This is a genomic window from Bacillus sp. RB3 (genome assembly GCF_030164735.1).
Taxonomy (GTDB): Bacteria; Bacillota; Bacilli; order Bacillales; family Bacillaceae_G; genus Bacillus_A; species Bacillus_A cereus.
Genome location: NZ_JASNGE010000009.1, coordinates 115,343 through 173,013, shown reverse-complemented (window position 1 = coordinate 173,013; position 57,671 = coordinate 115,343). Strand labels below are relative to the sequence as shown.

The window sequence follows — 57,671 nt, the reverse complement described above, 5'->3', positions numbered from 1 at the left end:
GGAGAAGGATTTGGCGACTTCTTAGGTGCTACATATGAAGATGCAGTATCGACTACTGGATATGGTAAAGCATGTGTTGGAGAATGGGATGCGACTGCTTATTCTAGTTCAGATCCGACGTGCTTACGCCGATTAGATACGAATAAAGTGTATCCGAATGATATTACAAATGAGGTACATGATGATGGGGAAATTTGGGCACAAGGCCAATATGAAATGGCACAAGCATTTGGACGTGATGTAGCAACGAAAATTATTTTACAATCGCACTGGTCATTAACACCAAACTCTAAATTCAGTGATGGAGCAAAAGCGATTAAGCAAGCGGATGCTCTTTTATATGGCGGACAACATGCTGCTGATATCGATCGCATTTGGGCAGCGAGAGGCATTAGTACGAATTAATATAAAAAGTCGTGGCATTTATAAGCCACGACTTTTTAATTTGCTTACGAACTGGTACTAGTAAATAAAGCTATATCAATGATAGTGTGAATATATCCGTATCCCATTTACTTTTTAGCTTCTTTAAAAACAAAATGCTCTTTAAATTTTCTAGATTCAACTTTTTGACCATTTCGCATCGATCGGAATGGGTGTTCTTGCCATGTAATAATAACATCAACTTCATCTGCTTTTGTAGCAACGGGTAAATTAGCGTGTTCAAATCCAGTTTTTCCACTTGCCAAACGACTTTCCTTTAGGGAAAAGAGTTCATATTTCGTTTTCTTATTTGGTTCGTTGCGGAATACTTCGACGTTTACATTATATACTTCACTATTCCCGACATTCTTTACTGAAAAATGATATGTTTGAAATTCATCTTTTTTAGCTTGAAGCATATTCTTGTTTGTTTTTTTCGGTTTATCAATATTTACTTGCCATTGATCAGAGTTTTGAGAGATTGGTAAAGATTTTGGTGAATAGGCATACGTTTCGTTTACTACAATTAAGCAAAACAAAAGGAGAAAGAAACTAATTGCTTTTTGCATATACACACCTCGCGTTAAAATTTTTATTAATATGCGTAAATGAATTAGTTTTTATGTAAAAATTGGAAAATATTAAAGGTGTAATTTTGGATGTAATACATAAGAATATGTATTACAAAATTAACTTTTCACACTTTAGAAGAAGTTAGGAGTTATAAAACCAGAATGTTTCAAAAAAAGCTTGCGTTTTATAAGGTGAGGAGTTAGAATACTCTGTAAATATAAAAAGTGATGATCAGGAAAAGTACATGGTGCAAAGGTCTACAGAGAGCAGCCAGTTGCTGGGAAGGTTGCGATACCGCATGATGGAAAGACACCTGTGAGTGTTGCTTTGAACGTGATTATTAGTAAAAGCAAACGGTACCTACCGTTATCAGGGCTAAGATGGTCAGTATGACAATTTGGGTGGTACCGCGGAAAAAATCCGTCCCTATTTATAGGGGCGGATTTTTGTATTCTTTGAAAGGGGGTGAGTGACCGTGGATGATGACGATGACAACAATAACGTAAATAAATATAAAATTACTGGAGGGAAAAATAATGGATTCAATAATGAAGCGTTCACTCACAAAAGAATGTACAAAGCAAAGTGGAAAGGTTGTATTACTTCAAGGATGGGTAAAAAAGATTCGACATCTTGGAAATGTTAGTTTTTTATTATTACGGGACAGAACAGGAGTAATTCAATGTGTATTAGAAAATGAATTGGCTGGATATAAAGTTGATGTAGAAAGTGTCGTCCACGTAATTGGTGAAATAGTCGAGACATCGAAAACAGAATTGGGTGTTGAAGTACTTGCTCATGAAGTGAAAGTAATAAACGGTGCAGAGCCACTTCCATTTGAAATAAATAAAAAGAAGTTACAAGTTGGCTTAGATCAACTACTTAATGAGCGAGTAATATCATTAAGGCATGAGCGAACCGCAGCGATTTTTAAAGTGAAATCTACACTCGTTCAAAGCTTTAGTGAATTTCTTATAGAGAACGATTTCACACGAATATTTACGCCGAAAATTGTTTCGCAAGGGGCAGAAGGAGGAGCAAATGTTTTTAAGCTTCCATACTTCCAAAAAGAAGCTTATTTAGCACAATCACCACAGTTCTATAAGCAAATGATGGTGGCAGGTGGGTTAGAACGAGTTTTTGAAATTGCACCTGTATATAGAGCGGAACATCATAATTCTTCCCGTCATTTGAATGAATATATATCGTTAGACGTAGAGCTTGGTTTTATTCATGATTTTTATGAAGTGATGCAACTAGAAACGGATGTTTTACGATATATGTTTCAACAAGTAGCGAAAAAATGTGAAATAGAACTACAACTATTACAAATAGAAGTACCTGTTATTACTGAAATACCTAAAATTACATTGTTAGAAGCACAAGAAATTTTGAAAAGTAAGTATCGTAAAGAATCTCCTGTAGGGGATTTAGATACAGAAGGTGAAAAGTTACTAGGGAAATATGTGAAGGAAATATATAATAGTGAATTTGTTTTTATTACGCATTATCCGAAAAAAGCGAGACCGATGTATACGATGCCGAATAAAGAGAATCCAGCTATTACTGATTCATTCGACTTATTATATAAAGGATTAGAAATAACGTCAGGGGCACAGCGAATTCATAATTATGAAATGTTACTCGCTTCGTTTAAAGAAAAAGGATTACACCCAGATAAATTTCAATCTTATTTAAATACATTTCGATATGGTTGTCCACCACATGGAGGTTTCGGAATTGGGTTAGAAAGGGTTGTATATAAACTTTTAGAATTAACAAATGTACGAGAGGCGAGTGCTTTTCCGAGAGATTGTACTCGTCTCATACCGTAAAAAGAATCTTCGCGATTATCGCGAAGATTCTTTTTTTATAGTTCGTTTGAAAAGGTGAAAATATAGACTCTTTCTTTTTCTAATAAGCTTAGTAAAAGTCAGTTGAAATATGAACCATTTCGACAAAAAAATCAATATACCCTTGACAGTTACAAATATAACAGATATACTTCATATTAATTTCAAAAGAAAATATATTCTAAATATTAAAATGTGTTGAATAGGAGTAGTAAGGTCATGTATTTGTACAGAGAGCTATGGGTTGGTGTGACATAGTCAAATAACATCCTGAACTCGCCTAGGAGCAGTAAGGTGGAACGGAATTACATTCTTAGTAAATCTTAACGGTTAACCTTCGATATTAGGTTTGTAATCAAACGATTACTACTAAGGTGGATTCATAATGGAATCAATAAGGGTGGTACCGCGTTAAGTAAATGGCTTAGCGTCTCTTTATATAGAGATGCTAGGCCATTTTTTTATTATATGGAAGAAGAAATGGAGGGTTTATTTGAATAGGTTTATAAAATTTATTTATTTATATAAAAAGATTTAATTAGGAGGAAAATGAGATGAAACAGACGGAGCAATGGACTTCGAAATTAGGTTTTATAATGGCGGCAGCCGGATCAGCAATTGGACTTGGTGCGATATGGAAGTTCCCTTATATCGCTGGGAAGAGTGGGGGAGGAGCGTTCTTTTTAATATTTATATTATTTACTGTTTTAATTGGACTACCGCTACTTATAGCTGAATTTATGATTGGACGCAGTACGCAGAAACAAGCAGTTGGAGCATTTAAAAGCATCGCACCAAATACAGGATGGCATTGGATTGGACGCCTTGGTGTTGGAACTTGTTTTATACTACTTTCGTTTTATAGTGTTGTAGGTGGATGGGTATTAATTTATTTATTCAGAGGAATAACTGGACAACTGATTACTCCAGGACAAAATTACGGTACATTATTTACTGAAACAATTGGGAATCCTGCTTGGGCTATTATGGGACATTTCGCTTTTATGTTCATTACGATATGGGTTGTATCAAAGGGTGTACAAAACGGAATTGAAAAAGCAAGTAAATATATGTTGCCAGCATTGTTCGTTTTATTTGTCGCTCTTATTATTCGTTCGTTAACACTTGATGATGCAATGAAAGGTGTGAAGTTTTTCTTACAACCAGATTTCTCAAAGATTACTTCGGAAAGTATTTTGTTCGCAATGGGGCAATCATTCTTTGCAATTAGTATCGGGATTTCAATTATGGTTACGTATAGTTCCTATTTAAATAAAAAAGAAAGTTTACCAAAATCAGCAATAACAATTGTTGGATTAAATTTATTTGTTTCATTATTTGCAGGTCTTGCTATTTTTCCAGCCGTATTTTCATTAGGAATGGAGCCAACAGAAGGACCTGGATTACTATTTATCGTATTACCATCTGTATTTAGTCAAATCCCATTCGGTGGATTTTTCTTAACAGTATTTCTTGCACTATTTACATTTGCGACATTAACATCAGCATTTTCTCTACTAGAAACTGTTGTTTCAGCATTAGCAAATGGTGAACAAGAAAAGAGAACGAAATTATCATGGCTGATCGGTTTCGGCATTTTCTTGGTAGGTATACCATCAGCGTTATCATTTGGAGTATGGAGTGATATTACGATTTTCGGAAAGAATATTTTTGATGCAGTAGACTTCTTATCTAGTAATATATTAATGCCACTTGGAGCACTATTTATTAGTATTTTCGTTTCATTCAAAATGGAGAAGAAGGTACTAGAAGCAGAGTTTTTTGTAGGTGGAAATTATGGAAAGAAAGTATTTACTTATTGGGCATTTTTACTTCGATTTGTAGCACCACTTGCAATAATTATAGTCTTCTTAAATGTAATAGGGATTATTTAATATTAAATGTTATAATATTCAGTAAAAAAAGGGGTGATGATCATAAAGAAAAATTTGATAGAAGCAGGGAAATATATGAATATTAGAGGGAAAAAGCTATACGTTGAAACACATGGAAATCCTAAAAATAAGCCAGTCTTATACTTGCATGGTGGACCAGGAGAAAGTTGTTATGATTTTTCATTTCATCAATCGGAACGTTTAAAAGATTCTCTATATGTAATTATGATAGATCAAAGAGGTGTTTGTCGCTCAGAAGAAATTACTGAAGACGAAGCTTTTGGATTAAATGATTTGATTGAAGACTGTGAGGAATTAAAAAAAGTATTACAAATTGAGAAGTGGTCTATAATTGGACACTCTTTCGGTGGATATGTAGCATTGCTTTATGCGTCGATATATCCAAGTTCAATAGAGAAAATAATATTTGAAGGACCAACTTTTGATTTTGCATTAACAAGTAGGGCTTTGTTACAAAAGACAGGGCATTTATTAAAAAAGTATGGAAAAGAAGAAGTAGCAGAAGAGTGCTTTGCTTATTCATCTAGCGAGGCTAGTTCAGAAGAGTTGTTAGAAGCTTATATAAGACTAAGCGCTGAATTAGAAGAAAAAAGAATGGAGATTTACAATAATAAGGAAGATAGGACAGATGAGAGTTTATACAGTGATGAAGAGTGGGAAATATTTTCAAATCGCTCCAAAATTCACTTTGATAGATTAAAATTAGAGGGAGCATGTCATACATCATTATTATCAAAAATAAAAGATGTACAAAATCTAATGTTATTAATAGTAGGAAAACATGATGTAGTAACGTGTGAAGAACAAATTAAAACATTTAATAAAGATGCCCGAAACGGCAAGTATATCGTATTTGAAGAGAGCGGTCATTCACCTCATTATGAGGAAGCAGATAGATTTGCAGAAACAGTCATACATTTTTTGAAATGAAGAAAAGGGTGCTTCTATAAATGAGAGGCACCCTTTCTAAATTTCTGGATATGTGATTGTGATGTTAGGCCACTTACTTTGCCAATTCTTTTTTATAACTCTGTTTTTGTACATATGTAATCGTTCTTTCGATTCAAGAAAATGAGCTGTTGGTTTCACTTGTAAGGAAAGGACATCTTCAATACCACATGGGGCTGTTAAGATAACGTTGTTTAGTTCATCAAGTGTAACTCCTAAAGCCGTTGCTGTTTCAGGGAATTTAGAAATAGCATTAACAGAAGAAGAATAAGGTGGCATATTATTCACTACATGCATACGAGCTTGATTTTTTACAGACCAAGGGATAGTAGCATCAATATTCATTAATTTCGTTTCTAATGATTGTTCGTATATCTCATCTTGATGTAGACTATCATAATAAATCACATCAACATCAGGCATAGCCGTTTTAGCTTCATAGTCATGTAAAGTATCCCAAATTTTAGAACGAACAAATCCGGCACAAATCCACCAATCAGGTAGCTCTAGTGATTTTGCCATTTGTAATACATTCATCATCCATTCGTCGTTTTCTATTAAGCGAATTATATCTTTCTCTGTTTTGATCTTCATTGATAAATTCACCTTTCTAGTAAATTAATGCATCAGTTCAATAATCCATAAAATCCAGTAAGCACCTGGTACAAATAGCAGTTGTGCTAATAATGTGCCGAGAAGTCTAGAAATCATTAGCCAACCATACATTTTACTCATAGATTCAGCACCGCTTTCTGATTGTAGAGCACGTTCTGTTAAAAGAGCAATGCGTGGATCGAGTAATACAGTTAATAAAATAGTGGCGAAACCATTTACAAGGCCAGAAGCTGTACTTGCATTTGTTGCATAATCTGGATTTAAAAAAGAAGCGTAAAGGGCTGAAAGTACCCCTGCTGTATAAATAGCAGTAGCAAACATGTTAATAAGCATAATACGCTTTGGAATACCACCGATACGCAGTCTATGAATCATTTCTAACTTTGGAAAACGGACATATTTTTTTGTGTACTTTAATTTTTGAATGTTATTCGTTTTCATCATTCGAATGAAAGAACCGTCTGTTTCAAAGTTTTGAATGACATATCCAAATAATTTTGTCAAAGTTGGATAAAGAATGATCGCGATTAATGTACCGATAGAAGCCGATAATAGTACGAGTCGTATAATATGCTCTAAATTAATAGAAGAATCTAGTTTTGCTTCATCGACAATACCACCGATTAAAAAGGCTTGTAGTAAGTTTGATGTTCTTGAAATAAGTAACACCATTCCTACAACAGACAAGGCAACCGCAATCTTCTTTAAACGTACTCCAGCTAATCGAATACTATAAGAGCTTGTTTCAACTGCGTGGATCACAATTGTGAAAGCCATTATAAAAATTAACGTAATTGACATTTGTTTCACCAGTTTCTATTAAAATAATTGTAACTTTTTTACTGTATCATATCTATCGTATTTTGTAACTGAAAGTATGTGACATATGGAAATTGATTTTTCGAAAAAATAGATAATAATAGTATAATAGGGAGAAGTGGAAGAGATGTTAGCACTTATTTATACAGCAAATTAAGTGGAGGAATGAAGCATGTATAAAACATTTCTATTTGATTTAGATGGAACTTTAACGGATCCGAAAGAAGGGATTGTAAACTCGGTTTTATATGCATTAAAAAAAGTAGGAATTGAAGAAGTACATATAAGTGAGTTAGATTCATTTATAGGTCCTCCTATTCAGCAATCATTCATAGAGAGATATAATATGAGTGAAGGAGAGGTTGAACGTGCTGTTTTTTACTTCCGTGAGTATTTAAAGCAGCGTGGATTGTTTGAAAATAATGTATACGAGGGGATTCTGAAGCTCTTGCAACAATTAAAAAGTTCAGGGAATCGCATATTCGTAGCAACTTCAAAGCCCACTGTATTTGCGAAACAAGTTATAGAGCATTTTCGATTAACGAATTATTTCGAAGACATCATTGGAAGTAATTTAGATGGTACGAGAATAAAAAAAGAAGAAATAATTGCTCATATTTTACAAACACATGAAGAACTAAATAAAGAAGAAATGATAATGATTGGTGATAGAAAGCACGATATAATAGGTGCAAATCAGAATGGAATTGCTTCAATTGGTGTTTTATATGGCTATGGCTGTGAAAAAGAACTGACTGAAGTTAGTGCGACCTACATAGTGAAAGATGTTGAAGAACTGTATCATTTTTGTGTAGAGAAAAATTTAATACAGCAGTAAATATAGATTCTAGCAATCCCTTTATAACGTATGACGATGAATTCGTTTCTGTTTAAAGGGATTTTTCATATGTAATCGAATAATTATAATTAGACATTTTTAGCATAAAAATTTGTATGAATAAGAGGAGGGATGTCAGAATTGAAAGGTTAGTAGAAATTTATCAATAAAATTTAGAATATTCTGTTTAATGGAGGGGTAAAATTGGAGTTAGTTATTATATTATTAGCACTAAGTTTACTTATGTTCGTAGCATACAGAGGTTTTTCTGTTATTTTATTCGCGCCGATATTTGCATTATTTGCAGTATTTTTGACAGAACCTAGTTATGTATTACCTTTCTTTTCTAATATCTTTATGGAGAAAATGGTTGGATTTATAAAATTATATTTTCCTGTGTTTTTATTAGGAGCAATATTTGGAAAAGTAGTGGAAATGTCAGGAATTGCAGATTCTATCGCAAAAACAATTATTGAGTTAGTTGGTGAAAAACGTACTATATTAGCGATTGTATTAATGGGGGCTATTTTAACGTATAGTGGTGTTAGTGTGTATGTAGTAGTGTTTGCTGTTTATCCGTTCGCAGCTAAGTTGTTTCGACAAGCTAATATTCCAAAGCGTTTAATCCCTGGAACGATTGTTCTTGGAGCAGTAACGTTTACAATGGATGCGCTACCTGGATCACCACAAATTCAAAATGTAATACCTACAACATTTTTTAAAACGGATATTTATGCTGCACCGATACTTGGGATTGTAGGAGCAATTTTTGTTCTTACATTAGGTTTACTATATTTAGAGAGTAGACGTAAGAAGGCAAAAGCAGCAGGTGAAGGATATTTTGGTTTTAATGATGGAAATACTGAAATGGCAGCATCTTTGCAAGTAGAACAAAAAAATATGTCATTAATTAATAACATTGAAATCACAAGAGCACAACAACTTATTGCATTTATACCACTTATTTTAGTAGGTGTAATGAATAAAGTGTTTACTATTATGATACCGAAGTGGTATCCAAGCGGTTTTGATTTTTCTGCAATTGGTATGAAAGCATTTGGAAAAGTAGAATTAAGTGCAGTAGTAGGAATTTGGTCTGTAGAATTGGCACTTATTATAGGAATCTTAACAACGTTATTATTATATTGGAAGCGAGTAGTAACAGGTTTCCAAGCTGGATTGAATACAAGTATTGGTGGAGCGCTACTTGCAACGATGAATACAGGAGCTGAGTTTGGATTCGGTGGTGTCATTGCAGCACTTCCAGGCTTCGCAATTATGAGAGATGGCATCTCTGCTACTTTCACAAATCCGTTAGTGAATGGTGCAGTAACGACGAATATTTTAGCTGGAATTACAGGCTCGGCATCAGGAGGAATGGGAATAGTATTAAGCGCAATGGGAGACAAATTTATTGCAGCGGCCAATCAATTTGATATTCCATTAGAAGTTATGCACCGTATCGTATCAATGGCATCAGGAGGAATGGATACACTACCACATAACGGGGCTATTATTACTATTCTTACAGTAACAGGATTAACTCATAAACAGTCATATAAAGATATATTTGCTATTACAATTTTGAAAACGGTTGCTGTATTTTTAGTTATCGCATTCTATACTTTAACAGGACTCTATTAAAAAATTTGAATCGTAAAGATTCATCAAATCGATAATTTATATTATAAAATATTAATTAGGATAAGAAGGGGTGGGGGACTTGCAGGAGGTTTCTGAGTTTCGTATGCCAAAGTCGGTATTATATGGAAGGAATTCGCTTGAAAAACTGGGAGAACAATCAAAAAAGTTAGGGAAAAAAGCTTTTATAGTTACTGATACAATTATGGAGAAATTAGGATATGTTGAAAAGTGTATGCAACAACTAAATAAGAAAGGTATTACTGTTAGCACATATAATAAAGTGGATGCTGAGCCTACAAATATACACGTATTAGAAGCGTTATCTCTTTGTAAAGAGGAAAAGTGCGATTTTATTATCGGTATTGGTGGTGGAAGTTGTATTGATGCTGCGAAAGCGGTAGCGGTTTTATATAAAAATGGTGGAGAAGTTGAGGATTATGTCCAAAAGGATATTGAAATAGAAAACAATCCACTACCACTTATTGCAATTCCAACAACTTCTGGTACTGGTTCGGAAGTTACAAGTGTAGCAGTAATTACGAATAAAAAAACAGATGTAAAAATGATGATGAAGCATCCTAGTTTTATACCGAAAGTAGCAATTATAGATCCAGTTTTGACAAGTTCGTTACCACCACAAATTACGGCAGCAACAGGAATAGATGCGTTATGTCATGCGATTGAAGCTTATATTTCTAAATTTTCACAACCACTTACAGATGTACTTGCTCTTTCAGCTATTGAAAGTATTATGAAATATTTACGTATAGCATATGAAGATGGACATAATATGGAGGCAAGAGAAGCGATGATGATTGCTTCCTTACAAGCTGGAATTGCATTTTCGAATGCATCAGTTACATTAGTTCATGGAATGTCAAGGCCAGTGGGAGCATTATTTCATGTACCGCATGGAATATCAAATGCCATACTATTACCTACAGTGTTAGAGTTTACAAAAACAAGTGCAGTGAAAAGGTTTGCAAAAATTGGACGTAACTTAAATAAGGATTTGTATTCGAATTCTGATGAGGAAGTAGCAGACTATACGATTGGGGAAATAAAAAAGCTTTGCTATGATCTTCGTATTCCAAATTTAAAAGAATACGGTATCGATGAAATTGAATTTGAAAATGCTATCTCTAAAATGGCATCAGATGCAATTGAAAGTGGTAGCCCAGCTAATAACCCACGTGTTCCATCATATGATGAAATCAAAGAGTTGTATCGAGAGTGTTTTAATTATAAGTATAAAGAATTTATAAAAATATCAGATTATTAATTTCAGAATATTCTATAAAAATTTCCTTGGAAATGAAAGTACAATTATTCTATATTTTACGTTAAAACAAGACTTTATATTCCAAACTTAAAGTCTTGTTTTATTGTGTATAATATACATAATAAAATGTTGTTATTAGTTTTATAAAAAAAGTTTAGGTAGGTGTTTATATGAAAACGATAGGTCTTATAGGTGGTATGAGTTGGGAATCAACTTCTGAATATTATCGAATTATTAATGAAGAAATAAAAGAGAGGTTAGGAGGGCTACATTCAGCAAAATGTTTGATTAATAGTGTGGATTTTGAAGAGATTGAACGATGTCAGTCTAGCGGAGATTGGGATGGTGCTGGAGAAATTCTAGGGAATGCGGCATATTCATTACAAAAGGGAGGAGCAGACTTTATAATCATTTGTACAAATACAATGCATAAGGTAGTTGGAAAAATAAAGGCGAAAATTGATATTCCAGTCTTACATATTGCTGATGCAACTGCAAAAGAAATTAAAAGAAAAGACATTCAAAAGGTTGGTCTGCTTGGAACTAAATATACAATGGAGCAAGATTTCTATAAGTCACGTATTGAAGAGTATGATATAAAAGTAATAGTACCATCAGAAAAAAATAGAAAAGAAATAAATAAAGTAATATATACAGAATTATGTTTAGGAAAAATAGTATCTCAATCTAGGGAATATTATAAAAGAGTCATCGAAGAGTTAGTGCAAAAAGGAGCACAGGGAATCATATTAGGTTGTACAGAAATAGGGTTATTAATAAAGCAAGAAAACGTATCTGTCCCGATATTTGATACAACTCATATACATGCAATTGAAGCAGTCAAGGTAGCTCTAGGTAGAGTATAATTATATTATGTAAACTTTATTCGTATATCTGGAAAACATTCAGAAAATATTTTATAATGTAAGTGGTTACATTTAAGGGGGAATGCGTATGTTTTCAGTTCAACCAATCGCATTTGTACATAATGAAAGAAAGGAAATAAAAGATGATGAGTGGGGAGAAGTAAGATCTCGTATAACTTTAACTGAAATGTATGCAGAAGAGAGTATACAAGGGGTTGAAGATTTTTCTCATATTGAAGTTGTTTTTTATTTTCATAAAGTAACTGACGAGCAAATTCAGTATTTTGCTAGACATCCTAGAAATAATAAGGATTATCCTGAAGTAGGTATTTTTGCACAGCGCGGGAAAAATCGCCCAAATCGCATAGGTGTAACAATTGTAAAGGTGATCAAAAGAGAAGGTAAATCAATTATTGTTGAGGGATTAGATGCTATTGATGGCACTCCTATATTGGATATAAAACCAATAATGAAAGAGTTTATGCCGACAGAAGAAATACACCAGCCTAAATGGGCAACGGATATAATGAGACAGTATTGGAAGGGGAATGGAGTAAAATGAGAATATATGAGGCAACAATTGCAGATTTAGATGGACTAGCATCAGTTTTTAATAACTATCGCATGTTTTATAGGCAAGATTCTGATTTAGAAGGGGCAAAAGTATTTTTACGAAATAGAATTGAGAAAAAAGAGTCTGTTATTTTCGTAGCAGTTGAAGACGGCGAATATATTGGGTTCACGCAACTATATCCATCATTTTCTTCTATTTCAATGAAAGAATTATGGATTTTAAATGATTTATTTGTACAAGCGGCGAAGCGTGGAGCCGGAACAGGTAAAAAATTATTAGAAGCTGCTAAAGAATGCGCATTAGAAAATGGAGCAAAAGGTGTAAAGCTGCAAACGGAGATTGATAATTTATCAGCACAACGATTATACGCTGAAAATGGTTATTTGAGAGATAATCGTTATTTCCATTACGAATTAACGTTTTAAAAAATTAAGTTGAAAGAGACATTTTCAAGAAAAAGAATTTCTTTGTAATGAGAAATTCTTTTTTATTTTTGCCTAAATTTAAAAACATGACAAAAACAAAACGATATTTATTTATTGTTAAACAATAAATATTGTGATAAAATTATGTTGCTATTAAATAAGTGAGGTATTGTAAATGAATCTTAAACGAAGTTCAACAACGTTCTTAAAAGTAATTATTTTTCTTGCTGGAATTTCAGTACTTGCTTTATGCATATTTTTAGTGCCGGAAATGGCGAATTTCGCAGCAAATTTGTATCCTAATATTGCTCCGATGAAATATCTTGTTTTCATTGTGATGTATGGAGCAGCTGTGCCTTTTTACGTTGCTCTTTATCAGGCTTTCAATCTTTTACAGTACATTGATGAGAACACAGCGTTCTCGGAATTATCAGTAAAGGCGTTAAAGAATATAAAGCGCTGTGCAATTACAATCAGTGGTTTGTATGTATTAAGTTTGCCACTTTTTCATTTTATAGCGAAAAAAATGGACCCTCCTATTGGGCTAGTGGGACTCATTATCGTTTTTGCTTCGCTCGTTATCGCCGTTTTTGCTGCTATCCTCCAACGACTTCTACAAGAGGCAATTAACATAAAATCAGAAAATGATTTGACGGTCTGAGGTGGCGGATATGACAATCATTATTAATATTGACGTCATGTTAGCAAAACGAAAAATGAGTGTAACGGAGCTTTCGGAGAAGGTTGGAATTACGATGGCGAATCTTTCTATTTTGAAAAATGGGAAAGCAAAAGCGGTTCGTTTTTCAACATTAGAAGCGATATGTAAAGCTTTGGAGTGTCAGCCAGGGGATATTTTGGAGTATAAAAACGATGAGAATACTCAATAAAAACAGATAACAAATGTAAATAATAGAAGTCAATAAAGAAGGGATAGCCACTAAGCTATTCCTTCTTTACGTTAATTGCTGTTACTAATAAAAAATATAATTTGAATTGCAATGTTTGCGTATCAAAAGGGAACTTGCTACCTTTTGAGGTGATCCGTTTTGTGGAAGACAATTATTTGCCAAAAAGGCTATTTAAACTATGTTTTAAATTATTTCGAGTGAATCAAAAACTTCATTTGTATTATAGTTGATTTAAAACCCAGTTCGTTGCATCTTCAAAGTTATCTGCAATGTAGTTTGGTTCAATATGTGCCCATTTGTCTCGGTACGTATGCAAAGCATCATACCCAGCGCCTGTTCGGACTAGAATCGTAGTCGCATTTACTTTTGCTCCTGCAACAATATCAGTCCAGCGATCACCAACTACAGCACATTGTGTTAAATTAAGTCCATGTTTTTTTGCTGCTTTAAGCAGCATGCCTGTACTTGGTTTACGGCATTCACAACCATCACCGTGTTTATGAGGACATACATAAATATCATCAAAACCGAAGCCTTCTAATTCGTGTACAAAATCGGCTACAGTTGCAATTCCATCTGCGATACCAGGTTGATTTGTGAAAGAGAAAATTTTTATATTTTTAGCTTTTAGTTTTTGCAAGGATGTTTTTGTGAATGGAAATAATGAAAAAGATCCTGGATAATGTATTGTAGTGTCACCACCAATTGTACCGTCACGATCAATGAAAATTGCTTTAATGTTTGTCATAGTTATAGTCCCTTCAATTTATAAGTAGTTTAAAAATGTTTTACAAATCTGTAGCCATTTACTTCATATCCTAATTTTTTGTAAAAAGGATGAGCTTCTACTCTTTTTGTTCCACTAACTAGCCATGTGCCAATGCAATTATGTTTCTTTGCTAATTGCTCGGCATAATCCATCAACACTTGTCCAATGCCTTTCCGTCGTATGTTAGAATCAACGCTAATAATTGAAATCTCTCCATAACGTGTTACATCTTCTAAATTTTCACGTATACGAAATCCAAGTAATCCAAATATAGCTTCTTCTTCCTCGTAAACATATAAAAAATCAAACGGACTCATTTGTACGAATTGTAATCGGTTGTTCATATCTTCATAGGAAATAGAGGAACCTTTTAATTCTTTCGTTAAAGAACAAAGTGCGTCTATATCATCTATCGTTGCTTCACGAATTTGAAAAGACATATTATCCACTCCAATAAAATGTAATCAAACATTTAATATTCTGTTAAAAAATGTTTTTTCCTGCTATGAAAATAAATATTTTATAATGATATATAGATAGTTATATGTTATTCTTTTCCTTGATTGTATTAGAAATGGAAAGAAGGGGAATGCATGTTAAAAGTAAATATCCGCTCAGCTGGATATGAAATAGGCGAAAAAATAATTCATGATATAGCTTTTTCTATCGAAAAAGGTGAACTAGTTGCTCTTATTGGAGCAAATGGTGCTGGGAAGAGTACGACGATTAAAACGATACTCGGATTACTTGTAAATATGGACGGTGAAATATCATTCGGTGAAAAGAAAAATCCGTATGCATACGTACCAGAACATCCAACATACTATGATTACTTGACGCTCTGGGAACATATTGAATTATTAATGGCAGCTCGTGGAAGTGAAATGGGAAGTTGGGAAGAACGAGCGGAACAATTATTACATACTTTTCGAATGAATAAGCATAAACATGAGTATTTATCAAAATTTTCAAAAGGCATGAAACAAAAATCGATGCTAATATTGGCGTTTTTAACTGAGCCAGATTTTTATATCATTGACGAACCTTTTATCGGTTTAGATCCGGTAGCTACGAAAGAGTTTTTAAATTATTTATATAAAGAAAAAGAGCGCGGGGCAGGAATTTTACTTTGTACGCACGTATTAGATACTGCTGAAAAAATTTGTGAAAGATTTTTACTCATTTCACAAGGTATATTAGTCGCAGATGGACATTTAGAATCTATTCAAATATTAGCGGAAATGCCGGGTAGTTCATTATTAGACTGCTTTGATGTAATTGTAAGGCGTGAACAACATGATTAAACAACAATTTTATAAGAGATTACGCCATGAACTTGAGCGGAAATGGAAGTCTATACGTTCGGTAACAGATTGGACAGTCGCATTATATATTATTATTCCAGCACTTATATTTATGGGAATCTATTATCGATCGCTATGGATAAATGAATTATCAACGGAAGAGACGATTTATTTCGGATTAGGATTACTCGCATTTTATCTAGTAACATATCCAAGAGGAGTTCGTTCATTTTTTGAGCAAGCGGATAGTTTATTTTTAATTTCGTATGCAACACATATGCGAAAATTAGTCCAGTATGGCATGATGTACACATTTGTTCGAATAGCGATAACGAATATAATAGTAGTCGTTATTATGTTACCGGTGTTGATGAAAAGTATCGAATTAACAGAGATACAAGTCCTATTATTTTGGTTATTCTTTACTATATTTCGATTTATGTTGTCGTTGTTAACGAGATTTGTTCATGTACATGTGGGGAAACGATGGGTTTTATGGATTGTAAAAAATGTAGTATTTTCTATGAGCGTGTCCTTTTTTGGAATTAGTTTATTTTTTATTTATAAAAATCCGTTGTATTCAATTTTATTTATCGGTCTAGTAATTTTCTTAAGTAGTGTATTAGTAAAAGAGAAAATGAATTATAAAAAGTTCTTTTTTAAAGAAATCGAGAAAGAAAAGGAGGAAAGCATGCGCTGGACGAGCGGAATTATGCAAGTTGGTGGTCATGCGGTTAAACCGAGTAGTTCGAATAAAAAACCGTGGATGTTTCCGCGCTCTAAAAGACTTTTAGGGAAAAAAGCTGATTCTCGTATTGTCGAATCTTTTTTGAAAGAATTTTTCCGTACAAGTACTGTACGAATATTTTATATTCAAATTGTATGTATCAGTACTGCAAGTATAATTATGACTCCAAGGTGGATTGCAGCTATTGTTCTCGTATTTGCTGTAGTTGCAATTTCTCGCTATGCACGTGATTATTGGAATGAATTTACGAATAAGATGTTTCTTCGTTTATATTGTGATGAAGGGAAATTACTATTGTTAAGATGGAAGGCAGATCGTTATTTACTACTACCAGCAATACTTTTATATGGAATAGTTATACTTTCACAGTTTTATTTATTGCCAGCTGTGGTAGGCAGTATTGTTTTTATTTTATTAATTGTATGGATTGTATTTCTACCATTAAAAAAGAGCCATTGACGGCTCTTTTTCTAGTCTGTAACACATTGATAAATAAAATATACTAAAACGAGTATGCTTGCGGCGGAATACATGACATCTAAAGTCATTCAAGTGCCTCCTCAATATCGTGGTATTAATATTGTATGAAATCTTACAATTTCATATTCAAGTGAAAAATATGTGAACGTTAACAAAATTGTAAAGTGCAAAAATTACAATCATTTTGTATAATAGAAGAAACCACCGTTATATAAAAAATAATAAGTGAAAGGGGAGGGAACATAAATGCCAAATTGGTTTAGAAAAACCTTAGTCGCATTAATTACCGTATTTACATTTGGTTTAGTGACGCCTCCTTCCATATTGCTTGATAATGCCAAAGCTGCGGACAAGCCTACGAGCACAGCTGGGCAACAAAGTTTGGAGAGTACGTCCTATACATATGAAGAAACGAATGACAGGTTAACCACCGATACTTTTATTACTTATGCGATGCAAGAGGCAGAGAAGCAGTCGATGCAAAAGTTTGGTACTAAAATTGGTCCAGTAATTGAAGATGAATTTAAAGATGTAATATTACCAAAGATTGAAGAGGCAATTGCTGAGCTTGCTAGTGATGTACCAGAAGATTCACTACAATCATTAGCGATTTCTCAAAAACCAGCTGGTGGGAATAATGAAAAGATTTTTCATGTCTACGATACGAAATCAGGAAATGATTTATTGCGTTTCCATGTAAGAAGAGATCATCCACCGCAAGATGGTTATTATTTTAATTTCCATTATCATCGTTTTGATGATGGATACTCAGGACATCATGAGTTAGGAAATATTTATTGGAATACGAATGTACCGCCGAAATGGCTTTCTTAAAAAGAACAAGAGAAAATCTTGTTCTTTTTTATTTTTATAGAAGGGACAGACAACCATGTTGTTGAATAACATAGGTTTAGAAAAAAGAAGCAAAGGGAGTATGGGAATGCAAAAATATATTGTTTTTGACTTTGATGGCACATTAGTAGATTCACAAAATATATTTGTACCAATTTATAATCAAATTGCTGAAAAGCACGGATATAAAACGGTAAGAGAAGAAGAAATTGAGTATTTACGCAAGTTAACGATGGCGGAGAGATGTAAACAACTCGATGTACCACTGTATAAACTACCGATATTAGCGCTGGAGTTTTATAAATTGTATCAACCTGCTATAAAAGATCTTATTTTGTTCCATGGGATGAAGGAAGTATTAGATGAACTACATAAAAAAGGCTACGGAATTGCAGTCATATCATCGAACTCAGAAGAGCATATTCGGGCGTTTTTACAAAAGAATGATATAGAAAATATACAAGAAGTGTATTGTTCTAAAAATTTGTTCGGTAAAGACAAGATGATAAAAAGATTTTTAAAATCGAAAAAGATAACAGAGAAAGATATGTTATATGTCGGTGATGAACAGCGAGACGTAGCAGCGTGTAAAAAGGCTGGAGTGAACGTAATTTGGGTATCTTGGGGATATGATGTTATTGAAACAGTGAAAAAAGATGCACCAGATTACATGGTTCATAAGCCGATGGAAATTGTGCAAGTAGTACAAGGAGCGTATTCTTAATATGAATACACTGCGAGCAGGCATTCATCATATTGAATTTTGGGTAGCAAATTTAGAGGAGTCCATTTCTTTTTATAATAAGTTGTTCTCCATAATTGGGTGGAGAAAGTTAAATGAAGTAGCATATAGCACAGGAGAAAGTGAAATATACTTTAAAGAAGTAGATGAGGAAATTGTAAGGACGTTAGGGCCTAGACATATTTGTTATCAAGCTATTCATAGAGAAGTAGTTGATGAAGTAGCAGATTTTCTTTCTAGTACGAAAGTGAAGGTAATACGTGGTCCAATTGAAATGAATCATTATTCGGAAGGTTACTATACGATTGATTTTTACGATCCGAATGGATTTATTGTAGAAGTTGCCTATACACCAAATGCAGAAATGTAAGGGGAATAGATATGAAGATAATTACAGCACGGCAAAGCAATATACAAATAGTAAAAGATGCAGCGAATATTGAAGAAATTTCTAAAGGTTTCTCTCCAGATAAGAAATATGTAATTACGAATGCAAATAATGAAAAATATTTATTTCGGACAGGCGATATAAAAGAGTATGAAAGAAAGAAAATAGAGTTTCAAATTTTAAATGAAATGGTAAAACGTAACGTACAGGCACAAAGGCCAATTGAAATAGGTATATTGGAAGAAGAAGGTGTATGCTATAGTATTTTTTCATATTTAGAAGGGGAAGATGCGAAGAAGCTATTGCCTACGTATTCACCAAAAGAACAATATGATATTGGTATAGAGGCAGGAAAAGATTTAGCAAAAATGCATACATTTGAAGCTCCTAAGGATATACTTCCATGGTATGAAAGAGCTATGAAAAAACATAGTAAATATGTAGAGGTATACAAAACATGCGGAATAAAAATAAAAAATGATGATAAAATCATAAAGTTTATAGAAGAAAATGAAATATATTTAAAGAGCCGCCCGAATCGATTTCAACACGATGATTTTCATTTAGAAAATATAATTGTACGGGATGGAAAATATGTAGGTGTTGTTGATTTTAATGGCTATGACTGGGGCGACCCAATTCATGATTTCGTAAAAATTGCACTGTTTGCAAGGGATATTAGTATTCCGTATTCAATCGGACAAATAGAAGGATACTTTAATAGGAAAATACCAGAGGAGTTCTGGAAATTATACACGGTGTACGTTGGCATGACAGTTTTCTCCTCAGTTGTCTGGACATTACGAGCAGCGCCGCATATGTTAAATGATATGTTGGAGCGTCTTATTATAGTTTTAGAGGATCATAATAACTTTGAGTTATCGAAGCCAATTTGGTTTCAACCAGATAAGATTGATATGAAATAGAAAAGGTAGGTGTGATTCGTACCTACCTTTATTTTTTAACATCAAGATACTTATTTAATTTTCTTAAATGTAAGCGGCTGAGTACTTAATGTAGCTGGTACATGTAACTGAAGGGATGGGAATTCACCACTTACATTCATTTCATAAGCGAATAATAAGCTCATTTTCATTTGGAATAAGTCAACTTTTGTGGAGAAGATGTCGTAATGATGATGCCCTAATTGAATATCCATTTCCATAAATTGTACATATAACGAATCATCTCGTTTGTATACTTGTAATGTTCCGTATGCAGGATGTTCAAAAGTACCAGTATAATCCTCTAACTTGTGCGAAGGTGTAGTCCCTTTAATTTGTTCAGGGAGGGATTCAGTTGCTTCTTTCATCATTTCCTTCATTTTTTTAGTATCTTCTACAGCACGTTTATGCCAATCAATGGATTCTAATTCAAGTAGTTCGTCATAAATTTGATTAGCGAGATAAGTAGGAAGTAATGTTCCTCCAGCATTCGTTAAAATAACAAGGCCTATGTTTTCTGTTGGTATGAATGAAACAAGCGCTGAAAATCCATCGATATTACCGCCATGATGAATCACTTTTTTACCACGATAAGCGCTAATAAACCAACCAAGACCGTAACTATTTAATGGAGATTCAGGGAGTGATAAAACCGGTTGGTCTGGAATTGAATTGTGTGGTGTATACATTTGTTGTAATAATTCAGAGGAGATTAATTCATGATCTCCAAATTTTCCTTCATTTAAGTGGAGAAGTACCCAATTTGCCATATCTTCAATTGTGGAATTAATACACCCAGCAGCGCCAACTGTATCGATGTTACGGAATGGAACTGCTTTTATTTCACCGTCATTTTCAATGTAAGGTAAAGCGTAATCATCTGTAGTTTGTGAATCGTTAACAGAGAAGTTTGTATGTCTCATATTTAAAGGTTCTAAAATATGTTCTGTAGTGTATTGCTCCCACGTTTGATTTGTAATGTTTTCAACAATGTAGCTAATTGTTGCATACATTAAGTTGTTATATAGAAATGCAGTCCGGAACGGTGCATCAAGTGGTAAATGTTTTATTTTTTCAACGAGATCTTTTCGAGATAAGGAAGAACTGTACCAAAGAGCCTCATGACGACTCACTCCAGTTCGATGAGAAGCTAAATCCCGTCCTGTAACTTGTGAGCTAGCAAGTAGTTCAGATAAAGTAAAGTTAGGTATATAAGACGGGACAGGAGCATCCCAATTAAACTTTTTTTGCTGTGCTAACAAGCTTAATGAAAGTGTACCAAACGCTTTCGTTGAGGAACCGATTGCGAATCGAGTATTCGGTGTAACAGCCTCTTTTGTTTCTATATTACGATAGCCGAAACCTTCTGAAAGAATAACTTCACCGTCTTTTATAACAGCGACAGCAACACCAGGAACATTTAAATCCTTCATCATTTTTTCAACCGTGGTTTGTAAAGAAGTCATAACAGGTGTTTCAATTTTAGACATATTTCTAACCTCCAAATATAAATTTTGATCTACCGCACTATACTTTCGGTAATAGAAAATGAAAACCTTTTAAAATATGGAAAGTTAATAATTTTGTAAGAATTAGCGCAAGAAATTTTATTAATTAAGATTATTAAATTTACCATTTTTCATGTTATGATAAATTCCATATACGATTGAAAGAAGGTTTTCCTACATATGAAACATGCTGAAAATGAATACTTAAATTTATGCCGCCATGTAATGGAACATGGTACGAAGAAAGAAGATCGTACAGGGACAGGAACTGTATCTGTATTTGGATATCAAATGCGTTTTGATTTGAGCAAAGGATTTCCTTTATTAACGACAAAAAGAGTACCATTTCGCCTTGTAGCAAGTGAACTACTTTGGTTTATGAAAGGTGATACAAATATTCGCTATTTATTGCAGCATAATAATAACATTTGGAATGAATGGGCGTTTAAGAGCTGGGTAGAAAGTGATGAGTATACTGGTCCTGACATGACTGATTTTGGTCTTCGCTCACAACAAGATGAAGAATTTAAAGTACAGTACGATGAGCAAATGGAATTGTTTAAAAAGAACGTTTTAGAAGATGATGAGTTCTCAAATAAATATGGTTATTTAGGAGACGTTTACGGTAAACAATGGCGTGCTTGGAAAACGACAGCTGGTGAGACACTTGATCAATTAAAAGATGTAATTGAAATGATTAAAAAAACACCAGACTCACGTCGTTTAATCGTTTCTGCTTGGAATCCTGAAGACGTACCGAGTATGGCATTACCGCCTTGTCATACATTATTCCAATTTTATGTAGCGGACGGAAAACTTTCTTGTCAGCTATATCAAAGAAGTGGTGACATATTCCTTGGAATTCCATTTAACATCGCAAGTTATTCACTACTAACACATTTAATTGCACATGAATGTGGTCTTGAAGTAGGAGAATTTGTTCATACAATTGGAGATGCACACATTTATACAAATCATTTTGAACAAGTAGAAAAGCAATTGGCACGTGAACCACGTCCATTCCCGAAACTTACATTAAATCCAGATGTGAAATCTGTGTTTGATTTTGAAATGGAAGATTTAACGATTGAAGGATACGATCCGCATCCAGCAATTAAAGCACCGGTTGCAGTATAATTGTAGAGGAGATGAAAAAATGATTGTTTCATTTATGGTCGCGATGGACGAAAATAGAGTAATTGGTAAAGATAATAATTTACCTTGGCGTTTACCGAGTGAATTACAATACGTGAAGAAAACAACGATGGGCCACCCGCTTATTATGGGAAGAAAGAACTATGAAGCGATTGGTAGACCACTGCCTGGAAGACGTAATATTATTGTAACTCGTAATGAAGGGTATCATGTTGAAGGCTGTGAAGTTGTTCATTCTGTAGAAGAAGTATTTGAACTATGTAAAAATGAAGAAGAGATTTTTATTTTTGGCGGAGCGCAAATTTACGATCTCTTTTTACCTTATGTAGACAAGTTATATATAACAAAAATCCATTATGCATTTGAAGGAGATACATTCTTCCCAGAAATGGATATGACAAATTGGAAAGAGATTTTTGTAGAAAAAGGTTTAACGGATGAAAAAAACCCGTATACGTATTATTACCATGTATATGAGAAGCAACAATAATAAAAAAGATTGATGTGAGAATTCACATCAATCTTTTTATTTATATTCACCAATATAAGTTTATAGATGAGATTCGATAGTGCTATAATGATAGGTAGCATGTAAAAATGCTAAAATTTTCAAAAGTACTAATATAGAAAGAGGAGGAGAATCGATTGAGAAAGATATGGGGGATTCTTTTTCTTTGCTTAACATTCATGTTAGTTGGATGTGGTAAAGAAGAAAAACCACAAGAAGCGTTTGATACATATGTAAAAGCGTGGAATAAACAAAAATTTGCAGATATGTATGATCAACTATCAAAAAATGCAAAAAAAGATATTTCAAAGAAAGAGTTTACTGAGAAATATGAAAAAATTTATTCTGGTATCGAAGTGAAAGACTTAAAGGTAGAAACAGGGGAAGTAAAAGAAGATAAAAAAGATGAAGGTCCTGTTCCTTTTAAAGTAAGCATGGATACAGTTGGTGGTAAAATCACATTTGGTCATGAAGCAAAAATGGTAAAAGAAAAAGATGGAGATAAAGAATCTTGGAAAATAGATTGGACTCCTGATTTTATTTTCCCTGGCATGACGAAAGATAGTAAAGTGCGTATGCAGACAACACAGCCAAAACGTGGTGAAATATACGATCGTAATGGAAAAGGTCTTGCAACGAATGGGAAAGCTTCTGAAATCGGATTGATTCCTGAAAAGTTAGGCGATACTGCTCCGCAAACGAAAGAAACAGTAGCGAAGTTATTAAATACGTCTGTAGAAGAAATTGATCAAAAATTAGCTGCTAAATGGGTAAAACCAGGGTATCTCGTACCAATTGGAATTTTGCCTGAAGGGGCAACACAAAATACGTACATTGATTTACCAGGTGTTTCAACAAAACCTGTAAATGTTCGTACATATCCGCTAGGGGAAGCGGCAGCTCATCTGACTGGTTATATTGGAAAGGTAAATGCTGAAGATTTAAAAACGCTACAAAAGAAAGGCTATCAAGCTGATGACCCAGTTGGTAAAGCTGGCTTAGAGCAAGTATTAGAGGAAAAGCTACGCGGTAAAAAAGGTGGCCGTGTCTTTGTAGAAGATGCGCAAGGAAAAGAAATTAAAAATTTAGCAAAAACAGATGCTGTTGATGGAGAAAATGTAACTTTAACTATTGACAGTGTTGTTCAAGAAAAAACGTATAATGAAATGAAGGGCGAAGCTGGTTCAAGTGCAGCAATTAATCCGAAAAGTGGAGAAACAATTGCACTAGTAAGTAGTCCAGCATATGATCCTAATATAATTGCACGAGGGACATCGAAGGCACAACGCGAAGCTTGGAATAATGATCCGAAAAAACCAATGACAAATCGCTTTACACAATTGTCGGTACCAGGTTCTGTATTTAAACCTATTACAGCTGCAATTGGTCTTGAAACGAAAACGATTGATCCAAAAGAAGAGTTGAAAATTGAAGGATTAAAATGGACAAAAGATTCTTCTTGGGGTAATTACTATGTAACGCGTGTGAAAGATGCAAATCCGATTGATTTTGATAAGGCGATGAAATACTCGGATAATATTTACTTCGCACAAGAAGCTTTAAAAATCGGAAAAGACAAGTTTATGAGTGAAGCGAAAAAATTCGGATTCGATGAGAAACTACCAATTGAATATGGATTCCCTGCTTCTAAAATTGCAAATGACGGCATTAAAAATGATATTCAAATGGCAGATACGGGATATGGACAAGGACAAGTATTAATGACTCCTCTTCATTTAGCTTTAACGTATGCGCCGATTGTAAATGATGGAACGATTCCGTCACCGTATATTATTAAAACAGATAAACAACCAAAAGCTTGGAAAGAAAATGTAATTTCTAAAGGAAATCAGGATATATTAAAAACTGCAATGACGAAAGTAATTAATGATCCAGATGGTACAGGGAAAATTGCTAAAATTGATGGTATGACTCTTGCTGGAAAAACAGGTACAGCGGAATTAAAAGTATCAAAAGAGGCCGAAGGAAAAGAACTAGGTTGGTTCGCTGCATTTGATTTAAATTCACCAGATATGGTCATTACAATGATGATTGAAGATGTAAAAGGTAGAGGCGGGAGTAATATTCCAGCTGAAAAAGTAAAACATGTATTTCAAAAATAATATGTAATAGAAGGCTATCTCTATAAGTTGTAGAGGTAGCCTTTTTATACGAAAGAATTCTTAATATCTGTATACTAAATTTTAAGGAAACAAAGTAAATCATTAACTTACGAAAAAAAAGTAGCTATTTTTTATTGACATTGATTAAAACTTTTTGTATTATACTTACATAAGGTAAGTTATTAACTTTTAAAAAACAAATCTTGAATTAAAGATAAAGAGAAAAAAGGGAGAGAATACAATGACAAAAGTACTATTTATCACAGCAAATCCAAATTCAGCAGAAGGTTCTTTCGGAATGGCAGTAGGGGAGGCTTTCATCGAAGCTTATAAAAACGAACATCCACAAGACGAAGTTGTAACAATTGATTTATTCAACACTACAGTACCAGCAATTGATGCAGATGTATTTGCTGCTTGGGGTAAATTTGCAGCAGGTGAAGGCTTTGAAGCTTTAACTGAAGTTCAACAACAAAAAGTAGCAGCAATGAACACAAACTTAGAAACATTTATGAATGCAGATCGTTATGTATTCGTAACTCCAATGTGGAACTTTAGCTATCCACCAGTAGTAAAAGCATACTTAGATAACGTAGCAATCGCAGGTAAAACATTCAAATATACTGAAAATGGTCCAGTCGGCTTATTAGAAGGTAAAAAAGCACTTCACATTCAAGCAACAGGTGGCGTATATTCTGAAGGAGCATACGCAGCTGTAGACTTCGGTCGCAATCACTTAAAGACTGTATTAGGATTTGTCGGTGTGAATGATACTGAATATATTGCAGTTGAAGGTATGAATGCAAACCCTGAAAAAGCACAAGAAATTAAAGAAGCAGCAATTGCTAATGCTCGTGAATTAGCAAAACGTTTCTAATATAGAATGCTTAAAAAGTCCGAACACTTGCTGTTTGGACTTTTTTTCTTCTTTTTCCTTCGTTTGTCTAGTATAATGAAGGTCGGAATGATAATAGGTGGGGGTTCTGTATGATTCAAACGTTTTTTAAAATCTTTTATTTAATTTTAATCGTAATTGCGATTACACCGAGAATGTGGCGTCTTAAAAGACAAGTAAATACGATGGCGCCAAAAGAAAAAGACAATGCTGTGTATAAAACGACAAATTGGTTTGGTAAGAAAATGGTACGTGTAGCTGGAGGGGCAGTAGAAGTGAAAGGACTTGAAAATGTTCCGAAAGACAAGCCAGTACTAGTTGTAAGTAATCACCAAAGTAATATGGATATCCCTGTTTTACTAGGTTACTTAAATAAACCAATTGGATTCGTTTCAAAAGCAGAGATTAAAAAGTTCCCAGTTGTACCAACTTGGATGGAACTTATGAATTGTGTATTTATGGATCGTAGCGATCGTCGTCAATCTCTTCAAGCGATTAAAGATGGAATTGAACTATTAAAGAATGGACATTCTATCGTAATTTTCCCTGAAGGAACGAGAAGTAAGGGTGGCGAAGTTGGAGAGTTTAAGGCTGGTAGTTTTCATCTGGCAGTAAAGTCAGGTGTAGCAATTTTACCTGTAACGTTAGATGGTACATATAAGATGTTTGAAGCGAATGGAAATCGTATGAAGCCAGCTCATGCAACAGTAACAATTTCTAAGCTGATTACACCTGAAGATTATGCGAATATGGATATTAAAGAATTAACGAAGCATACACAGGAAGTTATCGCATCACAATTACATAAGTAATAAAAAAGGATTCAGCTTATAGTAAGCTGAATCCTTTTTTATTATGCTGTAGGTAAGACATAAAAGAGTACACAGAAGAACATCATCGCACTACCACCTAAAACGAACAGGTGCCATATGGCATGGTTGAAAGGTAGCTTTTCCCAAAGGAAGAATATAGCTCCGACAGAATATAAAATTCCACCTGCTAAAAGTAGTGAAAAACCATGTCCAGTTAGATTTTCATAAAGTGGTTTAATGGCAACGATTATGAGCCAACCCATAATGATGTAACATAAAGTTGAAGCCTTTATAAAGCGACGTACAAAGAAAATTTTGAAGACGATACCTCCGATTGCTAGTGTCCATATTATAGCAAGCAACGTCCATCCTAATGGGCCACGAAGTGTAATAAGTAGAAAAGGAGTATACGTGCCAGCAATCAATAAGTAAATGGCTGAATGATCTAAAATAGTAAATATTTTTTCTACTTTAGGATGATGAATGCTATGTAGCAATGTTGAAAACAAGTACAGTAAGAACATGCTTACACCATAAACAGTAAATGCAACTACAGCTGATGCGGTACCGTGCTTAGAAGCATGAATAATCAATATGATTAAGGCAGGGATGCTTAAAATGGCACCGATACCATGTGTAATTGCATTTGCAATTTCTTCTTTTACAAATTGGGTCATTCGTGTCATTTTTTCAGTCATAATGCAAATCCTTTCTACTATCATAAAATAATATGTCATTTCCCTTACCATATCATACACAAGAGCAATAGAAAATGAAATTTGTATAATTGATTATATTTTTGAATTTTTTTGACAAAAGACAATGGATTTGTTGACGTTTTCAAACTTTTTTGACAAAATAAAATTATGTAATAGTAGGACAAGGAAACTACTAATAAAGGGGATGGGGAAATGTTTTCAAATATTGGCTTTCCAGGGTTAATTTTAATTTTAGTAGCAGTACTCATTTTATTTGGACCTAAAAAATTGCCGGAAATCGGGAAGGCTTTAGGGGAAACGTTAAAAGAGTTTAAAAAATCAACGAAAGAATTGACAGATGACGCATTTCAAGAAAAGGAAAAGAAAGAAAAAATGTAGTGTATTTTCCTTGTAATGGATAAATAAAGTGTGGTGAACGAGATGGAAGATCGGGAAATGAGCGTAGTAGAACATATTGTTGAGCTTCGAAAAAGAGTAATATATACGGTGTTATCCTTTGTACTATTTTTAATTATTGGATTTACTTTTACAAAGGATATTTATTTTTGGCTTGTAAAAGATTTACCAATGAAATTAACTGTTCTCGGTCCAAGTGATGTATTGTGGATTTTTTTCTCGATTGCTACAGTATTTGCTATCGTTTGTACAATTCCTTTTGCTGCTATACAAATTTGGTTATTTGTAAAACCGGGTTTACATCCAAATGAACAAAAGATGACAATAATGTATATACCGGTATTGTCTATATTATTTCTCGCAGGTTTATGTTTTGGATATTTCATTGTAATGCCGTTTCTATTTCACTTTTTAACTACGATAGGTAATGAAATGTTTAATACGATGTTTACGACAGAAAAGTATTTTCATTTTGTACTTAATTTAACAGTTCCATTTGCTGTGATTTTTGAATTGCCAGTCGTTGTAATGTTTTTAACTAGTATTGGAATACTTACGGCGGAATTTTTAATAAAAATAAGAAGGTATGCTTACGTAGCATTAATTATCATTGCATCTTGTATATCACCGCCAGACTTTTTATCTCATAGTTTAGTTGCAGTGCCGCTTATTTGTATTTATGAAGTAAGTATTGCGTTATCAAAGGTTGTTAGTAAGAGGAAAAAGAAAAGAGAAGAAATGCAGTCGAAAAGTGCCTCGTTATAAAGGCACTTTTTTATTTATTTGTTATACTATAGCTATAAACGTATACAATATATAGAAGAAAAAAATTATAGAATCTCCAAAATTTAGACAAACTTTGCGCTTTTATAAGCTTATACTAAATGTATTAAACAATTGATGGATAATGAGATTCCCGCCTCAGAGATATTTAGGACGGGAAGGTGAATTAGGTGGAGATGAATAGAGTATAAATCTTCTAGCCATAAGGACTACAGAAATCATATAAGTCTGATTTTACTCCACTTTAAACAACGTGTTACAGCGCAAAGTAGAGGAAGTTCAAAAATCCAATGAAAAAGAGGATTGATATTGTGATTACGAAAAGTTTTTATTTCACTCATTCAACAGGGGATTGCATTAAAATATTCGAAATCCCTGTCCTACAGGCACAGCATCCATTATCGTTTCTAATTCAGTCTCGTCTTCAATTATTTATTGCAAAAATTCAAAAACAAAAACACCCAAGATTTTCGTATTCTTTCCGTGAATATTTACAAAATTGTTTGAAGTGGAATGATTATTTAAATGTATATAAAACAAATACCCTTGAAAAAAATGCATGATACGAAGTACGGACAGGGTTAGTAAACTCTGTCTTTTTCATTTTAGATATGAAAATATAATTAATTTGATGAAATTTCGTTCCAAATTGTTGAAAGCAATGGGAATACTAGTATAATAACAAGGAGAGCGTATTGGAAAGGGAAGAAGTATAGTATGCAAAAAATTAAAATTGTAACAGATTCAACGGCAGATTTATCACAAGACGTAATCGAAAAGTATGACATTCATGTTTTACCATTATCAATCTCTGTAAATGGACAAACATATTTAGATCGCGTTGATTTACAACCTGACGAATTTATTGAAGAAATGATTAAATCAGAGGAATTACCAAAAACATCACAACCAGCTATGGGTACATTTGTAGAAATGTATGACAAGCTAGGGGAAGATGGAAGCGAAGTCCTTTCTATCCATATGACAAGTGGAATGAGCGGTACTGTAGCAACTGCAAATAGCGCTGCATCAATGACTGATACAAAAGTAACAGTTGTTGATTCTCAATTTATTACACATGCTTTAGCATATCAAGTAATTGAAGCTGCAAAAATGGCAAATGACGGACGCTCACTAGAAGAAATTTTAAAACGTGTAGATGAAGTAAGAAAGAATACTCGTTTATATGTAGTAGTGGATACATTAGAAAACTTAGTGAAGGGTGGACGTATCGGTAAAGGAAAAGCGTTTATCGGTTCGCTACTTAATATAAAGCCAATTGCTAGTCTTGAAGACGGTGTTTATAATCCTGTAACGAAAGTTCGTAGCCAAGGCCAAATTGTAAAAACATTAGCTAAGTTATTTGAGCAAGATACGGCTGGAAAAGTCGTAAAAGCTGTTGCAATTCCGCATGCAAAAGCAATTCCTTTAGCTGAAAGTATGAAAGCGGCGGTTGAAAAAGTGAGTGGATTTGCTCAATCAGAAATTTTCTATACAACGCCTATTATTAGTACTCATACAGGTCCGGGCGCAATCGGATTTATGTATTTAGCAGAGTAATAAAAAAGCTACTTGAAAATATATTTCAAGTAGCTTTTTTATGTAAATAGAAAGTAAGAAATAAGAAGAGCTACACAGGCACTACCGCTAATGATATAGCGAGTCTGTAAATATTCATTCATAGAAAACACCCTTTATCCCGCTATTTGCGGACAGTAAAACTCTCTACCTCAAATTTAGCTGGAGCAAAGAGGTTAGGTAGCGGGCTGCCCGTAAAAGCTTGATCGGTGAAGGCAAATAATCAGTGGGGATGAAGAAATCCCACTAATTAAAGTTTCACTATAGGATTTTCTATATTATATGTTGGATATAGAAAATCAGTCATTACGTTACACATGTAAAGTTTCAATTTTTTCGTTTATTTGCTTATCATTTGTTGCGTTACTATAAATAAAAGTTTGACCTAAAAAGAGTACATGCAGTTGTTCCCACGGTAACATGCGCAAATTCCAATTATTTCGAAGTCTAGTTATTGCTTCACGAGGTGTTTCATCGGCGAGTGCAAAAGCTCCGTAATGCATTGGTATAAAATGTGTAGCGTTTAAATCTAAATAAGCTTGCACGGCCTCTTCAGGTGAAACATGAGATACTTTCATAAACCATTCTGGTTCATAAGCGCCAATGGGCATAAGAGCAATATCAATTAAAAAGCGTTCACCAATTTCTTTGAAACCTTGGAAATAGCCACTGTCACCACAAAAATATATGGTTTCCATAGTCGTTTCATTATCAATAATCCATCCACCCCAGTGAGACGTATTCATATCAAATAAGAATCTTCTCGTCCAGTGCTGAGCAGGTACGAAGTGAAAAGAAACTTCGTTAATTATCGTACTTTCCCACCATTTATACTCTTCTACATGTTTAAATTTCTTACGAGTAAATAATTTTTTTAATCCAATAGGTACAAGATATAGAACATCATCATTCAACTGACGAAGAGTTGAAAAATCTAAATGATCATAATGACCATGTGAAATAAGGACAATATCAATTTTAGGTAGTGCTTCTATAGAGAGTCCAGGTTCTGTAAGTCTTGGAACTAGCTTTAATTTATTAGCCCATACTGGATCTGTTAATATATTAAGTCCATTCGTTTGGATAAGAAAAGTGGAATGCCCAATCCATGTGATAGTCGTTTTTTCAACATTACTTTGCAAAAATGCACTTTGTTTAACGGGTGATTGTTCTACTAAGAAAGAAAAATCTTTTTTGTTTTGCTTTCGTTCTTTACGCCAGCGTAAAAAAGAGCGAATTGATTTTTTTGTACTAACATTATCCATATTTTCATAGCGCTTTGCCATGAACATCACCTCATTTAAAATCGTTGTATTTGTATTGTACCGAAATGTTGTTAAGGAATACAGTGTAAAACATGGATTAATGTTTAAGGAATTGTTAAAAAATAGGGAGAGGTATTTACAAAAGTAACAATGAAATTAGTTTTATCACTTTTATTTAGAGAAATAATAGTAAAAAAATATATTTTGTCTAGTAATTCGCTTGAAATAAAGAAGTAACATACGTAAATTCGTACGATTTCGTGAACAAATGTAGTAAACAATTTTCTCGTAGTGTTAACTTTTGTTATTATAAACATAACCTATTTAAATTTAGGATAGAGAAAAGAGGTTTATAAATGAAGCGTTATCAAAAAATAATTGGTCTTATGGTTGTATTTTGTCTCTTTGTACTTGCTGGATGTAGTGAATCAGGTTCAAAGCTTCGTAAACCATTAAATTGGGATTTAGAAACCTTCCAATTTACAAATCAAGATGGAAAGAAATTTGGTACAAAAGATTTAAAAGGGAAAGTTTGGGTTGCAGATTTTATGTTCACAAATTGTCAGACAGTTTGTCCACCAATGACTGCAAATATGGCCAAGCTTCAAAAGATGGCAAAAGAAGAGAAATTAGATGTTCAGTTTGTTTCATTTAGTGTAGATCCAGACCTTGATAAGCCAGAAAATCTGAAAGCTTTTATTCAAAAGTTTACAGAGGATACTAGTAACTGGAATTTATTAACGGGGTATTCGTTAGAAGATATTACAAAGTTTTCAAAAGATAATTTCCAATCACTTGTAGATAAGCCGGAGAACGGTCAGGTCATGCATGGTACATCATTTTATTTAATTGATCAAAACGGAAAAGTAATGAAAAAGTATAGTGGCATTAGTAATACGCCATACGAAGACATTATACGTGATATGAAGCGATTAGTGGGTTAAAAATAAGGGTGCATAGCACCCTTATTTTTTTGCATTAGTCTATCGATAAAATGTCATGTTGCTGGGGAAGTTTCGGCGCCCGAATTTCTAATACGCCGTTTTGATAAGAAGCTTTTGCCGCTTTTTTATTGATTGAATACGGCAATTTAATCAATCTTGATGCTTCTGAAATGGAACGTTCTCGGCGATAATAGTTATGGGATGTTTGTTCTTCTTCCTCTTCAAGTATCTCTTCTTTTACAGAGACTTTTAAGTATTCACTTTGTATTTCAATTTGGATTTGTTCTTTTTGTATACCTGGTAGTTCAGCTGTAACAACGAGTTCTTCACCAACTTCATATAAATCTACAGGGAATGTTAATAAACGGTTTCCTTTTTGGAAAAAATGATTTAAATCAGCGATTACATTGCGAAGAGGTGTTTGCTCGAAGAAATCATCAATTTGCTTTAAGTAATTACGAACCGGTGGGCGAGAAGAATCTTTTTTTTCTTCACTCATGGTATTCCCTCCTAGAAATCAATTTGCAATATCATATGACAAAAGCGGAGAAAGGTGAGTGCCTAGTTTTCATGTTTTCATAAAAAATTGTTAAAAATGTGAAATGGAGTGATTTTTTTATAGTTTTTGGTCGCCATATTCAGTTGATTATGCTAGTATAAATAGGGTTGATATAGTAGTATAGAGACAGAATGAAAACTGAAAGAGGGTAAGAAGTATGTGTGGTTTTGTAGGATGTTTATGTGAAAACCCTAGAGAGTTTTCAGAAACAGAAAAACATCAATTTGAAAATATGAACACGATGATTTTCCACCGTGGTCCAGATGACGAAGGATATTTTCGTGATGAACATGTACAATTTGGCTTCCGCCGTTTAAGCATCATTGACTTAGAGGCAGGACATCAGCCGCTAACTTATGAAAATGATCGATATGTAATTATTTTTAATGGTGAAATTTACAACTATGTAGAATTACGTGAAATGTTACTTGAAAAAGGTGCAACGTTTGCAACGCAATCTGATACAGAAGTTATCATTGCATTGTATGCACATATGAAAGAAAAATGTGTAGACTACCTTCGTGGTATGTTTGCATTTATGATTTGGGATCGTGAAGAAAAGAAACTTTTCGGTGCACGTGACCACTTCGGTATTAAACCTTTATACATCGCACAACAAGGTGATACTACATTCTTCGCATCTGAGAAGAAAAGTATTATGCATGTGATGGAAGATAAAGGCGTTAATCCAACGTCACTACAACATTACTTTACGTACCAATATGGTCCAGAGCCAGAAACTTTAACAATTGATGTTAATAAAATCGAGCCTGGTCATTATTTCGTAAAAGAAATCGGTAAAGAGATGGAAATCCATCGCTACTGGAAACCTTATTTCAATGCTTCAAGTGCAACGAAAGAGGAGCATATCCAAGCAATTCGTGATGTGTTATATGATTCAGTAAAAGTGCATATGCGTAGTGATGTACCAGTAGGTTCATTCTTATCTGGTGGTATCGATTCATCTATCATCGCTTCTATCGCAAGAGAAATGAATCCAAATCTTTTAACATTCTCTGTTGGTTTTGAGCAACGTGGTTTCAGTGAAGTTGATGTTGCGAAAGAAACTGCTGAGAAATTAGGCGTTAAAAACCATAACGTATTCATTTCAGCGAAAGAATTTATGGATGAGTTCCCAAAAATCATTTGGCATATGGATGATCCTTTAGCTGATCCAGCAGCTGTACCATTGTACTTCGTTGCGAAAGAAGCACGTAAACATGTAACAGTTGTTCTTTCTGGTGAAGGCGCAGACGAGCTATTTGGTGGTTATAACATTTACCGTGAGCCAAACTCACTAAAAATGTTCTCTTACATTCCTAGCCCAGGTAAGAGCGTTCTAAAAGCATTAAGTGGTGCTCTTAAAGAAGGATTTAAAGGTAAGAGCTTCCTAGAGCGTGGATGTACACCAATTGAAGAGCGTTACTATGGAAATGCTAAAATCTTCCGTGAAGAAGAAAAAGCTGAATTAATGAAGTATTACAATGAAAGTGTTAACTATATGGATATCACGAAACCATTGTATAACGAGATTAAAGATTATGATGATGTAAGTAAAATGCAGTACATTGACATGTTCACATGGCTACGCGGTGACATTTTATTAAAAGCTGATAAAATGACAATGGCAAACTCATTAGAACTTCGTGTACCGTTCTTAGATAAAGAAGTATTCGATGTTGCATCTAAAATTCCAACTGAATTTAAGATTGCTAACGGAACTACGAAAGCTATTTTACGTGAAGCAGCACGCGGAATCGTTCCAGATCACGTATTAGATCGTAAAAAACTTGGATTCCCAGTACCAATTCGTCACTGGTTAAAAGACGAAATGCATGATTGGGCTATAAATATTATAAACGAAAGTAAGACAGAGCATTTAATCGACAAACAGTATGTATTAAACTTACTGGAAGCACATTGTGCAGATAAAGGCGATTATAGCCGTAAAATTTGGACTGTACTTGCGTTTATGGTATGGCACCAAATTTATGTTGAGCATAAATACGATACGAATAAGTTCCATGAAGAAACAAAACGTGCGTATAGTTTAGTTTAATTAGAAAAACCTTAAGATCGCATACGGTCTTAAGGTTTTTTTCATAAATAGGAAGTATTATTGATACAATAATAGTAAAAGGATGGACAACATATGATTACGTTTGAGAAAGTTACTGTAGAAAATGAAAGCGTTGTTAAAGAAATGTTTAAATCGCATAGTTTAGGTGAGAAAAAGGTACAGTACTGTGTGAAAGTTGATGATACATATATTGGTGTAATAGATTATAGTGTACAAGAGGAACGGGCTGTTTTATCACAGCTAATTATTCATTTTGATTACCAAGGTTACGGTTATGGTACAAATACGTATTTTACATTTGAAGAAATGATGAAACAAAGAAATGTGAAAGAAATAAAAGTGCTACAAGAGAAATTAACAGAAAAGGCGAAGTCTTTCATAGAGAGTTTTGGTTTTGCTTCAGAAGATGAAGAGTATGTAAAGAAAATATAACGATGATTATTTATGCGATACAATAAATATAAGGCAGGTGGATGTATGACGATGACTTCTGGTCTTGTATTAATTGGAGGGTGCTTTATAGTAGCAGAATTATGTCATATAATCATTCGGAAAAGAATGAGTAAGGAAAAAAAGCCGTATGAATTACAATACATCCCTGTCTTTTTCATTATGTTTTGTATGCTTAGTACATTACAAAATTTAATGAACTTTCCACCACTTGTAAATGTTTTTTTAAAGTTTGGTTTACTTTATAGTGGTGTTGGAATAGCACTTTTATTTATTTTATTTTGCATACGTTATGTTCACTATCAATCGTATATATTTATTTTAAATTGGTTAAAGCAAGATGATAGAAACCGCCTTACATAAGGCGGTTTTTTTATTTGCAATTGTAACAGAACCTGTACATTTCACATAAAATAGGACGAGTAGAAATGCAAACATATTACAAGAAAGGGGCGGGGCAATAAAATGAAACTTGTTATAGACGCAGGGCACGGTGGATATGATTCTGGTGCTGTTGGTAATGGTTTAGTAGAAAAAAACTTAACACTTCAAATTGCTAGACGCGTTCGAGACATTTTAACGGTAAATTACCCAATTACAATTAAAATGACACGTGATAGTGATGTGTTTATTTCTTTATCTGAACGTGCTAATATTGCTAATGCTTTCAGTGCGGATTATTTTATTTCATTTCATATTAATAGCGGCGGGGGTACAGGTTTTGAAAGTTATATTTATAATGCGTTATCCAATAGCAGCACTGCATATGCAAAGCAACAAAAAATGCATACAGCTGTCAATCCTGTATTAACAAAATATGGTCTTCGTGATCGAGGAGCAAAAAAAGAAAATTATGCGGTATTAAGAGAAACCACAATGGATGCAATTTTAACTGAGACTGCTTTTATTGATACAGCGTTTGATGCAAATTTATTAAAAAATCCACAATTTATTGAAGATCTAAGTCAAGCGTATGCAAATGGAATAGCAGCTATTTTTGGAGTAGCTCCAAATCTACAACCCCCTAACCCACAACCGACACCTCAAACGAAGGGAATCGCTTATATTCTTGGGAAAAATGTAAATTTAAGAAATGGTCCATCAACTTCTTCCTCAGTTATTCGTCAATTAAATTCTCCAGAATCTTACGTTGTATATCAGGAAAGTAACGGATGGCTAGATTTGGGGAATGGGCAATGGGTGTATAATGATCCTTCGTACATTAATTTTGTAAAGACAAGCAATAGTGATGGAAGCCCGATTGGGGTTGCATATATACAAGGGATGAATGTAAATTTAAGAAGTGGTCCATCAACTACATCTGCAGTTATCCGCCAATTAAATTCTCCAGAATCTTATTTAGTATATATAAATGAAAATGGTTGGTTAAACCTTGGTGGAAATCAGTGGGTATATAATGACCCAGCGTATATTAAATATACTCAATATTAGGAATTAAAATGATAATGCAATATGGATGCGTATCCTTGTTATGTATAACAAGGATACGCATTTTAATAACAACATTTATTTTCATACTTATGCACTATGTTTTAAAAAGAAACATTAGAAAAGCGGATAGAATCTAAATAGTATATATTAAAAAAGTTATCTTATATACATTGACAATGTATATAAGATACATTAATCTTTAAATGTTAATGATAATCGATTTCATCTAGGGAGGACATATGATACATACTAAAAAACTAATTATGTTCTGCATTATGATACTCATGGTTGTAATTGCAGGATGTAGTAAAGAAGAGAAAAAAGAAAATAATATATCAGCGAAAGCAAAAGATTCATATACGGTAAAGCATGCAATGGGTGAAACGACAGTAAATGGTACACCTAAAAAAGTTGTTGTTTTAACAAATGAAGGCGCAGAGGCTCTCCTAGCTGTGGGCGTAACGCCAGTGGGGACTACGAAACCACGTGCTGGTGATGAATGGTATCCTCATTTAGCGAAAGAGTTAAAAAACACGGAAGTTGTAGGAACTGAACGTGATATTAATTTAGAGGCTGTAATGAAGCTTAAGCCAGATTTAATTATCGGAAATAAAATGCGTCATGAAAAAATATATGATCAGCTAAAAGAAATCGCACCAACTGTTTATGCAGAAACATTACGCGGTGATTGGAAAGAAAACTTTACACTTTATACAAAAGCTGTAAATAAAGAAAAAGAAGGGCAAAAAGCTCTTGATGATTATAAAAAACGCATTGAAGGAATGAAAGAGAAGTTAGGCGATAAATTGAATTCTAAAGTTTCTATTATTCGTTTCGTGCCAGGTGATGTTCGTATTTATCAAAAAAACTCATTCTCGGGTGTTGTTTTAAATGATATTGGATTTAAACGACCACCATTACAAGATAAAGATGATTTTGCGATAAAAGGAATTACAAAAGAGCAGATTCCAAATATGGACGGAGACTACTTATTCTATTTCACGTCTGATAAAGATGCAGATAAGAATAATGAAGGAAATTCGTTAGCGAAGGAATGGACAGAAGATCCACTCTTTAAGCAACTACAGGCTTCTAAAAATAATAAAGTATTCCAAGTAGATGAAGTGATTTGGAATACAGCAGGTGGTATTGTAGCTGCAAATCTTATGTTAGATGATATTGAAAAATATTTTCTGAAGTAAATGAATAGTCGAGTGCATCCCTTTAAATAAGTGATGCACTTTTTTGTTTGTTAAAATACAGAAAATTCCTTCTTTTGAGTGTAGATAAGTTGTACAATTAAAACAATCATGTGATAAAGGAGTGGGGAAGAATGAAAGCTACTCATAAAGATTGGATTTTATTTAACGGAAGAATTGTAAATACGAAGGAAGAACAGCCGATGATTCCATTAGAGGAGAGAGGCTTTCAATTTGGTGATGGTATATACGAGGTATTCAGACTATATGACGGGAAGCCACATTTATTAGATTTACATTTAGAACGATTCTTTAACTCTATGGCAGAAATAAAACTAATTCCACCATTTACGAAGGAAGAATTAGTAGAAGAGTTATATCAAATGATTGAAAAAAATCAGTTTCAAGAAGATGGGAATGTATATTTACAAATATCAAGAGGTACACAACCGCGCAATCATGTATATGAATCAGATTTACAACCGACATATTTTGCAAATCTTGTTTCGTTCCCAAGACCAGTTGCTTCAATGGAGGCAGGGATTAAGGTGACAGTAGAAGAGGACATCAGGTGGAAGTTTTGCCATATAAAATCTTTAAATTTGCTTCCTAATATCATGATCAAAAACAAAATAAATGAACAAGGGTATCAAGAAGCAATATTAGTACGAGATGGTATTGTGACTGAAGGGTGTCATTCCAATTTCTTTATCGTGAAGAATAATAAGTTGATTACACATCCAGCGGATCATTTCATTTTACATGGTATTACACGTCACTACGTAATTACATTAGCGAAAGAGTTACATATCGATGTAGAGGAACGAGAGTTTTCATTACAAGAAGTATATGACGCTGAGGAGTGCTTTTTTACAGCGACGCCACTTGAAATATTCCCAGTCGTTCAAATTGGTGATGAACAGTTCGGGGCTGGTGAAAGAGGACCAATTACGAAAAAACTACAAGCTGCATACGAAGAGAGTATTCGTTTGTTTAAAGTGACAAATTAATCATGAAGAAAAAAGCTGGTATTCTTCCGGCTTTTTTTCATGATATAATTCAAGCATAGGACAAGTTTTGAAAACGCTGTAAAAAGGGGATTTAATATATGAATTATGAAGATTTTAAAGAAGTAATTCACGGAAGACGAAGTGTTAGAAAGTTTACAGATCAAGAAGTATCTACTAATGATATAAAAGAAATAATTGATTGTGCTCGTTACGCACCGAGTGATACGAATTCACAAACGTGGGAATTCTTAGTTATCATGAATCGAGAGAAGATTAAAGAAATTGAACAAATGACATGGGATGCATTACATAAACTTGCGGCAAAAGCAGCAGAAAATGGAGAAGAGAAAGCAGGGAAATTACTTACACGTTCTTTCGGACCATATGCAACAGCTTTCTCGGAGGCACCAGTATTAATTGTATGTTTGGCAACACCATATGAATCAAAGTTCCGTGAAAAGATATTTGATCCAATTGCTTTTGTTCCAGATTCCGTTTGGGAAGAAGAAGGCATTAAGAGTAGCTGTTTAGCGGCACAAAACTTAATGTTAGCTGCACATGCAAAGGGACTTGGTACTTGTCCAATGACAGGGCCAGTATTGCTAGCTCAAGATGAACTGCGCCAATATTTACAAATTGCGCCTGAAAAACAAATAAATATGGTTATTTCACTCGGATTTCCGAAAGATAAACCGAAGAAACTTCCAAGAAAAGAAGTAGATGAGATTACAACGTTTGTTTTTTAATTGCTGTATAGAAAAGACATTGAACTAACAATGTCTTTTTATTTTTGAGGGTATGTAATTCATATGTTGGGCTAAAATGATAGATAAGAGGGAATTACTATTTATTTCATAAAAAAAATTAATGTTCTATTAAGGAAAGTATGATACATTAATCGTGAGCAAGATTCTATTTGTTCATGAAAGTGTTGAAAGTAGTCTCAAAATTTAAAAGTTATTTTTGTATAATAAATTATAATGAAGTTACAGGGGGGATGAATTTTGAAAAAATTCATAATCACTGGATTGTCTGTATTGTTATTAGTTGGTTGCGGTGCTCCACAGGAAAAAGAGGACGCGCAATCAAAACAGGAAGAACAAGTTGTAAACGCAAGTGATGAGAATATGGTTGTATTTCCTGAAGGAGCAATGTCAATTGGAGAAGGGAAAGTAAAAGTTATTACTCCAGATGGTACTTCTGAAAACGGCAATATACCGACTGTATTCATCAAAAAGGATACGTTAATTCAGCAAGTTGAATTAGAACTTTCTAATTTTCAAAGTGATAAAGAAACATTCGTATTTGTAGATCAAATGTATACAGATAAACATCAAGTAACTAGTACAACGCAGACAACAGTGCAGTTAAAAGAAAAAACGCTGGAAACAGGTAGTCATACAATTACTGCAGTTCAGTATGAAAACAATGACCCGAAAGGAAAGGTTATTAGTTTTAATCAAGCAACATTTGAGACAAAACCTGCGTCTTAACAAGAATAAAAAGTACATTACTCAAAAAGTAGTGTGCTTTTTTGTTTGGACTAGAGTGTGCAAGAGTGAATAACTTATTTCATTTTCTAATACGATTAAATAGGAAGTAATCACTTGTTACTACTATGACAGAGAAAGAGGTTGAAGATGTGAATCGGTGTATTCGTATCGTCTTGATTAGTATGATGATGGCAGTATTTTGGTTTACGATACAAGAGATGATTCAAGCTACGCTCAATTATCAAATTCATGACTTATTAATAGGAGCTATTTATTTTACCATTGTTTATCTATTATATCCCGCACTAACGGGCAGTAAGACCTTACCTTAAAACTCGGTATAGGTGAGGAGATTAGGTGGGAGATCAACTGCCTGTAAATGCACGATTGATGAGGGCTGATAATCATTGGAGATGAACAAACTCTCCAATGATTAAAGTTTCACTTTATGATAAACTCGGATTAAGGTGAGTTTTGCAAGAAAAATGTAGGTATTTCATTTGAAATGTCGAATAGTACATACGATGTCGTAATAACAAATTTTCTATTGTTTACTGTGAAACAGGAGAAGGAGAGATAGTAATGAAACGAGCTCTTATAAATATTGATTATACATATGATTTTGTAGCTGAGAAAGGCGCTTTAACATGCGGGAAACCAGGACAGGAAATTGAGAAGGAAATTGTACATATAACGAAGCAATATATTGAAAATGGAGATTACGTTGTCTTTGCTATTGATAAACATGAAGAAAATGATGTATATCATCCAGAATCAAAGTTATTCCCGCCTCATAATATAGCTGGTACAAATGGAAGAGATTTGTTTGGTGAATTACAAGATGTGTACGAAACATATAAAAATGCAGAGAATGTATATTACATGGATAAAACACGGTATAGTGCATTTGCAGGAACAGACTTAGAGATGAAGCTAAGAGAAAGAGGAATAGCAGAAGTTCATCTTGTAGGTGTTTGTACTGATATTTGTGTTCTTCATACAGCAGTAGATGCTTATAATAAAGGGTTTAAAATTGTTGTTTATGAAAAGGCGGTTGCATCTTTTAATGCACAAGGGCATGAATATGCACTTGGACATTTTAAGTCATGCCTACATGCAGAAGTGAAGTGAAAAAAGAGGCCTTTAAAAAAGGTCTCTTTTATTTGTCCTTGTTCATTGAAAACAGCTACCGCAACGCCTAATAAATTGAGTGGTCTTGATCCGACAACTTCTCTAATTTCTTCGATATACCCCATTGTAGGTAACCTCATTAAGGAAAAATAAGAGCATATAAACTATTCGTTATTATATAAATATATTCCTCTTTATAAATGTAAGAGATGTCAAATATCTCATGTGTTTTATTTGGTAAAATATACATCAAAAAAGGTCAAACAAAAACTTTGACCTTTTTTGACCAAATGTTATAATAAAGGCAGAAAGAGATAATCTTTCATTCATAAATAATAAGGAGGAAAAAATATGCGTAATTTATTTCCAGAGATAACAAAACGTCAAAATGGTATTTTTGATTTTGGGCCTTCTTTATTAGAAGGGATGACAGATGCTTTCTTTAAGCCACTGAACATGGATACTTTTAAAGTAGATGTTCATGAGCAATCTGATAAATATACTGTGAAAGCAGATTTACCAGGTTTTCAAAAAGAAAACATTCAAGTTGATTTTGAACAAGATGTATTAACGATTCAAGCAACTAATCATAATGAAGTAGAAGAAAAAAATGAGAATGGCACATATATTCGTAAAGAACGTTCTATAGGTTCTGTAACTCGACGCTTTAGTTTTAAACAAGTTGAGGAAGAAAATGTTAGAGCAAATTATAAAGATGGCGTACTGACAATTGAATTGCCAAAATTGAAAGAAGAAAAAAGTAGTAAGACAACAATTAATATCGAATAAAAGAGCTGATAAATTCAGCTCTTTTTTTACGTAGTTAATGAATAAATGAGTTGAAATCGTAATGAGATGGATAAAGTTTTAACGTATAAAAAAATTTCACGATTTGCTCCCCCTTAGGTTATTAAAAAGGGTATATTTAAAGGGAAAGGAAAAAGAACAGCTAGACATACTGTTTAAAGTGAATTAGTAATAGAGTCAAAATACATAGTAAGGGTAGCGGCATTTTAGATTAGGATAATAGATTTTTCTGGAACAAACTTAGGCGATTATGAATTTTTTAATTAGTAAGGAAGTGGTTAAATGAGCTTATTAACGTATACGGAAGAATTTTTTAATTATGTAAGAGAGTTTTTACTTTTAAGATTTTTACTATTTGCTTTAGTTTTAATCATTATTTCTTTTGTAATAAACCGTATTATTGATTGGTTTTTTAGGAAATCAAGCTTTTTTGATGAAGAGGTAGAGCAGACGATTCAAAGTGTAATTCGATCTATTTTTAGATATATCATTATCATCAGTCTTATCATATATTTAATTAGCCAATTTGTAGATATAAAAAGTATTATTGCAGGTGCAGGGATAGCTGGAGTTGTCATCGGTTTTGCTGCACAACAGATGTTAAAAGATGTTATATTAGGCTTTGCAAGATTAGCGGACAAAGAGTTTCGGGTTGGTGATTTTGTAACTTTTAACGGAACAAATTCAGGAACTATTGAAGAGATTAGTATTCGTTTTATGCAAATTCGTGAATGGTCAGGAAAACTACTTACCATCCCGCACGGAGAGATTAGAACGATACAAAATTTTAATAAAGGATGGATGCGTGTAATTGAACGCATCACGGTAAGTTATCAGGAAGATCCAACAAGAGTGAAGGAATTGTTAGAAGAAGTATGTGTTATATGCAATGAAAAATTGAATCAAACTCTTTATAGAGTAGAGGATGAGGCTGTTGAACCATTTAAATACGTCGGTGTTACAGACTTAAATCCTAACTTGAAATATGTTGGCTATGAATTTTGTATTACAGGTTTAATAAAGCCAGAAGATTATTTTGAAACTTCTAGACAAGTAAGATTTGAATTAATGTCTATGTTCCATAAAAATCAAGTGCAAATGCCAGCAGCGAATATGGTTGTTACTACTGAAGGTTTACAGCATATCCATGGTGGACAATCTTTATCGGACAGCTAAAGTAGAATCGTTTGTTAACAAAAATTCTGCTTCCAACATTGGATAGAATAACAATAATAAAATGATTGATATAAAGAAAGGGCTGAAGGAATTCGGTTCTTTTTTTATTTATAGAATTTAGAAATTTCTTAATGTTATAATTGTAGTTGGTGATGAGAATGAACTTTGAAGAAAAAGAGATGCGTCGTTTAGAAGCATTAAAAGAAATTGCTGAATTATTAAATGAAGCAACAAACTTACAGGATATGTTAGAAAAAGTGTTGCATACATTGTTACAAGTAATGAATTTACAAACAGGGTGGATATTCTTTATTGATGAAAGTGGAAAGCACAGTATGCTTGTAGACGAAAATTTACCAGAGGCTCTTACGTGGCAAAAGAAGAAGCCGATGTGTGAAGGAAACTGTTGGTGTGTAGAACGTTTTGTGAATGGGAGATTGGAAAAAGCGACTAATATTATTGAATGTAAGCGAATAGAAGATGCAATTGAATGTAATTGGGGAGAGACAGAAGATGTTACACATCATGCGACAATTCCGCTTAGGTCTGGATCAGAAAAATTTGGTCTACTAAATGTGGCTGCACCTCATAAGACTCATTTTTCTGAGGAAGAGTTAGCATTATTAGAATCAATTGCATTTCAAATTGGAACGACAATACAACGTATTCAATTAGTTGAGAAAGAACGTAAATATGTAGTGGTAGCGGAAAGAAATCGACTTGCACGTGATTTACATGATTCAGTAAAACAATTGTTATTTTCTATTATGCTAACAGCGAAAGGTACTCTGAATATGACGCAAGATAGAGAATTGCAAGAGATGTTAAGTTATATTGGGGAATTATCACAAGAAGCATTACAAGAGATGACGCTATTAATTTGGCAATTAAGACCTGAAGGATTGGAGAAAGGATTAGCAGAAGCAATTCAAAATTACGGGAATTTATTAGGAGTTCAAGTGGAAGTTCGAATTGATGGGATGGTTTCAATGGGGGATGAAATAGAAGAAGTTTTATGGCGTATTAGCCAAGAGGCGCTACATAATTGTAAAAAGCATGCTTCGTGTGAAAAGGTACATATTCTTTTGAAAATAGAAAATAACCAGTTACATTTTTACATAGAAGACAATGGAATAGGATTTATACAAGAACAAGTAAGGGAATCAGCACTTGGCCTGAAAAGTATGAAGGAACGTATTCAGTTAATGAAGGGATCGTTTCAAATTATAACAGAGCTGAAAAGGGGTACAAAAATAGAAATTCAATTGCCGATTTGAAGGGGAGAATAAGGTTGAAGATTAAACTGCTACTAGTTGAGGATCATCATATCGTTCGAAGAGGACTTGTATTCTTTTTGAAAACGAGAGAAGAATTTGAAATTATTGGGGAAGCGGAAAATGGCGAAGAGGCATTACATTTCGTGCAAAAAGAAAGACCAGATGTCGTACTAATGGATGTATCGATGCCGAAAATGGATGGAATTGAGGCAACAAAACGTCTAAAGCAATATGATGAGACAATAAAGGTACTTATATTAAGTAGTTTTTCAGAGCAAGATTATGTTATACCAGCACTTGAAGCTGGAGCAGATGGTTATCAATTAAAAGAAGTACAACCTGAGCAACTTGTCGCTTCTATTATTGCAGTACATCAAGGAAATGCGAATTTTCACCCGAAAGTAACACCTGCATTAATGGGGCGTTCTGCAGTAAAGAAGGAAGTAGAAAATCCTTTTTCAATGTTAACGAAAAGAGAGCAAGAGGTACTTCGCGAAATTGCGAAAGGAAGAAGCAACAAGGAGATTGCAGCAGAACTTCATATTACAGAACAAACTGTGAAAACACACGTTTCAAACGTTTTAGCTAAATTGGAAGTGGATGATCGTACGCAAGCCGCATTATACGCAGTGAAACATGGAGAGAATTATTCATAAGCATGAATAATTCTGTTATATCGTATGACAGAATACATAGGAGCAATTAAAAATTATAGTAATCCCTAATATAGGTTTTTCTTCTTTCGATAATTAGGTACAATAAAGTGAAACTCTAATCAGTGGAGGACCATCCCCACTGATGATTAGTTCAACTAATCGGTTTTTACAGGATAAAGCTACGATGGAAGGGGAGGATATGCTATGCCTGGTACAAGAAGTGGGATTGGAAAGATTCAGGCTTCGTTAAATGGTTTATCACCGAAATTGCGAAGTATTGCCGAACATATTTTGAAACATCCACAAGATGTTGTACATAAATCTATTACAGAATTAGCTGAAGTTACGAATAGTTCCGAAGCTACGATATTCCGCTTATGTAAAAACCTTGGTTTGCAAGGTTTTCAAGATTTAAAGATTACATTAGCTCGTGAAATTGTACATACACCGATGCAAAATATCCATGAAGAGGTATCAGCAGAAGATAGTATGGTAACTGTTGCTAAAAAAGTTTTTCATTCGCATATTACAGGACTGCAAGATACTTTACATTTGCTTAATGAAACGGCACTTGAGCAGGCTGTACGAGCCTTACAAGAAGCAAGTCGAATTGAGTTTTATGGAAATGGTGGCTCTGGTATTATTGCAATGGATGCGTATCATAAGTTTATGAGAACGGGTATTTCTTGTATCGCTCATACTGATTCGCATTTTCAAATTATGGGGGCAGGTTTACTCTCGGAAAATTCAGTTGTTATTGGTATTTCTCATTCTGGTAGCAATAAAGGATTACTTGAAGCGTTAGAAGTAGCGAAAGCAAGAGGAGCCAAAATTATTGCGATTACGAGCTATAAGAAATCAGCATTAAGTCAACTTGCTGATATAACGTTATATACATCAACACGTGAGACTGAATTCCGCACAGAAGCAAGTTCATCACGATTAGCACAGTTAAGCTTATTAGATACTTTGTATGTAGGGTTGTCGTTGCAGCGACAAGAGGAAACTCTAAAAAATTTACAAAGTATACGTGAAACGATTTCGATGAAGCGAATATAAAAAAAGCTCTTCAAATGAAGAGCTTTCAGACTGTAGACAAACTATTTTTGGAGAGTTCAAATGCTAAAAATAGTTTGTTTCTTATTTTAGGGATAATTTATCCAATGGAATTTATATGTAGTGCTTTCTATACTATAATTTACTATAAGTGAGGAAGGTGTCTTATGAAAATATCTGTTTATGTTGCAAGTGCATTTAGCAAGGATCATAAAGGCGGAAATAAAGCAGGAGTGGTATTTATTGAGAATACATTGACCACTACTCAAAAAATGGAAATAGCCAAACAACTGGGCTATGCGGAAACCGCATTTATATCAGAATCTGAAATTGCTGATTATAAATTTGAGTATTTTACACCAAAAGAAGAAGTTGATTTATGTGGTCATGCCACAATTGGCTCTTTCGCGATACTGATGCATTTAAATAAACTTTTCAGGAATCGCTATACGATTGAAACGAACAGCGGTGTTCTTACTATTACTATAAAAGATGACATCATATTCATGGAACAAAATAAACCGATATTCTATGATGTTGTATCTCCAAACGAGTTCATCGACTGTTTTGATAGTAAAGATATAGAAAATAAATACCCAATTCAAATTGTCTCCACGGGCTTAAAAGATATTTTAATTCCTATAAAAAGCGAAACACAATTACATGCACTGCAACCTAATTTTGAAAAAATTAAAGAAATCAGCAAGTATTATAATGTTGTCGGGATGCATCTATATACTTTTAATGACAATCGAATTATATGCAGAAATTTTGCTCCGCTATACGACATCAATGAAGAAGCAGCGACTGGAACTTCGAACGGTGCATTAGCTTGCTACCTTTATGAACAGGACTACTTGAAAAAAGAAGTCTATGTATTTGAACAAGGTTATTCTTTACACTCGCCTTCTGAAATATTAGTTAAATTAGCAACCAATAGCAAAAATAAAATAGAAAAAGTTTATGTTGGTGGCAAAGGATATTACTGTGAAACTAAGTGTTTACATGTAGAAAATATTGAGTGAAGAGCTTTTTTATCGGTGAGAAGTTTGTTAATTTATTTTGTTTTAGAAATATGTGACTTACTTATAGTCAATGATAAACTCTCATTTTTAAAAATTTAAAATAAAGACCGATTTGTGTAATAATTCAAATATTGTTCATAATTTCACAAGTTGTTTATGAAGTGTCATGTTATGATGAAGATGTAATGATGATTGAACACTTAAATTTGGTAGAATAACTAGCCAAAGTAGTGAAGAAAGTAGTTGTGAGATAAACTCATTAAAATGCTAAAACACTAAAGGGGAGATCACATATGAAAGCAGTAGTGGTTAATAAAAACAGCAAAGCAAACATCGAAGTGATTGACAAAGAATTACGTCCGTTACACTCAGGTGAAGCGTTAGTAGATGTAGAGTATTGTGGAGTTTGCCACACTGATTTACACGTTGCGAATCATGATTTTGGTAACACTGATGGCCGTATTCTTGGTCATGAGGGTGTAGGTATTGTTACGAAAATAGCTGATGATGTTACTTCACTAAAGATAGGTGACCGTGTAAGTATTGCATGGATGTTCCAATCTTGTGGACGTTGTGAATATTGCGTAACTGGTAGAGAAACATTTTGCCGTGAAGTTAAAAACGCTGGTTATTCAGTGGATGGTGGTATGGCTGAACAATGTATCGTTACAGATGATTATGCGGTAAAAGTACCAGAAGGATTAGATCCTGCTCAAGCATCATCAATTACTTGTGCTGGTGTAACTACATATAAAGCTATTAAAGTATCAGATATTAAACCTAGTCAACCTATTGTAATCTATGGCTGCGGTGGATTAGGTAACTTAGCTATCCAATATGCTAAAAATGTATTTGGTGCAAAGGTAATCGCAGTAGATATTAATGACGACAAATTAGCCTTAGCGAAAGAAGTTGGTGCTGATATGACTATCAATCCAATTTCTCAAGGTCCTGCTGATAAAATTGTGCAAGAGGAGTTTGGTGGCGCTTATGCTGCGGTAGTAACAGCAGTCTCTAAAGTAGCCTTTAACTCAGCAGTTGATGCAGTACGTGCTTGCGGTAAAGTAGTTGCAGTAGGGCTACCAGTAGAAACAATGGACTTAAACATCCCACGACTTGTACTGGATGGAATTGAAGTAGTTGGTTCTCTAGTTGGTACTCGTAAAGATTTGGAAGAGGCGTTTATGTTCGGGGCAGAAGGAAAAGTAGTGCCGGTTGTTCAAACTTGTTCTCTAGATAAAGTACAAAATGTATTCGAAGAAATGGAACAAGGTAGAATTCAAGGGCGTATGGTAATTGATTTTAAAAAACATAATTGTGATTGCAAATAATTCACTTTAAATATAAAAAGCATGAGTCTAGCAAAGGACATGTAAAAAAGTTAGACAGTATAAGAAGATGATCCCTGTATTTAATAGGGATCATCTTCTTTATTTTCTACTAATATCGATGCCAATTAATACTTGATTAATGAGAAATGATTAAAGGTTTACTTTATTTGCAAACGAAAAGGAATCTTTATGTTTAACAAATTTTTTATGATCTGGAACGTTTTGAATTGCTACAATTTGCGAATCTCTTGCTTTCAGTGCATCTTGAATCCCGATGGTCATAAGCTTAATAAATAGAATCGTAATAAAGAATGAAGCGAGAGTATAAAAAATAATCCACCATGAAAGATTCATTTCATTACGATTTAATCCAATAAGACCTGCCCAATCATTAGATAGAGAAACAGGTTTGGGCACTCCGTCATAGAGTTCACGCATTTGTATGCCGCCAATTACAATGTTAAGCAACGCTAAATGGATAACGAGTATGAGTGTTTGGACGATATGTTCCATAAATAATACAAATAAGCGGTCAAGTAATAAGACTCGTAAGTGTTTTTTTATAATATGAAAACGACTAGCCCCCAGTAATTGTGAACTTAAGACGTAATCTTGTTTCATAAATTCATCAACTTCTGAGGATATGTATAAAGAAAGTGTAGGCAGAGCGACGAAAATAAGTACGAGTACTTGATAAAACGTAAATGAAATATTTGGATCTACCCCATCAGCATTTGATGTGATTATAATATTAACGGGCGTGATGAGTATGAATGCGATAAATAGAGTTGGAATATAATAAAAAACTTCTGAGCATGACTGGAAAAATCTCTTGAGTTTTGGAGCAAATAAACTTAAGAGGATTCCTATACATGTTCCGCATAAAATTCGAAAGAAGCTAATTGCCACGGCTAATAAAATAGTGAATTTTGCTCCTTCTACAATTTGTAAGAAAACAGACTCTCCAAAACGATCAGATCCAAAAGGTGGAATTAACGATGGCGGAAAGGGGGCCTTTCCAAGTAATTCGTTATTGTCATTGTAAAGTAACTGAGGAGGTTTTGGGATGTTATCTTTAAAGAACCAACTATAAATAAAACTAGCTGAAATAAGTATGAATAGATAAGTAAAGCCGATTAAAAAGCGTTTTGATTTCCAAATAGATTTCATAATGATACTCCTTTCAATTGCTTTTTCCATCTATTCATCATGAATGAGACTATTTGGAAAATGGCGTAAAATGGTAAAACAATCATAACAAGTATGATAAATGCAGCTGGAGGTGAAACAAACGCCTTATTAAATAAAAATTGAATAATGCCTTCCATATTAAAAACAAATTCTAAAATGAATAAATTAGAAAGTAAGAAAACAAAAATCGTTTTTAAATGGTGGAAGAAGTGGATAGATATATTTTTGAATAAATGAATGCATAGTATATAACTTGATGAAAGACCTTTTCCATATGCAACCTCTACGTAATGTTTTCCTTGCTCTTCTTTTATGTATAACACCATCATCCGAAACATTTGTAATGTAGGTAAGACAGCTAATGATAAAATAGGGAGTAAATAAGCTCGATTTTCATTAAAAGAAATAATAGTGACAGGAGATTCCCCAAATTTCTGAAGTACCCATATGAAAAATATTTGCAAACAAATCATCATCATCATATCAGGGACAGCTTCTAATATGAACACAATTCGGTTTATCCATTTTTTTATATAATCTTTTGCTAAAAAATAAAAAAATGCCATGCTAGATGATAAAAAGAGAGCAAGAAAAAAGGCTGAAAATAATATAGTAAATGAATATAGGTAAGGTTCTAAAACAGTTGGAAATAATGGTGTTTTTTTGAAATGGCCAAACTTCGGGTCTGATCCTATAATCACTAATGATTCAGGGGAAAAAACCTGTTTTAACATAGTAACGGTCTGATTAAAAAAATAAATTGGTTGAAAGGTAAATCCTTGTTGAGTGATAAATAAATAAGGTAAATTTAATAATAGTAAGAGTGATAAAAGAATTGATGAAAGCTTAATTGTGAATTGAGATATTTTATTTAACATTAAATCCCTCCGACATCTTTTTACAACATTATACAATAAATTTCGTTTTATTGTTTTTATTTTTCTGAAAAATAAAAATACTTTTCGGTTTTATAGTATGCAAGATATATTTACAAGGTAAAAAAGTGATAGTAGGGGGGCCACGCTCTATGTTTATCAAGATAAAAGACTAGTGAACCTAAAACAATAAATAAGAGCAAAATGCACAGAATTCTCATTCTGCGGTTAGTTACTTTTCTTGGCTTGATGGTGATGTTACGTGACCGCTAAAAATGAATAGTGCTTTTCAACTCTTTCTTCAAGCAAATAAGTAGAACGTATGGAGGACTATGTATGTGTTGTTAATGAGAGAAAAGAGTGTATTGCGTAACGAATATAACGTAATTTTACCCCATGGAAAAGCTAAATGTAGTATATAAGTGAAATGGAATGAAGGGATTTATTTTTTGATATGAAAAAAATTTTCTTTTTATAACTTGATAAATGAAAAAATATTTTATATACTAATTCATGTAAACGGTTTACTAAATCGTATTTTGCTAGAAATGAAGGGAAGATTCGCATGGAAACAAGGGGGAGAGTAATCGGGATTGATATCGGTACCACAAGTACAAAAACGGTTGTGTTCACAGAAAAAGGAAAAGTCATTGCATCACATGCAATCGATTACCCAATTATTCAACCGAATGTAGGATGGGCTGAGCAAGATCCTGATGTAATATGTGCCGCTGTATACAAAAGTGTAAGCGTTACCATTGAAAAAGGTAATGTATTACCAGAAGATATTTCTTCAATCGGTATTAGTACAGCTATGCACGCATTAATTGCAGTAGATGAAAATGGTGCGCCATTAACGCGTTCTATCATTTGGGCAGATAATCGAAGTACGAAGCAATCAGAAAAATTATTACAACAAATGAATGGGCATGAAATTTATAGACGTACAGGTACACCGATTCATCCGATGTCACCACTTTCTAAATTGTTATGGATGAAAGAAGAGGAACCAGAGTTATATACAAGTGCCTATAAATTCATTTCCATTAAAGAGTATGTGATTTACCAATTATTTTCACGCTACGTAGTTGATTATTCGATTGCTTCTGCTACGGGGTTATTTAATTTAGGAACATTAAACTGGGATAAAGATGTTTTAACTATGTTACATATGTCACCAGAAAAATTATCAACCCCTGTACCAACTACATATATTTTATCAGGTATGAAGCCAGAATTAGCACAGAAGATGGGGATAAGTGCAGAAACACCAATTGTCATCGGAGCAAGTGATGGGGTTCTTGCAAATGTAGGAGTTGGTGCGATATCACCGGGTGCGGCTGCAATTACGATTGGAACGAGTGGTGCGGTTCGAACAATCTCATCAAATATAAATACAGATGAGAAAGGGAGAACGTTTTGTTACGCATTAACAGATGAGCACTGGGTAATCGGTGGTCCAACGAATAACGGCGGAATATTACTGAGATGGTTACGTGATGAATTTGGTAGTCCAGAGCAAGAAGTAGCAAGAAAGCTCGGCATTGATCCTTATGATTTATTAATTAAATATGCAGAAAGCGTACCAGCTGGAGCGGATGGGCTATTGTTCTTACCTTTCTTATCTGGAGAACGCGCACCTTACTGGAATGCAAATGCTCGTGGTACATTCTTTGGAATCAATCTTCAACATAAGCGAGAACATTTTATACGTGCAGTGATGGAAGGTGTTTGTATGAGTGTATATTCAGTAGCACTCGCAATCAGGGATTGTACAGGGCCACTTACTGAAATACGAGTTTCAGGAGGGTTTGCAAAATCTGCATTTTGGAGACAAATGTTGTCCGATATGATGGGAAAAGAATTGCTTGTACCTGAAAGTCATGAAGCATCTGCGCTTGGGGCAGCGGCAGTTGCTTTGTATGCTGTAGGAAAAATTGATTCTCTTGAAGAGGTAAAGGATTGGATTGATATTGTCCATCATCATGTACCGAATAAAGAAAATACGGCTATATATTTAGAAATGTTTTATATGTATGAACGACTTTACAATCGCTTGAAAGAAGAATTTGATTGTATAGCTGCTTTCCAACGTAAAAAATAGGGGGATTGGGAGAAATGGTAGTTGGGATCGTACTAGCGGCAGTTGTCATACTACTTTTACTTATTACGGTAGTAAAATGGCATCCATTTGTCGCATTAATTTTAACAGCAATTGGTGTAGGATTAGCAATGGGAATGCCTTTAATTGGAACTTCACCAAAAGATCCAGGAATTATTGATTCTATTAAACTAGGACTTGGTAATACGTTAGGATTTTTAGCAATAGTTTTAGCACTAGGAACGATGCTTGGAAAAATGATGGCCGAATCTGGTGGTGCTGAACGTATCGCTAACACATTAATTAATCGTTTTGGGAAGAAACGAGTTCACTGGGCGATGATGTTCGTTGCATTTTTAGTAGGGATTCCGGTATTTTTCCAAGTTGGATTTGTACTATTAATTCCGTTAGTATTTACAATTGCATTAGAAACAGGGGTATCACTTATTACAATCGGTATCCCGCTAGTAGCAGGACTATCCGTTGTGCACGGACTAGTGCCGCCGCATCCAGCCGCAATGGCGGCAGTTGGTATTTTTAAAGCAGATGTAGGGAAGACAATTTTATATGCATTAATTGTCGGACTTCCAACTGCAATTATTTCAGGTCCACTTTACGGGAAATGGATTGGTGCTCGTATACATAAGGAAGTACCATTAGATATAGCGGAGCAATTTATTGAAAAAGATAATAAAAAAGAGCTTCCAAGCTTTGGGAATACATTGTTTACAATTTTACTTCCAGTATTTCTTATGCTTGGTGCATCAATAGCAGAAGTTGCATTAAATAAAACGAGTCAACTAGCACAAGTATTACACTTTATTGGAGATCCGATTGTGGCTTTATTAATTGCAACCATTTACTCTTTCTTTAGTCTTGGATATGCAAAAGGTTTCTCAAAAGATAAAGTGTTACAATTTACAAATGATTGCCTTGGACCTATTGCAAACATATTGTTAGTGATTGGTGCAGGCGGTGCATTTAATAAAGTATTATTAGATTCTGGAATTGGAACGACAATTGCAGATATGGCGAAAGAATCACATATTTCACCGATATTATTAGGGTGGGGAATTGCGGCACTTATTCGAATTGCAACTGGATCGGCAACTGTTTCTATGATGACAGCAGCTGGTATTGTTGCGCCGATTGCAGCAAGCACACCAGGTGTAAATGTTGAATTATTAGCACTTGCAACTGGTGCAGGGTCATTAATTTTATCACACGTGAATGATTCAGGATTTTGGATGATTAAAGAGTATTTCGGAATGACTGTGAAAGAAACATTATTAACATGGACTGCAATGGAGACTATATTATCTGTAGTAGCACTTGGGCTAATTTCGATATTAAATATATTTGTATAGAATAGGAGATTGATTAATATGAAACTAGGTTTAATTGGATTAGGAAAAATGGGATTCCCATTAGCTGAACACTTATATGAAGACAAGCATGAAGTAGTTGTATACGATGTAAATAAAGAGCTTGTTGAAAAGGCAGGAAAACTAGGAATTACTGCACGTCATACATTAAAAGAAATGATCGCTGAACTAGAAGCTCCTCGTACAATTTGGGTAATGGTGCCTGCAGGAGAAGTTGTAGAGTCAGTACTAAAAGATGTTTATCCGTTATTAGATGAAGGTGATATCGTTATTGAAGGCGGAAATTCATTCTATAAAGATACGTTACGCCGTGCTGAAGAAGCAAAAAGCTTCGGATTACATTATGTAGATATCGGTACATCAGGCGGTGTAGAAGGAGCTAGATACGGTGCTTGCTTAATGGTTGGTGGAGAAAAAGAAATTTACGACCAATTAGAACCTTTATTTAAAGATTTAGCAGTAGAAAATGGCTATTCTTATGCTGGCCGTGTTGGTAGTGGTCATTTCTTAAAAATGGTTCATAACGGTATTGAGTACGGCATGATGCAAGCAATCGCTGAAGGATTTGAAGTACTAGATAAGAGTGACTTTGATTTCAATTATGAAGATGTTGCAAAAGTATGGGCGAATGGATCAGTTATCCGTGGTTGGTTAATGGACTTAACTGAAAAAGCATTTGCAGAAGATCCGAAACTAGATGGCATTAAAGGTGTAATGAACTCTTCAGGAGAAGGAAAATGGACTGTTGAAACTGCACTTGAACTTCAAGCTGCAGCACCAGTAATCGCTATGTCATTATTTATGCGCTATCGTTCTCAGGAAGATGATACATTCCATGGAAAAGTAGTTTCAGCACTACGTAATCAGTTCGGTGGACATGAAGTTGTGAAAAAATAAGGATGTTTTTGAAAAGAAACTTGTGCATAAGCGCAAGTTTCTTTTTTATAGTTTAAGAAATTACTAATTTAAAAATACCAATCAATCATCGTTTTTTTGTCACAAATGACAGCTTCAACGTTCATTGAATGAACAATATATTCTATATTTTCTTCTTTAGCTAATAATAAGGTTGTAAAGGAATCGAATATACTCATAAACGCATACTCATTATCTTCGCCAGTAATAATTAACTCATTATTGCTAATGTCCCAAATATCTAATGGAGTAGTATTATTTACCTCTAATAATCCGTTTGTATCAAGAATTGGTTCAGAGAAATATAAATTTTTTGCACCTTTAGAACCGAGGAGTTTAAGTAATTTATGTAATAAAAATATAGACGTATAATCTTCTGTTGGATAATAAAGATCTTTTTTTTAGTTTGAATATAGCTTTTCGGCTAAATCCTCTCTTTTATATTCTTCTGTATAAGCACCAATGGAAGTCAACATGGCCATTGCTAATTCTGCGTATGAATGTAATCCACTATAAGACATCATTTCCTTCCAAGAAACGGATTTCCCATTATGAATGATTTCTTCAGCGCTAGGATAGATGTGCTCATATAGTCTTTTTCTCACAGACTTTTCCCATCCTAAAGGCATTTGGACAAAAGGGTGTAGCAATATAGCTGCAGATTTAAAGGTGCTTGGTAGTTGTTCTAAAATTGGTGATTTGTCATCTAGCCAAATGTAATCCAACAAAATATAACCTCCTCTTAGACTTTGAAATGTACGGATTCCCGCATTATGTTTTTTTGTATTGATTGTATCAAATATAAAGCGCTGCATGAAATATATCTCAACATAAAAGTAAGAATAAATAAAATGAAGTTTTCATAAATAGTAAAAGGGTGCTTATGTCATCAGTATAGCTAAGAAATGTTGTTACATATGAGAAGAGCGTGTTAATAAAATATGAGGTGGTTAAATGGGAAATGAGCAAGTGAAGTCTGTAAAGAAAGAAAAAAAGTTATGTCTTTGTATGATCGTCAAAAATGAGTCTAGAATTATGGAAAGATGTTTAAATGCAACAAAATCAATTGTAGACTTTGTTTCTATTTGTGATACTGGATCGACGGATAATACGCCTGAAATTATTGAAAATTGGTGTAAGGAAAATGAGATACCTGGGACGGTTCATCATGAGCCGTTTAAAAACTTTGGTTATAACAGAAGCTTAGCTGTTTCGTTAGCGCAAAAAACATACCCAGAAGCAGATTATTTATTAATATTAGATGCGGATATGATTTTAGAGGTTGATCCGAATTTCGATAAAACGAGCTTAACGGAAGATCATTATCTTACATTACAATATGATGTTCATATTAAATATTGGCTTACACGTCTTTTGAAAGCTTCTTTACCATGGAAATCTGTCGGTGTTACTCATGAGTATTGGGATATAGATCGTTCAAAAGTTGGAGCGAATTACAATACGAGGGTAGCTCGGTTAGAGACTCTTGTCGTGAATGATCCCGGAGATGGCGGGAGCAAAGCTGATAAATTTGAAAGAGATGAGAGGTTGTTGTTACAAGGAATAAACGACCCAGAAACAACGCCAGATTTGCATATAAGATATTTATTTTATTTAGCTCAGACTTATTTTCATTTAAGTCAATTTGAGAATTCAATTAAATGGTATAAAAAACGAGTGGAAGCAGGAGGATGGGTTGAAGAGGTATTCTATTCGTTATTGCGAATAGGATTTTGTTATGAGCAGTTAGCAAATCGTTCAGCAAATAAACAAAATGAAGTGACAGATGCTGATGAAAAAGAAACTGTTAAAGGGCAAGAAGAGCAATATTTAGCATTAGCTGTTTTTTATTTTCAAAAAGCTTGGGAATATAGACCAACCCGGGCTGAACCATTATACCAA

General features: G+C 33.8%; 60 protein-coding genes, 2 pseudogenes and 2 other annotated features (2 of these 64 running past the window's edge). Of the genes and pseudogenes, 49 read left to right on the top strand and 13 right to left on the bottom strand.

Annotation, left to right across the window (positions count from 1 at the left end; translation table 11 throughout):
* Positions 1–405 carry the 3' end of a M36 family metallopeptidase gene (locus QO049_RS14465; protein WP_246962627.1) on the top strand. Its footprint begins 1,107 nt before the window's first position, so the window shows 405 of its 1,512 coding nt (coding positions 1,108–1,512); its start codon lies beyond the left edge, outside the window; its stop codon occupies positions 403–405.
* Positions 406–512: 107 nt separating this feature from the next.
* Here the strand turns inward: QO049_RS14465 and QO049_RS14460 are convergent, their stop codons facing one another.
* Positions 513–992 (bottom strand): hypothetical protein, encoded by a 480-nt coding sequence (locus QO049_RS14460; protein ID WP_001167912.1) that lies wholly within the window; start codon positions 990–992, stop codon positions 513–515.
* Between the two features lie 222 nt (positions 993–1,214).
* Positions 1,215–1,427, top strand: a binding site (T-box leader).
* 105 nt (positions 1,428–1,532) lie between these two features.
* Here QO049_RS14460 and aspS point away from each other — a divergent pair.
* The 3 genes from aspS (at position 1,533) to QO049_RS14445 (ending at position 5,695) form a co-directional block, all read left to right on the top strand.
* The gene (gene aspS / locus QO049_RS14455; RefSeq protein ID WP_000377345.1) at positions 1,533–2,831 is read left to right on the top strand and encodes an aspartate--tRNA(Asn) ligase; all 1,299 of its coding nucleotides are present in this window, start codon (positions 1,533–1,535) and stop codon (positions 2,829–2,831) included.
* Positions 2,832–3,038: 207 nt separating this feature from the next.
* Positions 3,039–3,287, top strand: a binding site (T-box leader).
* 116 nt (positions 3,288–3,403) lie between these two features.
* Positions 3,404–4,744: a sodium-dependent transporter gene (locus QO049_RS14450; protein ID WP_000814538.1), complete on the top strand. Its 1,341-nt coding sequence runs from the start codon at positions 3,404–3,406 to the stop codon at positions 4,742–4,744.
* Positions 4,745–4,819: 75 nt separating this feature from the next.
* Positions 4,820–5,695, top strand: coding sequence for an alpha/beta fold hydrolase (locus tag QO049_RS14445; protein ID WP_025966775.1), 876 nt, complete (start codon positions 4,820–4,822; stop codon positions 5,693–5,695).
* A gap of 36 nt (positions 5,696–5,731) precedes the next feature.
* Here QO049_RS14445 and QO049_RS14440 read toward each other — a convergent pair whose 3' ends face one another.
* Together QO049_RS14440 and QO049_RS14435 are read right to left on the bottom strand one after the other, a co-directional pair.
* Positions 5,732–6,307 carry a nucleotidyltransferase family protein gene (locus QO049_RS14440; RefSeq protein ID WP_000695357.1) on the bottom strand — a complete coding sequence of 192 codons (576 nt, stop codon included), beginning with the start codon at positions 6,305–6,307 and terminating at the stop codon, positions 5,732–5,734.
* Between the two features lie 24 nt (positions 6,308–6,331).
* Positions 6,332–7,129, bottom strand: a complete 798-nt coding sequence (locus tag QO049_RS14435; RefSeq protein WP_000028915.1) for a lipid II flippase Amj family protein — start codon at positions 7,127–7,129, stop codon at positions 6,332–6,334.
* Positions 7,130–7,319: 190 nt separating this feature from the next.
* On the opposite strand from QO049_RS14435, the gene QO049_RS14430 reads away from it, so the two are divergent.
* The 8 genes from QO049_RS14430 (at position 7,320) to QO049_RS14395 (ending at position 13,666) form a co-directional block, all read left to right on the top strand.
* Positions 7,320–7,985, top strand: a complete 666-nt coding sequence (locus QO049_RS14430) for an HAD family hydrolase (protein WP_030025512.1) — start codon at positions 7,320–7,322, stop codon at positions 7,983–7,985.
* A gap of 204 nt (positions 7,986–8,189) precedes the next feature.
* Positions 8,190–9,629 carry a GntP family permease gene (locus QO049_RS14425; RefSeq protein ID WP_284489309.1) on the top strand — a complete coding sequence of 480 codons (1,440 nt, stop codon included), beginning with the start codon at positions 8,190–8,192 and terminating at the stop codon, positions 9,627–9,629.
* A 79-nt stretch (positions 9,630–9,708) separates the two neighbouring features.
* Entirely contained in the window at positions 9,709–10,911 is a 1,203-nt protein-coding gene (locus tag QO049_RS14420; RefSeq protein ID WP_098605382.1) for an iron-containing alcohol dehydrogenase, read from the top strand.
* A gap of 170 nt (positions 10,912–11,081) precedes the next feature.
* Complete coding sequence (locus tag QO049_RS14415; protein WP_246962629.1) at positions 11,082–11,777, top strand: aspartate/glutamate racemase family protein; 696 nt, start codon at positions 11,082–11,084, stop codon at positions 11,775–11,777.
* Between the two features lie 88 nt (positions 11,778–11,865).
* Positions 11,866–12,339 carry an SAM-dependent methyltransferase gene (locus QO049_RS14410; protein WP_000493255.1) on the top strand — a complete coding sequence of 158 codons (474 nt, stop codon included), beginning with the start codon at positions 11,866–11,868 and terminating at the stop codon, positions 12,337–12,339.
* Positions 12,336–12,776 (top strand): GNAT family N-acetyltransferase, encoded by a 441-nt coding sequence (locus QO049_RS14405; RefSeq protein ID WP_246962632.1) that lies wholly within the window; start codon positions 12,336–12,338, stop codon positions 12,774–12,776. The genes QO049_RS14410 and QO049_RS14405 overlap by 4 nt, the downstream gene beginning before the upstream one ends.
* 175 nt (positions 12,777–12,951) lie before the next feature.
* Positions 12,952–13,437: a DUF2975 domain-containing protein gene (locus tag QO049_RS14400; protein ID WP_001050149.1), complete on the top strand. Its 486-nt coding sequence runs from the start codon at positions 12,952–12,954 to the stop codon at positions 13,435–13,437.
* Between the two features lie 10 nt (positions 13,438–13,447).
* A complete protein-coding gene (locus tag QO049_RS14395) occupies positions 13,448–13,666 on the top strand; it encodes a helix-turn-helix domain-containing protein (RefSeq protein WP_000152534.1) in 219 nt (72 codons plus the stop codon).
* 241 nt (positions 13,667–13,907) lie between these two features.
* Here QO049_RS14395 and QO049_RS14390 read toward each other — a convergent pair whose 3' ends face one another.
* Entirely contained in the window at positions 13,908–14,435 is a 528-nt protein-coding gene (locus QO049_RS14390) for an HAD-IIIA family hydrolase (protein ID WP_284489308.1), read from the bottom strand.
* Positions 14,436–14,464: 29 nt separating this feature from the next.
* Positions 14,465–14,896: a GNAT family N-acetyltransferase gene (locus QO049_RS14385; protein ID WP_000009776.1), complete on the bottom strand. Its 432-nt coding sequence runs from the start codon at positions 14,894–14,896 to the stop codon at positions 14,465–14,467.
* A gap of 153 nt (positions 14,897–15,049) precedes the next feature.
* Here QO049_RS14385 and QO049_RS14380 point away from each other — a divergent pair, with 153 nt between their 5' ends.
* From QO049_RS14380 to QO049_RS14355, 6 genes are all read left to right on the top strand, one after another.
* Complete coding sequence (locus QO049_RS14380; RefSeq protein ID WP_000921903.1) at positions 15,050–15,760, top strand: ABC transporter ATP-binding protein; 711 nt, start codon at positions 15,050–15,052, stop codon at positions 15,758–15,760.
* Entirely contained in the window at positions 15,753–16,967 is a 1,215-nt protein-coding gene (locus QO049_RS14375; RefSeq protein ID WP_284489307.1) for an ABC transporter permease, read from the top strand. Before QO049_RS14380 ends, QO049_RS14375 begins: the two co-directional genes overlap by 8 nt.
* Positions 16,968–17,234: 267 nt before the next feature.
* On the top strand, positions 17,235–17,822 hold the full coding sequence (locus QO049_RS14370; protein ID WP_001134421.1) for a YpjP family protein: 588 nt from the start codon (positions 17,235–17,237) through the stop codon (positions 17,820–17,822).
* 106 nt (positions 17,823–17,928) lie between these two features.
* Positions 17,929–18,564, top strand: coding sequence for an HAD family hydrolase (locus QO049_RS14365; RefSeq protein WP_001987851.1), 636 nt, complete (start codon positions 17,929–17,931; stop codon positions 18,562–18,564).
* A 1-nt stretch (position 18,565) separates the two neighbouring features.
* Positions 18,566–18,952 carry a VOC family protein gene (locus tag QO049_RS14360; protein WP_001094668.1) on the top strand — a complete coding sequence of 129 codons (387 nt, stop codon included), beginning with the start codon at positions 18,566–18,568 and terminating at the stop codon, positions 18,950–18,952.
* An 11-nt stretch (positions 18,953–18,963) separates the two neighbouring features.
* Positions 18,964–19,896, top strand: a complete 933-nt coding sequence (locus QO049_RS14355; protein ID WP_144502081.1) for an aminoglycoside phosphotransferase family protein — start codon at positions 18,964–18,966, stop codon at positions 19,894–19,896.
* Positions 19,897–19,946: 50 nt separating this feature from the next.
* On the opposite strand, the gene QO049_RS14350 is transcribed toward QO049_RS14355, so the two are convergent.
* Complete coding sequence (locus tag QO049_RS14350; protein WP_000034348.1) at positions 19,947–21,404, bottom strand: serine hydrolase; 1,458 nt, start codon at positions 21,402–21,404, stop codon at positions 19,947–19,949.
* Positions 21,405–21,602: 198 nt separating this feature from the next.
* Here QO049_RS14350 and QO049_RS14345 point away from each other — a divergent pair, with 198 nt between their 5' ends.
* The 5 genes from QO049_RS14345 to QO049_RS14325 all read left to right on the top strand — a co-directional run bounded on the left by QO049_RS14345 (position 21,603) and on the right by QO049_RS14325 (position 26,915).
* A complete protein-coding gene (locus QO049_RS14345) occupies positions 21,603–22,559 on the top strand; it encodes a thymidylate synthase (RefSeq protein ID WP_000679609.1) in 957 nt (318 codons plus the stop codon).
* A 19-nt stretch (positions 22,560–22,578) separates the two neighbouring features.
* A complete protein-coding gene (locus QO049_RS14340) occupies positions 22,579–23,067 on the top strand; it encodes a dihydrofolate reductase (protein WP_000637207.1) in 489 nt (162 codons plus the stop codon).
* A 155-nt stretch (positions 23,068–23,222) separates the two neighbouring features.
* Entirely contained in the window at positions 23,223–25,208 is a 1,986-nt protein-coding gene (gene pbpC / locus QO049_RS14335; protein ID WP_001227250.1) for a penicillin-binding protein 3, read from the top strand.
* Between the two features lie 241 nt (positions 25,209–25,449).
* Positions 25,450–26,085, top strand: coding sequence for an FMN-dependent NADH-azoreductase (locus QO049_RS14330; protein ID WP_000170025.1), 636 nt, complete (start codon positions 25,450–25,452; stop codon positions 26,083–26,085).
* Positions 26,086–26,195: 110 nt separating this feature from the next.
* Positions 26,196–26,915, top strand: a complete 720-nt coding sequence (locus QO049_RS14325; protein WP_144502079.1) for a lysophospholipid acyltransferase family protein — start codon at positions 26,196–26,198, stop codon at positions 26,913–26,915.
* 41 nt (positions 26,916–26,956) lie between these two features.
* On the opposite strand, the gene trhA is transcribed toward QO049_RS14325, so the two are convergent.
* Positions 26,957–27,613 carry a PAQR family membrane homeostasis protein TrhA gene (gene trhA, locus QO049_RS14320; RefSeq protein ID WP_000136889.1) on the bottom strand — a complete coding sequence of 219 codons (657 nt, stop codon included), beginning with the start codon at positions 27,611–27,613 and terminating at the stop codon, positions 26,957–26,959.
* A 213-nt stretch (positions 27,614–27,826) separates the two neighbouring features.
* On the opposite strand from trhA, the gene QO049_RS14315 reads away from it, so the two are divergent.
* The 4 genes from QO049_RS14315 (at position 27,827) to QO049_RS14300 (ending at position 30,373) form a co-directional block, all read left to right on the top strand.
* A complete protein-coding gene (locus QO049_RS14315) occupies positions 27,827–28,012 on the top strand; it encodes a twin-arginine translocase TatA/TatE family subunit (protein WP_000492443.1) in 186 nt (61 codons plus the stop codon).
* 42 nt (positions 28,013–28,054) lie between these two features.
* The gene (gene tatC, locus QO049_RS14310) at positions 28,055–28,795 is read left to right on the top strand and encodes a twin-arginine translocase subunit TatC (protein WP_000390120.1); all 741 of its coding nucleotides are present in this window, start codon (positions 28,055–28,057) and stop codon (positions 28,793–28,795) included.
* Between the two features lie 329 nt (positions 28,796–29,124).
* Positions 29,125–29,376, top strand: a complete 252-nt coding sequence (locus QO049_RS14305) for a DUF2535 family protein (protein ID WP_000629012.1) — start codon at positions 29,125–29,127, stop codon at positions 29,374–29,376.
* A gap of 154 nt (positions 29,377–29,530) precedes the next feature.
* Positions 29,531–30,373, top strand: a complete 843-nt coding sequence (locus QO049_RS14300; protein ID WP_001169470.1) for a DegV family protein — start codon at positions 29,531–29,533, stop codon at positions 30,371–30,373.
* A 329-nt stretch (positions 30,374–30,702) separates the two neighbouring features.
* Here QO049_RS14300 and QO049_RS14295 read toward each other — a convergent pair whose 3' ends face one another.
* Positions 30,703–31,677, bottom strand: coding sequence for an MBL fold metallo-hydrolase (locus tag QO049_RS14295; protein ID WP_001129628.1), 975 nt, complete (start codon positions 31,675–31,677; stop codon positions 30,703–30,705).
* A 335-nt stretch (positions 31,678–32,012) separates the two neighbouring features.
* Between QO049_RS14295 and QO049_RS14290 the strand changes: the two genes are divergently transcribed.
* Complete coding sequence (locus QO049_RS14290; RefSeq protein WP_000833331.1) at positions 32,013–32,600, top strand: SCO family protein; 588 nt, start codon at positions 32,013–32,015, stop codon at positions 32,598–32,600.
* 34 nt (positions 32,601–32,634) lie between these two features.
* Here the strand turns inward: QO049_RS14290 and QO049_RS14285 are convergent, their stop codons facing one another.
* Positions 32,635–33,099, bottom strand: a complete 465-nt coding sequence (locus QO049_RS14285; RefSeq protein WP_001288085.1) for an Hsp20/alpha crystallin family protein — start codon at positions 33,097–33,099, stop codon at positions 32,635–32,637.
* Between the two features lie 217 nt (positions 33,100–33,316).
* On the opposite strand from QO049_RS14285, the gene asnB reads away from it, so the two are divergent.
* The 10 genes from asnB (at position 33,317) to QO049_RS14235 (ending at position 41,974) form a co-directional block, all read left to right on the top strand.
* Positions 33,317–35,218: an asparagine synthase (glutamine-hydrolyzing) gene (gene asnB, locus QO049_RS14280; RefSeq protein ID WP_000333816.1), complete on the top strand. Its 1,902-nt coding sequence runs from the start codon at positions 33,317–33,319 to the stop codon at positions 35,216–35,218.
* 93 nt (positions 35,219–35,311) lie between these two features.
* Entirely contained in the window at positions 35,312–35,671 is a 360-nt protein-coding gene (locus QO049_RS14275) for a GNAT family N-acetyltransferase (RefSeq protein ID WP_000627522.1), read from the top strand.
* Positions 35,672–35,722: 51 nt separating this feature from the next.
* A complete protein-coding gene (locus QO049_RS14270; protein WP_065704243.1) occupies positions 35,723–36,052 on the top strand; it encodes a hypothetical protein in 330 nt (109 codons plus the stop codon).
* 102 nt (positions 36,053–36,154) lie between these two features.
* A complete protein-coding gene (locus QO049_RS14265) occupies positions 36,155–37,141 on the top strand; it encodes an N-acetylmuramoyl-L-alanine amidase (RefSeq protein ID WP_246962637.1) in 987 nt (328 codons plus the stop codon).
* Positions 37,142–37,380: 239 nt separating this feature from the next.
* On the top strand, positions 37,381–38,343 hold the full coding sequence (locus QO049_RS14260) for an ABC transporter substrate-binding protein (RefSeq protein ID WP_000581991.1): 963 nt from the start codon (positions 37,381–37,383) through the stop codon (positions 38,341–38,343).
* A 131-nt stretch (positions 38,344–38,474) separates the two neighbouring features.
* Entirely contained in the window at positions 38,475–39,350 is an 876-nt protein-coding gene (dat, locus tag QO049_RS14255) for a D-amino-acid transaminase (RefSeq protein ID WP_000648368.1), read from the top strand.
* Between the two features lie 98 nt (positions 39,351–39,448).
* Positions 39,449–40,096 (top strand): nitroreductase family protein, encoded by a 648-nt coding sequence (locus QO049_RS14250; RefSeq protein ID WP_001105283.1) that lies wholly within the window; start codon positions 39,449–39,451, stop codon positions 40,094–40,096.
* Between the two features lie 258 nt (positions 40,097–40,354).
* Positions 40,355–40,843, top strand: a complete 489-nt coding sequence (locus QO049_RS14245) for a putative periplasmic lipoprotein (protein ID WP_000713496.1) — start codon at positions 40,355–40,357, stop codon at positions 40,841–40,843.
* 125 nt (positions 40,844–40,968) lie between these two features.
* Positions 40,969–41,175: a hypothetical protein gene (locus QO049_RS14240; RefSeq protein WP_000136533.1), complete on the top strand. Its 207-nt coding sequence runs from the start codon at positions 40,969–40,971 to the stop codon at positions 41,173–41,175.
* A 250-nt stretch (positions 41,176–41,425) separates the two neighbouring features.
* Positions 41,426–41,974 carry a cysteine hydrolase family protein gene (locus QO049_RS14235; protein ID WP_000816758.1) on the top strand — a complete coding sequence of 183 codons (549 nt, stop codon included), beginning with the start codon at positions 41,426–41,428 and terminating at the stop codon, positions 41,972–41,974.
* Between the two features lie 29 nt (positions 41,975–42,003).
* Here QO049_RS14235 and QO049_RS14230 read toward each other — a convergent pair.
* Positions 42,004–42,099 (bottom strand): annotated as a pseudogene (locus tag QO049_RS14230) (DNA mismatch repair protein MutT); the annotation flags it as partial.
* Between the two features lie 226 nt (positions 42,100–42,325).
* On the opposite strand from QO049_RS14230, the gene QO049_RS14225 reads away from it, so the two are divergent.
* The 7 genes from QO049_RS14225 to adhP all read left to right on the top strand — a co-directional run bounded on the left by QO049_RS14225 (position 42,326) and on the right by adhP (position 49,302).
* Positions 42,326–42,763, top strand: coding sequence for an Hsp20/alpha crystallin family protein (locus QO049_RS14225; RefSeq protein WP_001245053.1), 438 nt, complete (start codon positions 42,326–42,328; stop codon positions 42,761–42,763).
* A gap of 300 nt (positions 42,764–43,063) precedes the next feature.
* Entirely contained in the window at positions 43,064–43,957 is an 894-nt protein-coding gene (locus QO049_RS14220; protein ID WP_000055434.1) for a mechanosensitive ion channel family protein, read from the top strand.
* A 158-nt stretch (positions 43,958–44,115) separates the two neighbouring features.
* Complete coding sequence (gene casK / locus QO049_RS14215) at positions 44,116–45,234, top strand: two-component system sensor histidine kinase CasK (protein WP_144502077.1); 1,119 nt, start codon at positions 44,116–44,118, stop codon at positions 45,232–45,234.
* A gap of 14 nt (positions 45,235–45,248) precedes the next feature.
* Positions 45,249–45,890: a two-component system response regulator CasR gene (gene casR, locus QO049_RS14210; protein ID WP_000694629.1), complete on the top strand. Its 642-nt coding sequence runs from the start codon at positions 45,249–45,251 to the stop codon at positions 45,888–45,890.
* 204 nt (positions 45,891–46,094) lie between these two features.
* Positions 46,095–46,949 (top strand): MurR/RpiR family transcriptional regulator, encoded by an 855-nt coding sequence (locus tag QO049_RS14205; protein ID WP_001119646.1) that lies wholly within the window; start codon positions 46,095–46,097, stop codon positions 46,947–46,949.
* Between the two features lie 164 nt (positions 46,950–47,113).
* Positions 47,114–47,971: a PhzF family phenazine biosynthesis protein gene (locus QO049_RS14200; RefSeq protein WP_000704316.1), complete on the top strand. Its 858-nt coding sequence runs from the start codon at positions 47,114–47,116 to the stop codon at positions 47,969–47,971.
* A gap of 293 nt (positions 47,972–48,264) precedes the next feature.
* Positions 48,265–49,302 carry an alcohol dehydrogenase AdhP gene (adhP, locus tag QO049_RS14195; RefSeq protein ID WP_284489306.1) on the top strand — a complete coding sequence of 346 codons (1,038 nt, stop codon included), beginning with the start codon at positions 48,265–48,267 and terminating at the stop codon, positions 49,300–49,302.
* Between the two features lie 150 nt (positions 49,303–49,452).
* Here the strand turns inward: adhP and QO049_RS14190 are convergent, their stop codons facing one another.
* The gene (locus QO049_RS14190; RefSeq protein WP_003312014.1) at positions 49,453–50,472 is read right to left on the bottom strand and encodes an ABC transporter permease; all 1,020 of its coding nucleotides are present in this window, start codon (positions 50,470–50,472) and stop codon (positions 49,453–49,455) included.
* Positions 50,469–51,371, bottom strand: coding sequence for an ABC transporter permease subunit (locus QO049_RS14185; RefSeq protein WP_144502075.1), 903 nt, complete (start codon positions 51,369–51,371; stop codon positions 50,469–50,471). Before QO049_RS14185 ends, QO049_RS14190 begins: the two co-directional genes overlap by 4 nt.
* A gap of 562 nt (positions 51,372–51,933) precedes the next feature.
* Here QO049_RS14185 and gntK point away from each other — a divergent pair.
* The 3 genes from gntK to gnd are packed head-to-tail and all read left to right on the top strand — an operon-like array spanning position 51,934 to position 55,751.
* The gene (gntK, locus tag QO049_RS14180; protein ID WP_284489305.1) at positions 51,934–53,472 is read left to right on the top strand and encodes a gluconokinase; all 1,539 of its coding nucleotides are present in this window, start codon (positions 51,934–51,936) and stop codon (positions 53,470–53,472) included.
* A 14-nt stretch (positions 53,473–53,486) separates the two neighbouring features.
* Complete coding sequence (locus QO049_RS14175; protein ID WP_000260202.1) at positions 53,487–54,836, top strand: GntP family permease; 1,350 nt, start codon at positions 53,487–53,489, stop codon at positions 54,834–54,836.
* Between the two features lie 18 nt (positions 54,837–54,854).
* Complete coding sequence (gene gnd / locus QO049_RS14170) at positions 54,855–55,751, top strand: phosphogluconate dehydrogenase (NAD(+)-dependent, decarboxylating) (RefSeq protein ID WP_000765995.1); 897 nt, start codon at positions 54,855–54,857, stop codon at positions 55,749–55,751.
* Between the two features lie 68 nt (positions 55,752–55,819).
* Here gnd and QO049_RS14165 read toward each other — a convergent pair.
* Positions 55,820–56,584 (bottom strand): annotated as a pseudogene (locus QO049_RS14165) (DUF2711 family protein).
* A gap of 139 nt (positions 56,585–56,723) precedes the next feature.
* On the opposite strand from QO049_RS14165, the gene QO049_RS14160 reads away from it, so the two are divergent.
* Positions 56,724–57,671, top strand: the 5' portion of a protein-coding gene (locus QO049_RS14160; RefSeq protein WP_000526236.1) for a glycosyltransferase. The gene runs 273 nt beyond the window's last position; only the first 948 of its 1,221 coding nucleotides appear in the window; its start codon is at positions 56,724–56,726; its stop codon lies beyond the right edge, outside the window.

Bases quoted from the DNA above. Each gene is read 5' to 3' on its own strand.
- QO049_RS14460 (WP_001167912.1), bottom strand. From the start codon at position 992: ATGCAAAAAGCAATTAGTTTCTTTCTCCTTTTGTTTTGCTTAATTGTA.
- aspS (WP_000377345.1), top strand. From the start codon at position 1,533: ATGGATTCAATAATGAAGCGTTCACTCACAAAAGAATGTACAAAGCAA.
- QO049_RS14450 (WP_000814538.1), top strand. From the start codon at position 3,404: ATGAAACAGACGGAGCAATGGACTTCGAAATTAGGTTTTATAATGGCG.
- QO049_RS14445 (WP_025966775.1), top strand. From the start codon at position 4,820: ATGAATATTAGAGGGAAAAAGCTATACGTTGAAACACATGGAAATCCT.
- QO049_RS14440 (WP_000695357.1), bottom strand. From the start codon at position 6,307: ATGAAGATCAAAACAGAGAAAGATATAATTCGCTTAATAGAAAACGAC.
- QO049_RS14435 (WP_000028915.1), bottom strand. From the start codon at position 7,129: ATGTCAATTACGTTAATTTTTATAATGGCTTTCACAATTGTGATCCAC.
- QO049_RS14430 (WP_030025512.1), top strand. From the start codon at position 7,320: ATGTATAAAACATTTCTATTTGATTTAGATGGAACTTTAACGGATCCG.
- QO049_RS14415 (WP_246962629.1), top strand. From the start codon at position 11,082: ATGAAAACGATAGGTCTTATAGGTGGTATGAGTTGGGAATCAACTTCT.
- QO049_RS14410 (WP_000493255.1), top strand. From the start codon at position 11,866: ATGTTTTCAGTTCAACCAATCGCATTTGTACATAATGAAAGAAAGGAA.
- QO049_RS14405 (WP_246962632.1), top strand. From the start codon at position 12,336: ATGAGAATATATGAGGCAACAATTGCAGATTTAGATGGACTAGCATCA.
- QO049_RS14400 (WP_001050149.1), top strand. From the start codon at position 12,952: ATGAATCTTAAACGAAGTTCAACAACGTTCTTAAAAGTAATTATTTTT.
- QO049_RS14395 (WP_000152534.1), top strand. From the start codon at position 13,448: ATGACAATCATTATTAATATTGACGTCATGTTAGCAAAACGAAAAATG.
- QO049_RS14390 (WP_284489308.1), bottom strand. From the start codon at position 14,435: ATGACAAACATTAAAGCAATTTTCATTGATCGTGACGGTACAATTGGT.
- QO049_RS14385 (WP_000009776.1), bottom strand. From the start codon at position 14,896: ATGTCTTTTCAAATTCGTGAAGCAACGATAGATGATATAGACGCACTT.
- QO049_RS14380 (WP_000921903.1), top strand. From the start codon at position 15,050: ATGTTAAAAGTAAATATCCGCTCAGCTGGATATGAAATAGGCGAAAAA.
- QO049_RS14375 (WP_284489307.1), top strand. From the start codon at position 15,753: ATGATTAAACAACAATTTTATAAGAGATTACGCCATGAACTTGAGCGG.
- QO049_RS14370 (WP_001134421.1), top strand. From the start codon at position 17,235: ATGCCAAATTGGTTTAGAAAAACCTTAGTCGCATTAATTACCGTATTT.
- QO049_RS14365 (WP_001987851.1), top strand. From the start codon at position 17,929: ATGCAAAAATATATTGTTTTTGACTTTGATGGCACATTAGTAGATTCA.
- QO049_RS14360 (WP_001094668.1), top strand. From the start codon at position 18,566: ATGAATACACTGCGAGCAGGCATTCATCATATTGAATTTTGGGTAGCA.
- QO049_RS14355 (WP_144502081.1), top strand. From the start codon at position 18,964: ATGAAGATAATTACAGCACGGCAAAGCAATATACAAATAGTAAAAGAT.
- QO049_RS14350 (WP_000034348.1), bottom strand. From the start codon at position 21,404: ATGTCTAAAATTGAAACACCTGTTATGACTTCTTTACAAACCACGGTT.
- QO049_RS14345 (WP_000679609.1), top strand. From the start codon at position 21,603: ATGAAACATGCTGAAAATGAATACTTAAATTTATGCCGCCATGTAATG.
- QO049_RS14340 (WP_000637207.1), top strand. From the start codon at position 22,579: ATGATTGTTTCATTTATGGTCGCGATGGACGAAAATAGAGTAATTGGT.
- QO049_RS14330 (WP_000170025.1), top strand. From the start codon at position 25,450: ATGACAAAAGTACTATTTATCACAGCAAATCCAAATTCAGCAGAAGGT.
- QO049_RS14325 (WP_144502079.1), top strand. From the start codon at position 26,196: ATGATTCAAACGTTTTTTAAAATCTTTTATTTAATTTTAATCGTAATT.
- trhA (WP_000136889.1), bottom strand. From the start codon at position 27,613: ATGACTGAAAAAATGACACGAATGACCCAATTTGTAAAAGAAGAAATT.
- QO049_RS14315 (WP_000492443.1), top strand. From the start codon at position 27,827: ATGTTTTCAAATATTGGCTTTCCAGGGTTAATTTTAATTTTAGTAGCA.
- tatC (WP_000390120.1), top strand. From the start codon at position 28,055: ATGGAAGATCGGGAAATGAGCGTAGTAGAACATATTGTTGAGCTTCGA.
- QO049_RS14300 (WP_001169470.1), top strand. From the start codon at position 29,531: ATGCAAAAAATTAAAATTGTAACAGATTCAACGGCAGATTTATCACAA.
- QO049_RS14295 (WP_001129628.1), bottom strand. From the start codon at position 31,677: ATGGCAAAGCGCTATGAAAATATGGATAATGTTAGTACAAAAAAATCA.
- QO049_RS14290 (WP_000833331.1), top strand. From the start codon at position 32,013: ATGAAGCGTTATCAAAAAATAATTGGTCTTATGGTTGTATTTTGTCTC.
- QO049_RS14285 (WP_001288085.1), bottom strand. From the start codon at position 33,099: ATGAGTGAAGAAAAAAAAGATTCTTCTCGCCCACCGGTTCGTAATTAC.
- asnB (WP_000333816.1), top strand. From the start codon at position 33,317: ATGTGTGGTTTTGTAGGATGTTTATGTGAAAACCCTAGAGAGTTTTCA.
- QO049_RS14275 (WP_000627522.1), top strand. From the start codon at position 35,312: ATGATTACGTTTGAGAAAGTTACTGTAGAAAATGAAAGCGTTGTTAAA.
- QO049_RS14270 (WP_065704243.1), top strand. From the start codon at position 35,723: ATGACTTCTGGTCTTGTATTAATTGGAGGGTGCTTTATAGTAGCAGAA.
- QO049_RS14265 (WP_246962637.1), top strand. From the start codon at position 36,155: ATGAAACTTGTTATAGACGCAGGGCACGGTGGATATGATTCTGGTGCT.
- QO049_RS14260 (WP_000581991.1), top strand. From the start codon at position 37,381: ATGATACATACTAAAAAACTAATTATGTTCTGCATTATGATACTCATG.
- dat (WP_000648368.1), top strand. From the start codon at position 38,475: ATGAAAGCTACTCATAAAGATTGGATTTTATTTAACGGAAGAATTGTA.
- QO049_RS14250 (WP_001105283.1), top strand. From the start codon at position 39,449: ATGAATTATGAAGATTTTAAAGAAGTAATTCACGGAAGACGAAGTGTT.
- QO049_RS14240 (WP_000136533.1), top strand. From the start codon at position 40,969: ATGACAGAGAAAGAGGTTGAAGATGTGAATCGGTGTATTCGTATCGTC.
- QO049_RS14235 (WP_000816758.1), top strand. From the start codon at position 41,426: ATGAAACGAGCTCTTATAAATATTGATTATACATATGATTTTGTAGCT.
- QO049_RS14225 (WP_001245053.1), top strand. From the start codon at position 42,326: ATGCGTAATTTATTTCCAGAGATAACAAAACGTCAAAATGGTATTTTT.
- QO049_RS14220 (WP_000055434.1), top strand. From the start codon at position 43,064: ATGAGCTTATTAACGTATACGGAAGAATTTTTTAATTATGTAAGAGAG.
- casK (WP_144502077.1), top strand. From the start codon at position 44,116: ATGAACTTTGAAGAAAAAGAGATGCGTCGTTTAGAAGCATTAAAAGAA.
- QO049_RS14205 (WP_001119646.1), top strand. From the start codon at position 46,095: ATGCCTGGTACAAGAAGTGGGATTGGAAAGATTCAGGCTTCGTTAAAT.
- QO049_RS14200 (WP_000704316.1), top strand. From the start codon at position 47,114: ATGAAAATATCTGTTTATGTTGCAAGTGCATTTAGCAAGGATCATAAA.
- adhP (WP_284489306.1), top strand. From the start codon at position 48,265: ATGAAAGCAGTAGTGGTTAATAAAAACAGCAAAGCAAACATCGAAGTG.
- QO049_RS14190 (WP_003312014.1), bottom strand. From the start codon at position 50,472: ATGAAATCTATTTGGAAATCAAAACGCTTTTTAATCGGCTTTACTTAT.
- QO049_RS14185 (WP_144502075.1), bottom strand. From the start codon at position 51,371: ATGTTAAATAAAATATCTCAATTCACAATTAAGCTTTCATCAATTCTT.
- gntK (WP_284489305.1), top strand. From the start codon at position 51,934: ATGGAAACAAGGGGGAGAGTAATCGGGATTGATATCGGTACCACAAGT.
- QO049_RS14175 (WP_000260202.1), top strand. From the start codon at position 53,487: ATGGTAGTTGGGATCGTACTAGCGGCAGTTGTCATACTACTTTTACTT.
- gnd (WP_000765995.1), top strand. From the start codon at position 54,855: ATGAAACTAGGTTTAATTGGATTAGGAAAAATGGGATTCCCATTAGCT.